Raw genomic sequence first — 57,671 nt, 5'->3', positions numbered from 1 at the left:
TCTCCTCAATGTCCCCGATCCGGTACACATCAAAGTGGTAAAATGGCATACGGCCGCTTTCATATTCCTGAATAATGGTAAAAGTCGGACTGTTTACAGGCTCTGTGATCCCCAGTCCTTCTGCCACTCCCTGGGTAAAAACGGTCTTACCTACCCCAAGATCTCCTACCAGTGTGTATACCTGCCCGGGAAGAGCCTTTTCCCCGATCCATTTGCCGAAAGCGAAGGTCTCTTCGGGGCTGAATGTTTCTTTTATCATAACTTTACAACTCCTTTTTACTTGCAGAATTGCTCTTTGCATATTATAATAGAACGAATAACGAAATACAATACTTTTTGAAAAAGGAGATCAAACTATGGCAAATCCAGTTGTTACCATTACTATGGATAACGGAGATGTGATCAAAGCAGAGTTATATCCGGAGATTGCACCAAATACTGTAAATAACTTTATCAGCCTTGTTAAAAAGGGATTTTATGACGGACTTATTTTCCACCGTGTTATCAACGGCTTCATGATCCAGGGCGGCTGCCCGGACGGAACCGGAATGGGCGGTCCTGGATACAGCATCAAGGGTGAATTTGCTCAGAACGGTGTGAAGAATGAGTTAAAACATACCGAGGGCGTTCTTTCCATGGCAAGAGCCATGCATCCGGATTCAGCAGGAAGCCAGTTCTTCATCATGCACAAAAATGCTCCACACCTTGATGGTGCTTACGCTGCTTTTGGTAAAGTGACCGAGGGCATGGATGTGGTAAACCAGATTGCTGAGACCGACACTGACTACAGCGACAGACCACTTGACGAACAGAAGATCAAATCCATGACAGTTGACACCTTCGGCGTAGATTATCCAGAGCCAGAGAAGTGCTGATTATTTATGCTCTGCAGACAGACTGATCCAGAGCATGTTTAAAAAGCTTTCAAAAGAACTTTATCCCCTGCATCTGTGGAATGTTTATTTTCCAGATGCAGGGGTTTTTGTTCTCTTTTAATGGTCAAACACCTTTATTTTGCCTTCCACATCTGCGAAATAAAGCTCCTTCTCTTTGTCCATCTTTATACGTCCGCTGGTGGCTTCTGTGATCACCTTCTGGATTCTTCCAATCTGGTCATTTGGCACAAGAAGATGCATGATCACCTTGTCTGTGTACTCCGTGTCAAGGACCGGAAGCTGATTCTCTGCTGCAATATACTGCAGCTTGCCGATAGCCGTGTAATCTGCAGTCAGTGCCAATGAAATCCCATGGTGCTTCTCTATCACCGTACTCTCCCCCAGGCCAGCCTGCACTGCTCCGGAATAGGCTCGCACAAGTCCGCCGGTACCAAGGAGCACACCGCCAAAATATCTGGTCACAACTACCGCCACATTATAAATATCTTCCCCCAAGATCACATCCAGCATAGGCCGTCCTGCAGTTCCTGACGGCTCCCCGTCATCACTGCACCTAGTAAACTCCCGATGTTCTCCAATAGAATAAGCATAGCAATTATGTCTGGCATCCCAGTATTTCTTCTTCATTTCCTCTATAAAAGCAAGAGCGTCCTCCTCTTTTTCCACCAGGCGCACCGTCGCAATAAACCGGGATTTCTTCTCCGTAATCTCCCCCTCGCCTCCTGCATAGATGGTCTTATAATTTTCCCGCATACGGAAACCTCCAAAAACTCATAATAAAATAAAGATAACAGCTTGTTCTTCCTCATTTGCTATAGTGTAACATGAATTGGCTTTTCTTTCCAGTCTTGTAAAAGGATGCTGTTCACCTTACTATTCACTGATACCGTTCCGCGAGGTGTTTTTTGTGAACAAAGTTCACAGAAATATTCGATTTTAGGGTTTATTTACGAACCTGGATTTGATATAATAGAACGGATTATAAAGGAGGTTTATCATGAACTACGGAAAAAAATCGGCCTCTAAGAAACGGAATTCTCTTATTTCCCGCTCGTCCATGATGGGAAAAAGGGCACATGTTTCGTTTATCAGAGTCCTTTTCATCGGCCTGATCGCCCTGTGCGTTGCAGTGTCCAGTCTTGGAATTGGTTCCATTCGTGGAATACTTGCAAATACGCCGGACGTAAATGAAGTGGATATCATGCCTCTTGGTTATGCCACTTTCCTCTATGACTGCAATGGTAATCAGATTCGTAAGCTGGCAGCACCTAATGCCAACCGACTTCCGGTTTCCATTGACCAGATTCCGGAGGATCTGCAGCATGCAGTAGTGGCTATCGAGGATGAGCGTTTTTATGAGCATAATGGAATTGATGTAAGAGGTATTCTTCGTGCTGGTGTGAAAGCACTTACTACCGGAAGCTTTTCCGAGGGTGCAAGTACCATTACCCAGCAGCTTCTGAAGAACAACGTTTTCACCAACTGGACCAACGAGTCTACACAGGTGGAGCGATTTACACGTAAGCTTCAGGAGCAGTTCCTTGCCGTTGAGATTGAGAAAAAGATCGGCGACAAGAACGTGATCCTTGAGAATTACCTGAATACCATCAACCTTGGTGCAGGTGCATACGGTGTACAGGCTGCTGCCCGTCAGTACTTTAATAAAGATGTGTGGGATCTGAATCTTTCCGAGTGCGCAACTCTGGCAGGTATCACCCAGGCTCCTACCAAATACAACCCAATCGAGAATCCCAAGGAAAATGCAAAGAGACGTAAAGAAGTTCTTGACCATATGCTGGATCAGGGTTACATCACTCAGGAGCAGTATGACGATGCTATTAATGATGACGTTTACACCCGCATTCAGGAGGCACAGGCTTCTAATACACAGTCTTCCAGCAAGACATACTCCTACTTTGAGGACGAGCTTACTAAGCAGGTTATCAATGATCTGATGAATATCAAGGGATACACCAAGACACAGGCACAGAACCTTCTGTATAGCGGTGGTCTGAAGATCATGACTACCCAGGATCCGGACATTCAGAACATTGTGGATGAGGAATATTCCGATCCATCCAACTATCCGGATTACGTACAGTACGCACTTGATTATGCCCTTACCGTGAAACAGCCGGATGGACAGGAAGTAAACTACAGCAAGGAAATGATGAAGCTTTACTTCCAGAATGAGGATCCGTCTTTTGATCTTTTGTTTGATTCCCAGGACGAGGGACAGACTTATGTAGACCGTTATAAAGCGAATATTCTTGCAGACGGAAGCACCGTTGTTGCAGAGCGTGTAAGCTTTGCCCCCCAGCCTCAGTCAGCAATGACGATCATTGACCAGCATACCGGATATGTGAAGGCGATCATTGGCGGACGTGGAACCAAGACTGCCAGCCTTACCCTGAACCGTGCTACAGACAGTACCCGTCAGCCAGGTTCTACATTTAAGATCGTATCCACCTATGCTGCAGCCCTTAATGAGAAGGGAATGACGCTGGCTACCACTTACGAAGACCAGCCAATCACCTACGACAACGGCGCACCGGTCAATAATGCAAGCGGCAGCTTTAATGGTACCACTACGATCCGTACAGCGATCCGTAATTCTGTCAATACCGTTGCAGTTCAGTGTTTTGAGGATGTAACCCCTGAGCTTGGTCTGAAATACCTGGACAACTTTGGATTTACTACACTGGCGCATGGTACAGAAGCGGATACCGATGCCAATGGCAATGTTTACACAGATGCCAACCTGCCTACAGCACTTGGCGGTCTGACCTACGGTGTTAAGAACGTAGAGCTTTGCGCCGCATACGCAGCCATTGCGAACGGCGGTAATTATATCAAACCGGTTTACTACACCAAGATTCTTGATCACAACGGAAACGTACTGATTGAGAACAACTCTGTAGGACGCTCCGTCATTAAGGAAACGACTGCTTATCTTCTTACAAGCGCCCTTGAGGATGTAGTTCAGAATGGTACCGGTACAGCCTGCCAGCTTGATAATATGGCAGTTGCAGGTAAGACAGGTACTACAGATGCGTACAATGACCTCTGGTTCGTAGGATATACACCATATTACACATGTGCAGTATGGTCCGGTTACGACGGCAACCAGAAGATACCGGAAGGTGATGCACGTAATTTTCACAAAACGTTATGGCGTAAGGTCATGAACCGAATCCATCAGGGAATGGAATACAAAGACTTCGAAGTTCCAGATGGTATTGAGCAAATCAGTATCTGTGCTGATACAGGACTTCTTCCGAGAGTTGGCTGCCCGGTTACAGAGGAGTACTTTGATGTAGGAACCATGCCTACAGAGTACTGTGACCAGCATTTCTACGAATATGACGAGAGTCAGGATGAAGATATGGAAATCTACGATGTAAATGCCACTCCGACTCCAGATCCGGAAAATCCGGACGGCACAGACAATACAGATGGCAGCGGCGGTGACGGCACTGGCGGCGATGGTACTGGCGGTGACGGTACCGGTGGCGACGGTACCGGTGGCGGTGATATCCAGTATCCAGATGAAAGCGGCGGAGATTCTGGTAATGATGATATTTATTATTACTAAAAAGCTTTCAGCTGACAGTCAGTTATAAACAATTAAAACTGCAGTTTTCGTTTCCAGAAAGCTGCAGTTTTTTTCTGCCAGAATAATAACTGTTCAATGCCGGGAGCGGTGAACCATAGATACAAAGAAACGCCTTGCACAGAGTCTGCTGGATTCAGCAATCCTCTGCACAAGGCGTTTCCTGATTTTATGTATTATAAAATTCTCTGGATGATCGGAAATCAGTCTTTGATCACCATACGGGCTGCACCATAGATACCGGCATCATTTCCAAGGCTTGCAAGAATGATCGGAGTACTCTTGCAGGATGGAAATGCATATTTCTGATAGTACTTCTGGATACAGTCTGTAAGAGGTTTACCTGCTTTGGATACACCGCCGCCAATTACAATTGCTTCCGGGTCTGTTACACATGCAAACACGGCAAGTGTGCTTCCAAGAATGTCGCCAACCTTCTCCATAGTCTTAACAGCCAGAGCATCGCCCTCCTTGTAGAAGTCAAGAACATTCTTAGCAGAAAGCTTCTCTACATGACGCATCTTGCTGTCCTCCTGGCTCTCCTCCAGAATGTCATTTGCCACACGTACAATTCCGGTTGCAGATGCATACTGCTCCAGACATCCGTGATTACCGCAGTTACAGGGGCGAACTTCATTGTGATTGACACATGCATGTCCAATCTCTCCACCGGCACCGTGATAACCTGCGATGATCTTGCTGTCGATGATGATGCCGCCGCCAACACCGGTTCCAAGTGTTACCAGGATTACGTTCTTGGCCCCCTCTGCAGCACCCTTCCATGCCTCACCGAGAGCTGCGATATTGGCATCATTGGCTGCCTTTGCCGGAAGACCTGTAAGTGCGCTTAATTCGCTTGCTACGGCCTTAAAGCCCCAGTGCAGGTTAACTGCCATAGGAACTTCACCATTCTCATTAACAGGTCCTGGAATGCCGATTCCAACACCGTCTACATTATCCTTTGTGATTCCTCTCTCATCCAGCTTCGTCTTGATTGCATCTGCAACATCCGGCAGGATTGAAGAACCGTTATTCTCCAGTCTTGTTGGAATCTCCCACTGCTCAACCAAAGTTCCATTCGTAAGAAACAGACCGCATTTTACAGAAGTTCCTCCTACGTCAATACCAAAACAATACATACCCATTGTAAATTTCCATCCTTTCTGATCTATGAATTACTATTCTATGCATTACTGTTCTATGCATTACCGTTCTATGCATTACCGTTCTATGCATTACTGTGCCTTAAAGCCTGTTTAAAAAATTATTTCAGCAATCTGCACACTCTGATTTTTATTCTTCTCTTTTTTTGGCAATATTCGCCTGAACACGCTTGTACAGCTCCTCAGCTGCATTGTAGCCCATCTTCTTCTGTCTGTGGTTAACGGCTGCAGACTCAACGATAACAGCCAGATTACGTCCCGGACGAATCGGAAGGGAATGGCATACGATCTTGTTTCCAAGATACTCCGTATACTCCTCATGAAGTCCCAGACGGTCGTACTCCTTGTCGCGGTCCCACTCTTCCAGCTTGATAACAAGATCCACAGACTGGGTATCCTTAACACTCTCAACACCAAACAGGGTCTTCACATCAATAATACCAATACCACGAAGCTCAATAAAGTGACGTGTAATATCCGGTGCGGAACCAACTAAAGTGACATCACTCACCTTGCGAAGCTCAACAACGTCATCACTGACAAGACGGTGACCACGCTTGATCAGCTCAAGAGCCGCCTCGCTCTTGCCAATACCACTCTCGCCTGTGATCAGGACACCCTCGCCATAAACATCCACAAGCACACCGTGAATGGAAATACAAGGAGCCAACTGGACGCCAAGCCAACGGATGATCTCTGCCATCAGACTGGACGTCGTTCTCTCTGTCACAAATGTAGGTACATTATATTTGTATGCAAGATCGATCATATCCTGTGACGGTCTTGTCATAGTACTGAAGATGACACATGGAATCTTGCTGGAGATAAAACGCTCGTACTTGAATGTGCGCTCCTCATCGCTTAACTGCATCAGATAAGTATACTCTACATATCCGATGATCTGAACACGCTCGTTTGCAAAATGCTCCAGATATCCTGTAAGCTGCAAAGCCGGACGATTTATTTCTGCTGTCTTCACATAAATCTCTGTAAGGTCAATATCAGGCGTCAGGTTGGTCAGATTCAGTTCCTGCGCCAGCTTGGTAAGCTGTACACCCTTCATGCTTTTATCTCCTTTTTCTCTAATGAAGTCCTTCCCACATAAGCAGTTCCCTGCAGTTACAAGATTCCTCATAATAGGTGAAAACTGTTATGCAGTCTGTGCAGGTTTCTTTGCACTGCACATAGAAATTATATACATTGCCAAAAATCCACACTTATCTGTATTATACACAATTTTTTCTGTAACTTCAATGTCGAATCTTGTTAAAACTGTTACTGTTCGCTCTATTCACAGTAACACGCTTCACGATGCACAGAAATCATGCATTCGTATGATTTGGCGCTCTATGAAAAAACTGATAGACAGCCTCCGCGCTCTGTACATTCATAGACTCTGTCTGACTTAATTCTTCCACAGAAGCATCCCGGATATTCTCAACAGACCGGAATCTTCTCATAAGAGCCTTTCGCCTGGTCTCGCCAATTCCCGGAATATCATCCAGAACGGAATGTACCTGTTCTTTGCTTCTAAGGGAGCGGTGATACTCAATGGCAAAACGGTGAGCCTCATCCTGGATCCTGGTTACCAGATGGAAACCCTCACCAGAAGTATCAATGGGAATTTCAACATTATTGAAATACACCCCTCTGGTTCGGTGGTTGTCATCCTTTACCATACCACATACCGGAATATCAATTCCAAGCTCTCCAAGAACCTTCCGTGCAATGTTTACCTGGCCACGTCCGCCATCCATAAGGATCAGATCCGGAAGAATGGAAAAGCTGTCGTATTCGCCCTTGGATTCATGGGTAAAACGCCTTGTAAGCACCTCTTCCATGCTGGCGTAATCGTTAGGTCCCTGCACCCATTTGATCTTGAATTTTCGATAATCGCTTCGCTTCGGCTTGCCCTTTTCGTAAACCACCATGGAACCAACGGACTCAAACCCACTGATATTGGATATATCGTAGGCCTCCATACGCACAATATCCTTAAGCCCCAGCCAGTCCTCAATCTCCTTCACCGCGCCGATCGTACGTCCTTCTTCACGCTTGATCCGTTCTCTGTCTTTGGAAAGGACCATCCAGGCGTTTTCCTTGGCAAGCTCCACCAGCTTCTCCTTTGTTCCCTTTTTCGGTACACGGATGTGAACACGCTGTTTACGCCTTGCCGTCAGCCAGTCTTCAATGATTTCCCCATCTTCTATCTCTGTCTGCATCATGATTTCCGCCGGAATAAAAGGCGTTCCTGCATAAAACTGCTTCAGAAAGCTTGACAAAACCTGTGCTTTGGTATCGCCTCTTGCCACACGGAGAAAAAAGTGATCTCTGCCGATCAGCCTGCCGCCACGCATAAAAAACACCTGCACAACTGCATCCTGCTCCCGGAGATCTTCACTTTCATCCATGGCAACTGCAATAATATCCCTGTCCTCTTCCCCATAGGTAGTAATCTTCTGTCGTTCTCCGATCCGCCTGATACTGTTGATTAAATCACGATATCCTGCAGCATCCTCAAAACGCATCTCCTCTGAAGCAGCCATCATTTTTTCAGTCAGTTGATCGATGGTCTCCTTGTAATTTCCATTAAGGAAATGAAGTACCTGTCCAATGTTCTGCTTATACGCTTCCTCACTTACATTTCCCTGGCAGGGGGCCGTGCACTGCTTCATATGATAATACAGACATGGACGGTCTTTGCCGCAGTCACGGGGCAGATTACGGTTGCAGGAGCGCACCATATAAATCTTGCGGACCAGCTCGATCACGTCTTTCACAGCTGTGGAGCTGGTATAGGGTCCGAAATATTTCGCCTTGTCCTTTTTCATGGTGCGGGAAAAAAGGACTCTGGGATAGGGCTCGTTTACCGTCACTTTAATGAATGGATATGTCTTATCATCCTTCAACATGGTGTTGTATTTCGGACGGTGCTCCTTGATCAGGTTGCACTCCAGTACCAGCGCCTCCAATTCAGAATCGGTGACAATATACTCAAATCTGGTAATGTGAGTGACCATCTGCTCAATCTTTGCACCTTTGTTTCGGCTGCTCTGGAAATACTGACGAACACGGTTCTTCAGACTGACCGCCTTTCCCACATAAATAATCTCATCCTTTTCCCCATGCATAATGTAGACACCAGGCTTACCGGGCAGCTTTTTTAACTCTTCTTCAATCAGGAACATAAAAACTCTCCTTTGTTGAAAAGAACCGGGAAAACATGTCTCCCGGTTCTGATGTTTTATCCTATATTATCTGTATTGTTCAATTACAGGAACGGCAATAGCAGATTCCGCTGTCTCTGTGTCCGCATTTGCCTCATCCGTTTTATCCTCTGCTTTCACAGCCTCATCCAGCGCCTTCAGCCCTTCTGCATCCAACACATCTGAAACTTCCATTCCCTTCTCCACTGCGCGGAAAATGATCATAAATTCCTTACCGGTAATGGTCTCCTTGCGGATCAGATAAGCAGCGATCTTGTCCAAAGCCTTTCTGTGGCTGCTGATCAGGCGCTTCGCCTCCTCATAAGAAACACGAAGCAGCTCCATAACCTCATGGTCAACTTCGGTAGCTGTATTGTCACCGCAATTAAGCACTGCACGACCATTCAGATACTGATTCTCCTGAGTTGCAAGACCCATCAGACCAAACTTCTTGGACATACCATACTGGGTGATCATAGCACGTGCAACCTTGGTGGCCTGCTCAATATCATTGGAAGCACCAGTTGTCACACTGTCAAAAACGATCTCCTCAGCAGCACGTCCGCCAAGATATCCGACCAGCATAGCTTCCAGTTCTTTCTGGGTATTCAGATATTTCTCTTCTTCCGGAACCTGCATAACGTAACCAAGTGCGCCCATAGTACGAGGTACAATGGTGATCTTCTGTACCGGCTCGGAATCCTTCTGAAGGGCACTTACCAGTGCATGTCCTACCTCATGATAGGATACGATACGGCGCTCCTGGGCACTTAAAATACGGTCTTTCTTCTCTTTTCCAACAAGAACCACCTCAACAGACTCCAGAAGATCCTTCTGGGAAACTGCGTGACGGCCATTCTTAACAGCCAGGATAGCGGCCTCATTAACCATATTGGCAAGATCAGAACCAACGGCACCGGATGTGGCAAGGGCAATTGCCTCGAAATCAACGGTATCGTCAAGCCTTACATTCTTCGCATGAACCTTCAGGATATCAATACGTCCTTTCAGGTCCGGACGGTCAACGATAACACGGCGGTCAAAACGCCCCGGACGAAGAAGTGCCGGATCCAGTACCTCCGGACGGTTGGTAGCTGCCAGGATCAGAAGTCCCTTGGAAGTATCAAAACCATCCATCTCTGCAAGCAGCTGGTTCAAAGTCTGCTCACGCTCGTCATTACCTCCACCGTAATGGGAATCACGGCTCTTTCCAATGGCATCAATCTCATCAATAAATACGATACACGGCGCATTCTTCTTGGCTTCCTCAAAAAGATCACGGACACGGGAAGCACCTACGCCAACGAACATCTCCACAAATTCTGATCCAGAAAGGGAAAAGAACGGTACATGTGCCTCCCCTGCAACAGCCTTGGCAAGAAGGGTTTTACCTGTACCCGGAGGTCCTACAAGCAGGGCGCCCTTCGGCAGTTTAGCACCAATTTCCACGTATTTGCCTGGATTGTGAAGAAATTCCACAACCTCCTGCAAGGATTCCTTGGCCTCATCCTGTCCGGCAACATCCTTAAATGTGATTCCGGTCTCTTTCTGTACATACGCCTTGGCGCGGCTTTTCCCAACGCCCATCATACCACCGCCGCCTTTGTTCATGCGGCGCATGAAAAACATAAGAAGCACAAACAGAAGCACAGACGGTAAAAGTACGCTAAGCATCATTGCCATAAATTCTCCGAAAGCATCCGGCGGCTCAGATTTAAAAATAATACCGGTTCCTTCCAGACGTTTGGTAAGGGCAGTCTCATCTTCTGTCAGATTGGTGTAATAACTGATCTCCTGATAAGGATTCACCTGCTTCTTCGGCACGATAGTCAGATTATCGGACTGAAGTGTAACGGATTTCACTTCATCGTTATTCACCATATCAATAAACTTATCATACGTAATCTCACTGGAATTATCCTGCAGCATATTGGTAAACAGGCTGAAACACACCAGAGTAACCAAAAGACATATCAGAAAAGCCAGAATGGACTGATGATTTTTCTTATTGCGGTTAGGATCCTGATCTCTTCTTGGATCCCCTTTATCAGGGCGGCGTCCGCCTTGATTGTTGTCCAGATTATTATCCATTTCATTCCTCCTTACTATCTTTTCTATTATAAAGATAAAACGCAGATAAATCAACCTGGATATTGTGAAAACCCTCTGAATTTTTTTGAAAAAAAGTCAAAAAAATTCACATCAGAAAAATAAATAGATACTTTTTTTACGGCGCGAACTGTAGTATACTAGAGCGTGATTGAAAAAGGCTTTCTGCAGGATGTGCGCACAATTTGCAGGAATGATTTTTCTAATACAGTCCAGGAACATATTTTTTGAGGCAGGTGCAGAACGCATCTGCTGTATCCTTTTTACCTGTAACTTTACAGTAAGAAATAACATAATGGATGAGGAACTAAAAGATTACTATGTGCCGCAAATATTTCGCAAGGTGTTTTGTGAACATAGTAAAGAACAGCCCAGAGAAAGAAGGAGGAAAGACAGAATGAAAAAAATTGGGTTCGATAATGACAAATATCTGAAAATGCAGTCCGAGCACATTCGTGAGAGAATCAGCAAATTTGACAACAAACTTTATCTGGAATTTGGAGGCAAGTTATTTGATGACTACCACGCTTCCCGTGTTCTTCCAGGATTTGAGCCAGACAGCAAGCTGCGCATGCTGATGCAGCTTTCCGACCAGGCAGAGATCGTAATCGTAATCGGTGCACCTGATATTGAAAAGAATAAGGTCCGCGGTGACCTTGGCATCACATATGATGAGGACGTGCTCCGTCTGATGAACGAATTTACAAGCAGAGGACTTTATGTAGGAAGCGTCTGCATCACACGTTACTCCGGACAGAACAGTGCTGATGCGTTCAAGAAGCGCCTGGAGAAGCTTGGAATCAAGGTTTATGTCCTTTATAATATCCCAGGTTATCCAAGCAATACTTCCCTGATCGTAAGTGACGAGGGATACGGCAAGAATGACTATATCGAAACCACCCGCCCGCTGGTTGTTATCACAGCGCCTGGACCTGGAAGCGGAAAAATGGCTACCTGTCTTTCCCAGCTTTATCATGAATACAAGAGAGGAATCAGCGCAGGCTATGCCAAGTTCGAGACTTTCCCAATCTGGAATATCCCGCTGAAGCACCCGGTAAACCTGGCTTATGAGGCAGCTACCGCTGATCTGAATGATGTCAACATGATCGACCCATTCCATCTGGAAGCTTATGGTAAGACCACTGTCAACTATAACCGTGACGTAGAGATTTTCCCTGTTGTACAGACTATGTTTGAGAAAATCATGGGTGAGTGCCCATACAAATCTCCTACAGATATGGGCGTTAATATGGCAGGAAACTGTATTGTGGATGATGAGGTTTGCCAGGAGGCTTCCCGTCAGGAGATCATCCGCAGATATTATAAAAGTATGGATGCGCTTATGTCCGGTACCGGCACAGAGGAGGAGGTTTACAAGATCGAGCTTCTTCTGAAGCAGGCACATGCCACACTGGAGGACCGCAAGGTTGTTCCTGCTGCCCTGGAAAGAGAGAAAGAAACTGGTGCTCCGGCTGCTGCCATGGAGCTGGAAGACGGAAGGATCATCACAGGTAAAACCTCTGATCTGCTTGGTGCTTCCTCCGCCCTTCTTCTGAATGTGTTGAAGGAGCTTGCCGGAATCGATCACCAGAAGCATGTGATCTCCCCGGATGCTATTCACCCTATTCAGGAACTGAAGACAGATTATCTTGGAAGTAAGAATCCTCGTCTTCATATGGATGAGACCATGATCGCTCTTTCCATCAGCGCCGCTACGAATCCAGAAGCACGTCTTGCCCTGGAGCAGTTTCCAAAGCTGAAAGGCTGCCAGGCACATACTTCTGTTATGCTGTCTTCTGTGGATGTCCTCTCCTTCCGTAAACTGGGCGTGGAGCTGACCTGTGAGCCGAAATTCGAGCAGGGGAAGAAGCTGTAGGGATAAGCAGGCATAGATTTTGTTTTGTTGCTACGTAATTAAAAACTCTGGCAAATGATTGTTAGATAATTATCATTTGTCAGAGCTTTTTCTTTTGTATCTCATTCCCCACCCATCTTCTTCGCACTCTCTTCAGGAACTTCGATCAGTCCAAATTTCCAGAACAATGGGTAAATATAAGAAATCCCTCTAATATCCCCTAATGCCTTTGGGCGTTTCACGATGCCGGATATCTGCCGGCAATTTTGGAATGCCATTTTTATGCTGCTCCAGGACAGGGTTTTGCTGTTTTCCCTGCGGTCGATGAGAAGCTCTTTGTTGTAGGTTCCGTCTTTGCCGATTTTTAACTTGTACTGGTATGGGAGGCCAGAGGCAGTGCGGAATGGGTAGTTTTGGAAGGCTGCAATTGCTGACCAAAGAGTCTCTTCCATACAGTTCTGTCTAAGAGCATCAAGAACTATCTGCTGCTCATCTGTCAATTCCAGCTTGTCATATGCTTTTATTTTTCTATCTGTAAATCCAGTTTCGGCTTTGTACTCATCATTTTGTTCCTTTACTTTATCCCAATTGCCGTTCTCTTTCTCCAGCATTACTTTCAACAGCCTTATAATTCCTTTGATTTCCTGCACACTCTGAACACTCAATACATGGAAATCTATTTTCTTTTCCCTGGAACTATATTTCTCTTCCAGAAGCTTTGCCTTTTCCTCATCATGATCCTTGTATCTGGCTTTCCCGGACATGTAAGCATAAGAATTGGCAGTTCCCGGATATTCAATATTTTCCTGCAGATAGAAGGGAGATGGATTCTCTTCCAGATCATGCTCCAGGCAATTCAGTTTCTCTATAAACTTTCCGGTAACTTCCGGGTAATGCTCTTTTATATACACAAGATTCTTATGCAGACAAACGGCACTTTTTTCCATCATCCGCCGTTCTTTTGGGTTCTTCAGACAGTCATATTCATAATCCTGAACTTCATGTCCTTCCATGGAACGGATCAACTCACTGTACCAGTACATATGCTGCGCAGAATTGTCCGGAAACATAAAGTAAGTGGAAAATTCATGGTCGATCATCGGAGCCAGCCTCAGAATTTCTCCTTTTTTATTACAAACGAACGCAATATTCTCATAGTGATAATTCTGATCGCCTTTCAGCATGGAAACCAGGATCTGCATGGCAAGCTGCTCTGCCATGTCTTCGTGATTCTGGAAATAGGAAGCCTCCAGAATATCCGTATAATCATAAAACATCATACAATAATTCTCATACTGGTCTATATCCACCTTTTTATCCGGATACTTCCGAAAGAATTCCAGAAGATTCAAAAGCTGCTCATCTTCATTATAAATCCTTGGAACCACAGTCCCATAATCATAGTATTTCTGTGTCTCTTCTTCATAACCATGGCAAAAAGCCAGCTGATATAAAGGCGCCGATACAAAATATTCATTTATCACATTCGACCAGAACACTTCCGCATAAGCAAACAGAGGCGTAGAAAATGGCTTGGATTTACTCAACGGCTTAAAAATCCGATTTCCACTGTAAACCGGAAAATGTTTCTCTCCCTTTACTACGCCGACTGCTTCCGCGGTCAGATTGCCTATTCTGTCTGCATAATTGAAGTGGACAGTTTCATAATTTATTTTCAAAGGTCTCACATCCTTTTTATTTAAAAAGATTCAATCTGACAACTTTCTTTTCAGAAAAAGCCAGTCTTCCTTACTCAAACTCCTTCTTCAGCGCATCCTCCATCACATCTACCGGCGCTTCCACGCCTGTCCAGAGGGTGAAATTCAGTGCGGCCTGCTGTACCAGCATTCCAAGACCGGTGATAGTTTTTGCACCATTTTCTGCTGCGGACTTTAGGAAAATTGTTTCCGCAGGATTAAATATGACATCGCATACACACATTTCCGGTGTGATGGTAGTATAATCAATGTCTGGCTTGTCTGTCACATTTGGAGAAAAACCGATTGAAGTGGCATTGATTAAAATATCTGTATCAGATGGAATTTCCATATTGTTTTTCCAGTTAAGATACTTTGCACTGCTATCTGTTTTCATCTGAATAAGAGATGCCAGTTCCTCACCTTTTTCAATGCTTCGGTTGATAATATTGATATGGGCAGCCCCATTTAATGCACATTCAACAGCTATCGCCCTGGCTGCTCCGCCAGCGCCAAGAATAGTCACATTTTTCTTATCCAGAGTCTCACCAGAATTCTTCAGTGCGGTTACAAAACCTTTTCCATCTGTATTCTCACCAAATAGTCTTCCCTCTTTCTGGATAACGGTGTTTACCGCTCCTATAATTTCTGCAGCCGGACTCAGTTCATCCAGATAAGGGAGAACCTTGATCTTGTGGGGCATGGTAAGATTGATTCCCTTCATATCAAAAATTTTCACACTGTCCATTGCCTTTCTAAGATTCTCTGGAAGCACTTTAATGGTCAGATAACGATAATTCAAATTCTTCGCTGCAAATGCAGCCTCCTCAACTACACCAGTAGGATTATCATCCACTGGATCACCAAAAACGCCTGTTAATTCTGCACGATAGTTTTTCATGTTTGAATGCCCCTTTCTCTTTTTCAAAATCATCCTTAAAATCGAATCCAAACTCGCTTTCACAATGCATCTGAATAAATACCACTCACTCCCATAGCCCTGTATTTCTCCCATTGTCCCCGGTAATTCACAGTATGGGTATATACTTTGATCTTGTATTTCTTAAAATATTTCACTACTTTGGAAGTTACCCGTCCTTTTGGAATTGTTACTACGTTGCCGGATAATGGGATCCTTGGTATACCAATGGCTCTGGGCGTGTGCCGGCTAGGCGGGAATTATGAGAACGGCTATTAATAAAACAATTGTGTATAAAAGTTTTTTCATGTATTTATTTTCCCTAAAAACACATTGTAACTGAAAAGCACGATTAACCAGATTCATAACTTTTCCCCCTTCGCACATGCTCCTATATAAAAATAGATTTCACAGTATTACTATTTTCTGTTTTTACAATGATACCATGAAAGCTTTAGAGTCTCAATAATTTTGTGGGCAGCAATATTGCCAGCGTCTCAAGGGTTATGGTTCACTCCCCAATGCTAATCCGATCAGTCTATCCGCCTGATCTGCCATGAATAACGGAATATTCAACACATCATTGTCCAGTTTCAGATTATCCAGTGAGAACCGGATGCGTAGCTTGACCTTATCAGGGAACAGTTCCTTGAACTTCTTCATACTCTTGCTGGTTGTGTTTGCTTCGGATTTGACCTCCATGGGAAAGATGTCGTTCTCCCGCTGAATGAGGAAATCCACTTCGTAAGGTGGGTTGTTCTGGCTCCAATAACGAGGCATGACTTCAAACTGAGTAATTAAAGTCTGCAACACAAAGTTTTCGGTTAATGCGCCTTTGAATTCAGTAAAAAGACGGTTGCCTTCGCCAAAAGCAGTGGGGGCTAACTGTGCCAGACGGCGAAGCAATCCCACATCCACCAGATAAATTTTGAAAGCCGACAAGTCATCGTAAGCTGCAATCGGCAGGCCAGGAGCTGAGCTGCGATAAATTTTATGCACTAAACGGGCATCCACCAGCCATTGTAAGGCATTCTCGTACTCACGGGCTCGTGCACCTTCCTTGACCACTTTATAGATAAACTTCTTGTTCTCTCTTGCCAGTTGAGACGGAATGGATTTCCAGATCATTGAGATTTTCGGGAACTCGCTGAGATTAGGATGTTTGGCAAAATCACGCTCATAGGCTCCGAGGATTCCGGATAATGCTTCCTGCATAGCAGAAACATCCCGTGCCTCCGTCCACATCAATACCGACTCCGGCATACCACCGGTGACATAGTACATTTTCAGCTTCTCATACAGCGGATTAAAGAAGGCGTCAGGGATGGGTTCAAGGGTGTCTACCTGTTCCAGATACTGTGCCAGGTTTTCATCACCATTGGCAAGCAGGAATTCATTAAAGGTCATCGGGTCAATCTGCATAAAGTTGACCTTACCGACCGGAAAAGAAGAGGGTTTCGCCAGAGCAATACCTAACAGAGAACCGGCGCAGGCAACGTGATACTGCGGTGCGTTCTCGCAAAAATACTTCATAGAGTTAATGACCTTAGGGCAGTCCTGCACCTCATCAAAGATGATAAGGGTTTTTTCAGGCACAATTTTTTGACCGCTTGCCAGCATAAGGTTTTGTAGAATCCGGTCCACATCCTTGGTTGTTTCAAAAAATTGCTTATATTCTTCATTTTCGTCGAAGTTAAAGTAAGCTGTATTTTCATAATAACGTCTGCCGAACTCTTTCAGAATCCAAGTCTTTCCTACCTGACGTACGCCCTTCAATATTAAAGGCTTGCGGTAGGGAGAATTCTTCCAAGCCAGCAACTTTTTTAAGATAAATCGTTCCATAGAATCACCTGTCACATTTTTATTGGAGTTTTATGCTTGATAATCACATTTTTATTAGAGTTTTGTGCTTAATAATCACATTTTTATTAGAGTTTTGTGCTTAATAATCACACTTTTATTATATGCGAAATTCATGAAATTACAACCGAAAACACAAAATTATTTAATTTTAATGCTTAGCAATCACACTTTTATATGAGAAAGGACTGGAAATGGATTGCTCCATTTCCAGCCCTTGCCCTCATTGCGGTATATTTCACCCGAATTCGGTTGCCGTAGCCGCTACTGCGCCCTCATCTGGACAAAATCTCCCACAAATTGTGACGCACATCTTGCAGAAAGCCTTTTTCAAACATACTTTAGGATTGCAAAATTCCGGCAGCGCGAAGATTTGCCAGAAGTGTATTTAGCTGTGTCACAGCATCCTCTGTACCAGTAGCATCTGCTACTGCCGCTGCCGGAGTTGGCGCTGGGCCTGTCGCTCCTGCGGGACCGGCGGGGCCTGTCGCTCCGACTGGACCGGTTGGGCCGACTTCTCCGGCTGGACCGGTTGGACCTGCTGAGCCAGCGGGACCGGCTGGGCCTGTTGCTCCGGCTGGACCTGTTGGACCGACTTCTCCGGCGGGGCCGGTTGGGCCGGTTGAGCCTGTCGCTCCGGCAGGGCCGGCTTCTCCGGCGGGGCCCATAACTCCTGGCATGTCCGGTTCTCCCTGCGGGCCCATAGGACCTGCAGGGCCTACTGCTCCCTGGCATCCTCTTGGTCCCATAGGACCAGTCACACCGGGACACCCTCTTGGACCAATAGGTCCCATAGGACCGGTTGCACCACGAGGCCCTGTGGCTCCCTGTCCCGAACAACTGCAATCGCAGCCGCAGCGATTATTGTTTCCAAAACAGGATGTACAGGTGATATCACCAGAAGCTTCCTTTTCAGAAGAATTTTTCTGATTATGACGATCAAAAAACATACACATTCTCCCATAACAGCTTAGATATTCACTATCAATATATGAAATACTATCAATACAGGTGAATTTTCCCTCTCACTCCATACCCCAAACATCCCAGAAATACTTCTCATTTCCAATAACTGCCTGATGCAGAGGCTTCAATACTCTTGCCTTTTTATGAAATTCAAACGCCTCCCTGTGCCTTCCCGCTTTATCCAGACATACACACATCTGTATCGCCGGTATAAAATCATGACTGTCTGCAATATAAAAACCGCCGTTTTTCTTTTTCCGTGGCGCAAGAAGAGCCTGCTGATACCAGTATGCTGCCGTCACATACTCCCTTTTTTCCATAAACAGTCTTCCTATCTCACAACAGATCTCCGCTCTCGGAACATCCATCGTAAAGCTGTAAAAAAGTATATCAAAAGCAGCTGCATTCTCTCCCATTGCCTGATAACAGCAGGAAAGAACCAGACAGCTGTTCAGTTTATCCTCTATCCAGCCATCTGGTTCTTCCAGAAATTTTTTTAAAATTAAAATTGCATACTCATATTGCTTATGATAAAAAAGCTCCCGCCCATAATAAAAGAAATGTCTCGGTTCCATTTTTTCACCGGAATCAATCATCTGCTCATATATATGCAGATTGCGAAAAGACTCTCCAGCCTTTATTTTTCGATGCTCAATCACCACATCCGAATATAAAATATTCCCCGCAGGAACAACCGTTTCGTGGACGCGCCCCTGCCATCTGAAATTCCGGGAAGTCTTCATAATACGCTCTCTGTAATAAGAAAACGTAACATGCTCCCATTCATCAAATTCCACTGCATAATCCATCATAACCACATCCGTATCTAAATCCATGCTCTCTTTCAACCTGAGCAGCTTCTCCTGATTTTCCGGCGTAATGACATCATCTGCATCCAGCCACATCCAATAATCCGTATCTGCTTTTTCCGTAATAAAATTGCGGGCAGCAGAGAAATCATCTTTCCACAAAAAATCATAAACCTCATCGGTAAACTCCCTGGCAATCTCCTTCGTTTTATCCACCGATCCGGTATCGCAAATATAGATTTTGTCCACAAGCTTGCTCATCGGCGTGAGGATTCTGCGAAGTACCGCCTCCTCATTTTTTACGATCATACACAGGCCAATTGATATCATTCCAAATATCCTTTTTTCAATAGCCTATGCAGGACAAATTACTTTTATTCCCATTTGCCGCTTCCGGATATCCGCATTTTTTCCAGCAATAACGCTTTCCTTACGGATTACCTGTCATTTGTGTCAGTGACAAAGTCTCCAAAATCTGGGAAAATAAAAATACAAAACATTCCACATAGAAAAGAGGTGCTGAATATGAGAAAAAAAATATGGAAAATACTACCTCTTGTGACCGGACTTGTGCTTCTGACTGCCAGTAGCGCTCTTACCGTTCATGGAGAAAGTGACAACACCATTGACGTAACCCTGTTCAAGCTTAACCTTCCAGATGACTGGAGCTATGATCCGAATGATATCAGCGATTATGAAAATACCTGCTCTGTCAGCGTATTCGAAGGTGCAGACAAGGATAGCTCACAAAATGATTTCACCATTAAAGCAAATGAAGAATCAAGCTACTCTTTCCGCAAATATCTGCAGACCTCCGATATCGATCTTCATGACTATGCAGACGGCACTATTGAAAAAACAACCATTGGCGATGTGGATTATATACGAACCACAGACAATTTTGACAGAATTTACTACATTTATCGTCACGAGCCATCCGGTGTGACCTACAAAGTTATCATTTCCGGAGAAGAAAATGATTCTGTCAGAAACGTTTTTAACAATCTGGAACTGAAATTAGAGGACACCGGCAATGTAGAAGCACCTTACCCCTGGGATGGAACTCCATTCACACCGGCTCCGCAGAGTATAGCTGTTGGAGATTATACCGTCACTCCGGAGTATATTCCATTTAGTGTTTCCCAGAACGGATTTGAAATCATGCGTCACCAGTTTGCAATATCTGGAGACCGGATGTATCATCAGCTGAATAATACTCTGGAAACTTATGAATATACTGGAAGTACCCTGAATCTTCTTTCTTCTGACACAATGGATGAGCCGGGAATGGATCTTTTTACAGACACGGACGGAAAACTTTATATTTCCCGTAACGGTGGAAAAGGAATCGTTATGAAAGACGGGCAGACCATATTGGAGACCGGCACAAGCGGTTACCTGTCTGTGCACCCATCCGGTGCCTGGGGCATTACCAGCTACCTTGGCTATGACACGGAAAAAGTAACCTTCCAGGACGGCAGCGTGCTTACAGAGCCCTGGATCTTAACCTCCATGAATGATGACGCGGCACGAACCGGTATCTTTAAATTTGTCAGCCTGGTTGAGATCAGCAATGATCATATTATGGTATACGGACGTCTTGCAGGAGATGACACCCCATCGAAAATAGCAGTTTATGATCTGGAGGGCAACCAGCAGCTGCTTCTTGGCGGTGACCAGCACGAGGATCCTGCTTATTTCGGAAGTCTCACGGGAATAGCTGAGACAGCGAATGGCTATATTGCAGCAGATGGAAATATGCGAGAATTCTACTTCTGGTCAAAGGACGGAACTCTCCTCGCCGAAGTAGACTGCTACGATATGTTTGGAACCAGATACCCCTGGATTGAAGATATGAAAGTTGCAGAGGATGGTTCTGTGATGGTTCTTATGACACAGGACCGTGACGACGACTCTGCAAGCGAATTAATGGTATTCCGACTTACAGGTTTCTGATACATTCCCCTCACGAAAGGGCAGGTTGTGGAGAACATCCACACCTGCCCTTTTAAGTATCGTAATTTGCATATGATTTTTAACCGCGTCACAACAAAATGCCGCTTGTCCATGCAGCAATTAATGAACTGCACAGACAAGCGACAAACACTTCTTCATAAAAGAAATTTATTCAATTTTGAAAAGATCTATCATGCTCTTCACAGGGTCAAAAAATCCATCAACAACTGATTTTTAATGTATATGCATACTGTTTCTGGATATTTTCCGGGATCTTTACTGCCAGATTTTCTCCCATCTGCTCCCAGGATAATTCACCAGCTTCTCCCAGTAATGTAACAGTTGCTCCGGAAGGGATCTCCAGATCCTTGATCACTACAGAATCGCCAAGCTCTTCATCCAGGATCACGGCATACAGCTGATTTCCTTTCTTTGTGAATCGAACCTGCTGTCCCTTCTCAGTTTCTGCTTCCTGTTTTTCCCAATAGGTTGTTTCGTAAATAGCTTCTCCATTAACCTTCAGCCATTTTCCTGTTTCCAGCAGAGGCTTTTTCTGTTCATCCTGAATGCTTCCATCAGCTCTCGGACCTACATTAAGAAGTAAGTTACCGTTTTTGCTCACTGCATCAACCAGCATATAAATAATCTCTTTGGTTTTCAGCATATACTTAGGATCTTCGTTCTGATTGTATCCAAAAGACATTCCCATTCCACGGGTCAGCTCCCATTTTTTCTTCTGAAGCTTCATCTCATTTGCATACTCTGGAGAAGTATAATCACAAAATCCTTCTGGAACTAAAATACCACTTATTCCACCCTCAGCCAGCTGTTTATTCAGCTTTTCAACCAGACGTTTCTTCTCTTCATCAGAATGTACGCTATACTGACGCCAACGGTCATTAATTACACCCTCGGGAACTGTATTATAATAGTCCGCATACAACTTATTCAAATCACACTGTGCCGGGAATCCAATATCATTCCAGAGAATAGACGGTTTATATTTATGGATAAGTTCTTCTGTCTGGTTCCATGAATACTCAGCATATTCATCTGTTACCACATGGTGATTTACCCAGTTTTCCATACCATCAATTGGGTAATCCTTAAATGTCCAGTCGAAAATACCGGAATAATACAGGCCCATCTTCATGCCTCTTGCACGTACTGCATCTGTAATTTCTCCAACCAGATCACGTTTTGACTGATACTCTGGCATCTTGGGGTTTTTATATTCACTTGGCCACAGACAATATCCATCATGATGTTTGGTAACAAGTACTACATACTTTGCACCTGCTTCTTTAAAGAAGTCAGCCCACTCATCTGCACTCATTGTCTTATTTGCTTCTTCAAATTCCCCTTGAAAATCAAAATAATTATAATTTTCGCCATATACTTCTTTATGATGAAGATTTGTAGGTGTTCCCTCAATTCTTGATGTGTTCAGATACCACTCCGCATATGGTGAATTTCGCATAGAATTTCCAAATCCATCATCGGACTCTGACAGCTCTGCCAGATTTTTTCCTTCTACTGGTGCCCATGCGGGAACAGAAAAAAGTGACCAGTGAATAAATATACCAAATTTTGCGTCATTATACCACTGTGGTACCTCGTGTTTAGAAATAGATTCAGCAGTTGGTTCAAACTTCATAATAAATACCTTCCTTTCTTCTCAGTTTTCGTTCGATATATTAATCCTTTTTACGTCTCGCAATAATTGTTGCGATCAGGATCAATGCTGAAATAATCATCTGCCAGAAAGAATTAACACCATTTATGGTAAGACCGTTGGAAATAATGGTAAGAAGAAGTGCTCCCATAACACTTCCTGCAATACTTCCCTCTCCTCCTGACATTGCAGTTCCTCCAAGCACAACTGCAGTTAACGTATCCATCATCATATTTGACGCCAGATTCGGCTGACCTGTTGCCAGCCGGCTGGTCAGGATCATTCCTGCAAAACTTGCGCATAAACTGCAGAATATAAAATACAGAAGCTTGTATTTAATAACAGAAATTCCTGCCAGCTTCGCTACATCAGCATTTCCTCCAATAGCAAGTGCATATCTTCCAATCAATGTTTTCGATAATACAATACCGCAGATAATTACCAGTATCACCATAAAAACGACCTGCGCCGGAATACCGAAGATAAAGCCGCGTCCTAAGAATTCAAATTTCTGAGGCAAATTGTATATAGCTGTTCCTCCAGTAATCAGGCTTGCACTTCCATTTGCCAGATTCATAGTTGCCAGTGTAACGATCATAGATGGTAAATTGAATTTTGTAGTCAATATTCCATTAAATAATCCCAGTAAGGCTCCAAGTAAAAGACCAATAAGAATTGCCACTGGAATTGAAACACCTGATGTCAGCAATTTTGATACAACCATACCGGTTAAACAGGCAACCCCGCCGATAGAAAGATCCAGCTCACCTGAAATCATAACAAAGGTAACTCCCATTGCCACGATGATCATAACAGCAGACTGCCTTACAATATTCATCAAATTGGCAGCTGCAATAAAAGTGCTATTCAAGCATGTAAAAATAATACATAATACTGCAATCACACCCAATAAGCCAATCTGATTTAAAATTCCCTTTGACTTTATCATGAGTTTTTTTTCATTCATTGTGAACCTTCCTTCCTGTCGCGTACTCCATAACTCGTTCTTCCGTATATTCTTCCTTTAATAATTGTCCGGTCACTCTGCCTTCATACATTATTAAAAGCCGGTCACTCATACCCATTACTTCCGGAAGCTCTGACGAGATCAGAACAATTGCCATTCCCTGCGCAGTAAGCTCATTGATCAGCTTATAGATCTCAGCTTTTGCACCTACGTCAATTCCTCTGGTCGGTTCATCAAGAATTAAAATTTTAGGATTTGTGGATAACCACTTTCCTAGAACTATCTTCTGTTGATTTCCTCCAGATAGATTCTTTGCCTTCTGCTGCCCGCCTGTGGTCTTTACTTTTAGCTTTTGAATATATTCCTCCGACATTTTTGTCAAAAAATTGTCATCAATAATTCCAGCTTTTCTATGCTTATGTACAGTTGGCAAACTCAGGTTTCTAACTAAAGTATCCTCCAGAATCAATCCTTCCTGTTTTCTGTCTTCTGTTACCCATGCCATTCCCAATTTTATGGCATCACGACTACTTTTTATCTGTACTTTTTCTCCCTGAACAAAAATTTCTCCGCTTCCAATTGGCATTTCCCCAAATATCATTCGGACAAGCTCTGTTCTTCCAGCTCCAACCAGGCCAGCAACCCCTAATACTTCGCCTTCTTCCACTTTAAACGACACGTGCTGGGGGATATATGCATTGTTCAGCATTCCTTCTTTTACTCCGGAAATATCTTTCAATTCCAGACACACATCGCCATGACACTTTCGTTTCCTCTGGTAAAAATCCGAATATTCTCTTCCCACCATCAAACGAATTACTTCTTTTTCATTTGTTTCTTCTGTGTTCAGTTCCGCAACTTTTTCTCCATCCTTCAGAACTATGATCTTATCAGCAAGTTCAAAGACCTCTTCCAAACGATGGGATATAAAAATAAAGGATACGCCCTGCTCTTTCAATTTTTTTATAATTGTAAAAAACTTACGGATTTCAGCCTGAGACAAAGATGAAGTAGGCTCGTCCAGAATAATGATCCTGGCATTGTGATTAATTGCCCGTGCTATCTCAAGGAGCTGTCTGCCTGCAATTTCAATCTCTGCGACCTTTGTCTCTGGTTGTGCATTCAATCCAACCATTTCCAGTAATTCCAGGCTTCTCTTCCGCATTTCTTTTTTATTTACAAAACCGCGTCTGGAGCTTTCTTCTCCAATAAAAATATTTTCTTCTACATTCATTAATGGAAGAATCTGTAACTCCTGATGAACCATTTTAATTCCAATTTCTTTTGCCTGCTGAATGGTAAAACTGCTATATTCTTTATCACCGTAAGAAATAGTGCCTTCATCAGGTTTAAGACTTCCAGATATAATATTGCAAAGAGTGCTCTTGCCGGCACCATTTTCACCGGCAAGAGCATATACCTTACCAGCTTCGATAGAAAAGCTGATATGATGTATTACTCGCACATTTCCGAAAGATTTTGCAATATTGTCCAATCTGATAATTGTTTTGTCCATATACCTCAAACCTTTCTTTCACGTAAGTATTATTTGTACTCTTCTAATTCATCTTTCTTCGCCTGATCATCTGTCAGATAATCCTCAACGTTGTCTGCTGTTACAAGGATTCCAGGTACTACTACATCACCAGTCTTTTTACCTTCAATTGCAGAGAGAGCAGCATTCATAGCTTCTTCTCCGATTGAATAGGAATCCTGCGCAACAGTTGCCTTATAATAGCGGCCATCCTTCAGTGCGTTTAACTGACCTTCTTCGTTATCGATTCCAACTAAAGCAATATCCTCTCTGCCTGCAGAGCTTACAGAAGCAAGTGCTCCAAGTGCAACACCAGCGTTGCTGCCGTAGATAATATCCAGAGTGCCTTCCGGGTTTGCGATCAGAAGGTTATCTGTTAATTTCTGACCTCCTTCAGCTGTACACTCTTCTACCGTCTCTTCTTTAATTGTTACATCTGGATACTCTTTCAACGCTTCAATGAAACCTTCATTTCTCTGATTCATTGTTTCCAGAGCCGGATAGCTAAGTACAATTACATTACCTTTTACTTCTCCATATTTTTCTTTCAGCATATCAGCAGCATATTCGCCGGCAGTTTCACCCATTTCTTTATTTCCACTTCCAACGCGGGCATAAACTTCTGCACCTTCAATGAAAGAGTCATAGTTAATTACAGGTATTCCAGCATCATTTGCTTCTTTAATTGACGGTATCAGTGCCTGTGTGTCTACAGGTCCTACAATAATTGCATCATATTTCTGCAAAATTGCCTGACTCATAAGATCAGCTTCTTTGCTTACATCCAGAGCAGCATCAAACATATCAACCTGTACACCGTTTTCTTCGCCCACTTTCTTAATCTCTGCACCAATGTATACAAAGAAATCAAACTGATTAGCAGCCGAAATATAAGCTACCTTTTTTGCACTTTCTTCTGCATGAACAACTGCTGTATTCATTCCTAATGCTCCTGCCGCCATAGATACGCTCAATACGATAGATGTAATTTTTTTCATTTCTTTTCCTCCTAAACATTTTTCTTAAGTTTATATGCTACACAATACTGTTTTACTTTTACCCCAATATGTAAATTCTACCCTCCTTTTTAATACATGTATTTTGCTTTTTCTTGCCACGACATTACTTGATATGACAAGTTAGTTTTTTAAAAATGGCATAACTCCTATTATGCCATCTTTGCACTAAAATGATTTCCTGCGCTGCAGGTCGTACTTGATAATTCTTCTTTGCTGTATCATGGAAGAAGTTCCACTCATACGCTTCAATAATAATTTCACAGCTTCTTTTCCATATTTGAAAAAATGTTGTTCGAATGTGGTAAGACCAATTGTCGGAAAACTGCTCCAGTTGTAGTTTCCGTAGCTGATCAATTTCAGATCAGTTGGTATATCCTTTCTCAGTTCACTGGCAGCCTTATATGCTGCAAATGCAACAGTATCATTCATTACGATCAGAACATCCAGATAATCATTTTTCTGCAGATATTCTTTTATATCTGTAACGATATCATATTTTGTTACGCTTTCGTGAAATTCAGATTCTGTATTCCTAAGTAAAAGCTGTCCCTCACGGATAGGAATTCTTGAATCCTCTAGGGCTTTCTTTATACCATTCTTCCTGGCAGAGCACGTAGAAAAATCCTGATTCCAGGATGAATAGAATCCCACATTCTTCATTCCACTCATGATCGCCAGTTGAGTAACACGATATGCACTCTCAAAATCCTCACCTGTAACAATATCAAATTCATTATCCTTCGGTTCTGCATCAAGAAAAACAATAGGAACCTCAAATTTCTTTAATTCATCTACGATCATTGAATCTCCGTAATAAAAGCTGTATATGATTCCATTTGGCCGTATTGTCTTTATGCTTTGCAGGAATTTCTCAATATCCGCTTCATTTCTTGGTTCCATCAGTGTTACCAACGTGTACTGTGTTTCCCTAAGAGATTTCTGTATGCCAGATAGCATATCAGAAACAATTCCTGCAGCGAACAATTCCGGATAATTAGGTAATATAAGTAAAACCTTATCTACATCTGCGGATACCTCGACTGTTTTTGGCTTTACAAAAGTGCCTATACCTTGCTGTCTGTACAGCACACCAGTAGTAACCAGCTCATCCAAAGCCTTACGTACTGTAATTCTACTGCTGGCAAAAGCCCGGCACAATTCATTCTCACTAGGGATCTTATCATTCTCCTTATAAAATCCCTGGCTGATCTGTTCTTCAATTTTATTTTTAATTATTTCATATTTTGAAATATTCTCTGACATTTTCTAACCCCAGCTTGGTTATAATTACTTGTTATTACAAGTTTAATTATACACCACATTTTGAAAAAGTCAATTGTAAAATACGAACTTTTTCTGGAAATTCACATTTTCAAAAACTCACGTGTGAACTTCCAGAAATTTTACAACTAAATCCAGCTTATATCCATTCATCAGCATTCTGAATCAAGTCAATGATTTCATCCAACGAACGCTCGCTTTCCACATATACATCATACAACGCCTGTTCCTCTATTTTCACCCTTCACATACTTCTCAATCAAGCACTGGTGTTCCTTACTTTTTTTATCATAATTGATTCCAACAAGAAGAATATCGCCTGTGTAATTCAGTATCGAAGAAGGATACTTTTTAGTCTTAATTTGTGTTAATGCAGTCTGCGCATTCTGGTTCCACTTCAATTCCACAAGCAATGCCGGATAATCATTTTTGTACTCTGGCTTTGGGATAAATACAAAGTCAGCAAATCCTCGTCCTGTAGGAAATTCACGGATTGGCTTAAAATAGTATTGCATTGCGCTTAAGTAGGCAATTGTAAGCACACTGCTCAAGGAATTCTCATTATTATACTGAATTACTGACACATGCTCGTTATGGATTTTTTCAATCTCTTCTGCAACCGCCTCACCATCCATATCCAATGTAGCATCCAGCAGATTTTCCGAATTCAGCTGCAATATCAGCATTTCATTCCACTTTTTACTCTCAACAGCAGTCGTCAGCTCCTGCCGTATCTCCTCATTTGGTACAAATGCAGTCTTCCTGTTCTCATTATAACCAAGGTATCCTAAATGGATCATATAAGTCAATACATCATCTTTACTTTTAATATCTTCCGTATCATTTTGAAAAGCTGCCACATTCACCTTGACTTCGGCTCCGGAAAGCATCTCAATAACAGCTGTTTTCAGCCCATCATAGTTCATGTTAATCAAAGGCACAATCACATCATAGGATGCTGTTTCTGACCAGTAACTCCTGAATTCCCCCCTTAGCATTACGCTGACAACGGCTCTGGGATTATAAACCTGGTAATCCTTCAGAAGATAGCCATCGTACCATCGCTTCACTTCAGCAAAGTCCTGCTGATATTTTTCTGACAGCTTTTTCACTTCAGCTTCTGTAAAACCAATATACGGAGCCAGATTACTTGCGCTCAGCATTGTAAACTCATCAAAATTATTTAATGCCGACTGAGTTTTTTCCTTTTTAATTGGAAGAATACCAGTAAGATATGCAAGTTGAATATATTTTGTTGGTTCTGTTCCTTTGAACATTGCCCTGAGAAAATTAATATACTCTTCCTGTACCCTTTTATTAACGTCCTTGTCACGAATAAGGACATCCCATTCATCAATGATGACAATAAATTTTTTTCCAGTTGCACCATTAATACGAGACAACACTTCTGGCAAAGATTCCGTCTTCTCTTTCAATACACCTGGATAGTATTCCGCAAGCTCCGCAATCGTCTTTTCCGAAATATAAGAAACCACCCTTTCAGGTCCACCAGCTGGCTCTATGCACCATTGGATATCAAGATGTATTACATCATATTGGTTCAAGTGCTTCTTAAAATCTGCACTTTTACTAATTTCCAATCCGGCGAACATTTCTTCTGAATTACAGCCTCTGCTGTAATAAGCTGTAAGCATATTCGCTGTAATAGATTTTCCAAACCTTCTCGGACGGCTATTGCAAATATAGGCCTGCAATGTATTCAAAACTTTATTCGTATACTTAATAAGTCCGCTTTTATCAACATATATCTCGGAATTCAATGCTACCTGAAAAGCCAAATTATCTGGATTCACTAATATTCCCATCACTCACACACTCCCTATATAAAAAAGCTTCCACAGTATCACTATTTTCTACCAATAATGATATCATGAAAACTTTTGGTGCTCAATAATTTTATTGGGATGTTTTCTGAAAGCTCACAGAGAGTTACTGTTTGATTCTACTTTGATATACACCACTGTTTATATTCTTCCAGTCTTTGTATATATCCTGAAAATTCTGGAACCGTAAAATCAAGTTCTTTATATCTTACAGGATATATAATTCCCTTGCTAATTAACTGTGCTCTTGTTGTTGAAATAGATCCAACTGTTTTATTAAGATTGTGTGCAACATTTGATATCGTACATGGTAATTCACCACATTCTACCATTGCAAAAATAAATTTTTTATCACTTTCTGCACATCTTTCATATCTTGATTTAAAGAATCTTTCGTCCAGAGATGATAAAAATTCATCTATACAATTTTCTACATCAGACAATTCTATGACATCTTTATTTGTTTTATCGTACACAATTTTGCATAACTGTTGAATAAAAAAAGGATACCCTTTTGTAATTTCTACTATTTTGTTTGTGGCTTCATGTGCATATATTATATTGAATTTTTTTGCTGGCTCTTCAATTGCTTTTTCTGATTGCTCATCCGTCAATGAATCGATTTTTTTATACATAAACAATCTTTCGGAATAAGATTTTTCATCAGAAAGCATTTTATATATTTTAGGCAATCCTGCACCTATAATCATAATTGGATAACCTAACTGATTTGCTCTATGCAATGCAGCGATCAAAGATCCTAGCTGGTTTTGCTTCATATACTGAATTTCATCTATAAAGAAACAAATTGGTATTTCCGTTTTTTGTGCGGTTTCTCCGATTGTTGAAAATACTTCAGTAAGTGTTTGCGTTAAATTATTTGACACATACAATTCCCTATCCTGCATTGATAAAGAAAATGAATTATCTTCTGGGTTAAAAGAAACAACTAAGGACTTTATTGCCTCTAATGGCTTCTGTATTAAATGTTTAAATTTTTCTTTTGCACTTACTGTTCTTAAAAATGCCTGAGAACATTCAGCAATCTGTGAAATAAAGTCATTTCTCTCCTCAATTTCAATATGCTTACAAAAAATACCTTTTTCTTCTGCAATACTTTGCAGCTTATTTATTAAAACAGTTTTTCCAACGCCGCGCAAACCACTAAAAATAATTGATTGAGTAGGTATATCCATAGTTAACGCATCAAACATTTGACTTACGTTCTGAATGTCTTCATCTCGTCCAGCAATATATACTGGCATTAAACCAGCACCTGGTCTATATGGATTTACTTTAAACATACAATCACCTCCGCTTATAAACTTATATTACCGCAATACGTAGCAATAAACAATACAGTTCCGTGATATTTTTCCTATAAGTACCTATAACTTTTTATACCACAATTTCCCTTACAGCAAGCGTAAGTTCCTGCCGAATTTCTTCATTAGGAACAAATGCAGACCTTCGATTCTGATCGTATCCCAGATAGCCAAGATGGATCATATACGTAAGAACCTCATCGCGGTTCTGTATATTTACCGTATCATTTTTAAAAGTTGCCGTATTCACTTTCACTTCATCGCCTGATAACATTTCGATAACAGCAGACTTCAAGCCATCAAAACCCATATTGATCAACGGCACGATTGTCTCGTAAGAAGCAGTCTCTGACCAGTAGCTCTTAAATTCGCCATTTAGCATAACTCCCACAACCGCCCGTGGATTATATATTTGATGCTCATTTAGGAGATAACCATCATACCACCTTTTGACCTTTTCGTAATTCTGATGATATTTTTTTGCAAGCATCTTCACTTCACTTTCTGTGAAACCGACATAAGGCGCCATATTGCCTGCACTAAGCATAGTAAACTCATCAAAATTATTTAGTGCTGACTGGGTTTTCATTTTTTTGATCGGAAGGATACCTGTCAGATATGCGAGAGCAATATATTTAGTTGGCTCAGTATCTTTAAACAGTCCCCTCAGGAAATTAATATAATTTTCCTGTACAGCCTGATTCTGCGCTTCATCTCGAATCAAAACATCCCATTCATCAATAATAATGACAAATTTCTGTCCTGTTTGATTTTTAACTCTTGAAAGCGCATCAGACAAAGAACCGTCTTGGAGAACCAAACACTCTGGATAAATTTCGCGCAACTCGTCCAGTACGCTTTTTGTAATAAACTGTACCACTTTTTTCTTATCTTCACAATTTGCCAGAAACCACTGGATATCAATGTGAATTACATCATATTTGTTAAGATACTTTTTGAAATCCTGTGTTTTTCCTATTGAAAGGTCGGAAAACATCTTCTCAGAATCTGCACCTTTGCTGTAATATGCTGCAAGCATATTACAGCATAGGATTTCCCAAATCTCCTGGGGCGGCTGTTGCAAATATACGCATCTGTAGTCTCCAGAACGCGATTCATATATTCGATCATACCAGTTTTGTCCACATAAATTCTGGAATTCAAAGCAGCCTGAAAAGCACTGTTGTCCGGATTCACAAATCTTCCCATCTATCACACTCTCCCTATACAAAAAAAGCTTCCACAGTATCACTATTTTCTACCAATAATGATATCAGGAAAACTTTTTGGTCTCAATAATTTTATGCGTGTTTATGAATTCTTACTTGCCATCACTGTACTCTCTTCAAGATTTTGCTGATATTTTCTGCACGGTATTTCACATAATTCCAATCCATGTCAAAAGCACTTAAGATCACTTTCTGTGTTTTGGTTACTGCATGATCAAGCCGGTACACCTTATCCAGCTGGCGTGTCATCTCAATCTTTTCCAGTTCCCTGATTGCTGCCGGAACTGTAAGATAATTCGTTTTTTTTGCCAGTTCTTTTGCCTTCTCCTTTAAAGCTGTATATATCCTGCACCGGATGATCAGTGCAAGAAAACCAATGAATATCTTATTTGATGCCGCCTCTTCTGATGCCACTCTCAGACAATGGTTTCCAAGATAAGATTTATCTGCCCGGAATACTTTTTCCGATACATCCCTGCTCTTGTAAAGGTTTATCGCATCCTTTGCATCCATCTTTTCGGATGAGATGATAGCAAAATATCCACAGAGCTCCAGCTCATCCTGGATCACCGGCAGCTTGGGTTCGCCATAAACAAAATGTCCGTTTTCCTTGTTATAATGCATATGAAAATACTTATGGAATGCCGGTCCGAATTCATACTCCTTATCTTCATGCTGTTCCATAAATCTCTGCATTTCATGGATTTTTTCTTCCAGTCTTGCACGTTCACCAACCGCTTTGGCAGCACTGTAATAAGTATGTATGTATCGTTTCTTTGTGTCACTGGCATACACAAAAGCGTGGACCGTTTTTCCATACACTTCGAATTCCTCGATCCGGTTTCCCCAGTTATTTTCAAAAGTGCCTTTCTGTTTTCTCACCTGACTGCTTATAAAATCCTTTATTCCTTTCACCATAATGATAAAGGAAAATCCACTGCTGTCCATGTAGTTAAGATTATCTTTGCTAAAATATCCCCGGTCCAGGATAAACCCGATATTTTTATAACCATAGCCTTTTATCTTATCAACCATAAACTGTAACTGGGAGACATCATTGATACTTCCGGAATATTTTTCATACATGAGAGGCTCCCGATTGTTTACATCATAGCCAACAGCATAATTGAATATCGGAAGTCCTGCACCCACCTTTGCTGCTCCGAATTCCACTATATCTATATCTCCGGCCTGACAGTTCTTATTTGTTGAATCATATGATATATAAATACGCTCACGTTTGCATCTGTCTGCATTCCACTGATCTAGGAAATCCTGCCTCTGATTTTCTTTTATTGACCTCAGAAAATCTGAAATAAATGAATCACTGTAACATTTCATATCCGGAGTAAAAAGCGGGTGATTGTAAGCATAATCAGGATAATACTGTGCTGCATTCCCTTCTGTAATAATGGAATAGGCTGCCAGGTCAAGCATGATCCCGGCTGCTTTTGCCCCAAATGAATCCTGCAGTTTTGTATCCAGTTCAAGATCTTTTGCAGCTTTATCTATGATTATATATGCTCCAGTCTTCAAACAGCTGCTCCTGCATGAAACTGTTTTTTCCTCAGGCTGCTCAACCTCCGGAAAATATCTCCTGAAATTTTCATTAGGTCTCATTTTATTTTCATCTTCCGGTAAAACCTTACCGATAGTAACCCTTTTTACATTTGTATACTGTTTGGATGGATCGTACTCACGGCTGTACTCATAATAAACATAACGCGCCTGACCTTTAGTTCGAAATGTGATTTTTCCTTTTACATCAGGTATATCAACAACATAATCCAGATACATGAACATCCCTCTTCTTTATAGTTGTATTTGCGACTAAATATAGTATAACATAAAACCTGCATTTCTACAATAAAAAATGCAGGTTTTTCCTTATTTTTTCAGTATTTTCAGGGCATTCTCAATCCGTATGATTCACTTGAGTTGCACTTTATTATGGAAGTTCACAGTTAATTTTATAGGAAGTTCACAGTTCTTGCTTATTTCAATTTTTCAAGGATCTCGTCCGCACTCATGCCGCTGGCTAATAATTTCTTAACCACACTCTCGGCTTCAGCCTTCTTTGCTTCTTCAGCGGCCTTAGCATCTGCCTTTGCCTTCTTTGCTTCCAGGGATGCCACTTCTTTTTCGGCCTTCTTCAGAGCAGTCTTCTTCTCTTTCAGTGTGTTCTTCTGCTCTTCAATCGCTTTCTGGATGGATGCGATCTCGGTATTCAGAGACGCAATAGTCTCCTGCTTCTCTGCAATCTGGGATGCGTAGTCTTTGGTGATATTGGTTTTGGAACGGTTTTTGCTGCCTTTCGTTCTGGGCATAGGTGATAACCTCTTTCCTTTTTTAGTGGTTTAAGTATAGAATAGTCATTTGCTTATCGTCTTATCGCCAAGCCAGCCATGAATGCTAAAGTATGCTGAATATTCTTTTTCACTTGTTTATCAAGTGTATTCTTCATAAGCAAATTACCATGATATAAATTTTCTTGGTAATCATTTTCTTCGGAAGCTTCAACAGGTCGTCTTTCATAAGAGAATTCTTCACTATCCATGTGTCCTTTAAACATATTGTTCAAAAGTGTTCGATTAATTGTGCAATATCCACCTTTGAACTGTTTATCTTCTCTCTGTGGTTTATGCTGATCAAGTAACACCTGTAAAGATTCTTCATTATCATTCCAATTCACCGATAACTCGCAATATTCATCACCGCGCTGTGAATCATATTGATCAAACTGAAATGCACCTGCCGTCACATAGCCGCTCTCAGTTATATCATTTGGCGATGATATGCCTCGATAAAATTCCTCTGGGTATTCATTCATTTCTACATCATCCTTGAATCATCATTAGAACGTAGTCCAACATAGCCTTAGCTACATTTTTAAAGTCCTGCGGTTTCATAGCTTTAAATTCATTTTTATATAATTCTTTTTCTGTATCATGTGACATAAATCCAAAGTAGTCACCATCATTTTTATCAAAAGAAAAATATAATCTAAAATAATTATATATCCAATCCAATGTGCAACCTGTGTCTGTTTTTTCAGTCACAATTAGTTTTGATAACGTGACATTTTGTGGATTTTCTTCTGCAATAACTCCTCTCAAAGCGCCTAGAAATAATGCCACATCTTTTTCTTTATATACAGTTTCGGGCAATTCCGTAAAGATGTCCACATCTCCATTCAGGCTTTCTGTGATATTAATTCCATAAATCTCTCTCTTCACATGTCCATAGGGCGATTCTCCCACATACTTTTGAGGCACAACAAAATCGCTCTTTTTTTCTTTTGAATCAACTGAATAACTTTGTTGAATTATAATATTCTTATTCATTATATTTCCACCGGTTCCATTGCACTACTTAGACGTTCAGTTATCGCACTATTTATAAAATTACTAGAGTTCGCATGCAACATATCTGCCACGGTATTTACACCTTCTTTTTGTGTTGTTGACTGTGAATAGTAATCGCAATCAATTAACAGTGACAACTCTTTTTGATTGTTGACATGTACCAACTCAAAATGAACTTTTGTTGCCGCATTATTTTCTGGATTTTGATATTCCGCATCAGCCCTATATGATTTTATACCTTTTTCAATATCTGGTGTCATTATTCCCAATACATGTGGTTCAATCAATTCATTCCAGCCAACTTTTTCTAAACCTAAGTTTTCACGATTTATCACATCTATATATCTAAGCCCTACTCTTGTATAAAAGGCTGGCTTATAAACGGCTTCAAAAATTGGGACAACAAATTCAATATGTTTTCTAAACTCCTCCCACTGAGTATATTTTAATGTGGATATAGAAATAAATGATGCAGTGAGATTAATTTTATAGCTTTCATCTGAAGAAATAAAAGCATAGTTTTTGGCACTACTCGTTTTGATCTGAACAGGATTTCCATCTGGTCCAATAATCATTTCATTCTGTTGTTCATCACCTTCTTGATAGAATGGATATTTTTCTCTTATCTTATCCTGAAATTCCATAGGTTGTTTTGCATTTATACTTAAAATCGTCGGAAAACGAAGTTGAAAAATAACTTCGATTAACGGACTTTTTTGATATCTTACTCTCTTATACTCTTTCATCTGTTTAAACTCCTTTCAAGACTATTTTCACCTTCATTTTATGTGCGTATTGATTCAACTACTACCAAAAATAATCTTGCATTAAACTCTTTGACTTTAGCACACCATTTATACTACAAAGAGCCACGGTCTCCCGTAGCTTTAGTATATCACAAGTCTGTAAATAAATCAGCCTTGTACACGCCTTTTTCTAACATTTTTTAAAGCTGTCCTTTACGGCTACGACATCCTCATGGTAGGTCATTCTGAGGATTGCTCGGTACTTCCTTCGCGAAGAACTCTTTGAAGCCTTCTTCCAGAACATCTAGAAAATCAAGAGTCAAGCCCCACATATTCATGGATACCAGAGAATTCACATCAACAACCACACCATCTGCCTCTGCTCCAGCTGCGGTCTTTACGATGTTCTTAGTCTCTACAACCTCAGTCAAGTTTCCATTCTCATCCATCTTGCAGATGCCACGGGTCACGCCACCATTATCAGACAGAGTGTTTTTCAGTACGAAAACAGCCATGCAGGACTTTCCGCCATTCACCAAATACTCATGGACAGCCTTACTCCCGGTTTTATCTGTGTCCTCCACACCTTCGGCTGCAGCCTTCAATGGAACCCTCACATCCATGTCCTCGTTTCCGAAGTCGCTGTCGGCCGCATTACTCCTCGGAAACGCTTTACCCACTTTAACTATTCTTTTTTGCGCAAATCTTTTTGTACTACTCTCCTCAATCATCTTCACAAAAGAATCGGCCCTTCTTTCAAAAAAATGAAATCTGATATCTATAAAAATCACTGTAAGGGATTTTATGTCTAAGCTGCGCAGTCAGGAAGGAAAAACTGCCGATTCTATCGTGCAGTTTCCTCCGCTGACAATTCGCCGCTTCACATTGTTGCTCAGCACGAACAACAGAAAACAAGTAAATCATCAAAACAACAACTACCTCTTAATTGTCTTATTACTTTTCACCCCGAAAATCACTTCACCTAACCACTGATTGAATTTATTTAATACAAATGCACTAATAATTCCAAAGCAAATTACTAACAGATAGCACAAATGCGTCTTAGGTTTAATGGTAATATTTCCAAAATGCAATGTGTATGTATTAAAAACAAAGACAAAAACGTAATTGCACAGATACGATTCCAAGGATATATTTCCAAAAAGCAATAATACTTTATTTATCAACTTAATCTTACAACCTATTATAAAACATAATACACAGGATAAACCAATCGCCATAATCCAACGCAACGAGTTTTCCAATTCAAATTTCGAACTAATCCTTGTGAGCATAAAATAGAAAACCGCAACTATAGCGATTTCCCACGATTTAATGACCTGTTTCGATTGATCACTGTCATTTTTAATAATCAATTTTGCAATAATAAAGCCCGCGAAAAAAGCAGGATACCTTCTTATGCAAAACAGGACATTTTCCAATACCCCCCCCCGATAGTTGCATAGACCAATTAGACTCATTACTATAACAATAGCAGAGTACCTCTTTATCTCATTCACATCGGTATTATGCCACAAAATAATTATTGGCGACAGAAGATATAATGGAATTAGTCCAGCTAAATACCATGCTCCGATATGTTCCTTCCAGAATGACATCATAGAAAAATAATAAAAAAAGCGATTAAAACACTTGTTATAAGTGCAATACCAAATCCAATATGGTCCCATAATAACAACATAGGAGATTAGAATTCTCACGAACCGTCTAGTATACCAGTTCTGCAAGTTTGAACTACCAGACTTATTCAAAGAATAAAAAATCCCCATCCCGGAAACCAGCAAAAAAATATCTACGCCGAAATTTCCGAATGACAAAACTTTCGCAAATAATAAAGACAATTCATCATCCCATAGAACTGCATGACATAATATAACGCCTATTGTTGCAGCCCCCATTATTTGTGTTCTAAATCTAGACAAATCATACATTTTCATCGAGGGTTACCTTTCTCTGAGCAAAGTAAGAATCATTTCTCTGTGAGCTTCACACTCAATAAAATTCCTTAAACACAACCGCTCTTTCTTTCGATAAAGAGATTTGATTTTTCTTCTAACTAAAAAGCCATTTGTAATTCTATTTAAGCCTCTAAAGAAAAACGTTTTGTGCCCTAAAAATGCTCCAAGATAAGTGCTTCGCTGTTGCTCAACATACTCCTGATAATTCTCATGAACAAATTGCGGATTCAAAATCTCATTTGACCTAACATTAAAAGAATCAATTATATCATCGGCATCTTTATTTTTAGCCAAACGTATACCATTACCATTTCTTATTATAGGAATATAGTCTATCTTGTGGGAGTTATCCATTATATTTATATCTATCAGAACAGCTGATTTCCAGCATTCATCTGTTTCACCACACTCAAAAATAAAATTGCCTTGACCATACACAATTGTACCTCCTTTGTATTCCTCTTTACACCCCACACAATGGCTATGTTGACAAACTACTAAATCAGCACCCTTTTCAATTAATTTATGACATATCTTCTGTAATTTGGGAGAAGGGTATCTATAATGTTCTTTTCCTCCATGATATAGCACAATTAAAAAATCCGCTTTTTCCTCCTCCTTTGAGGACTTCACATCATCCAAACTATTCATTGGATCAAAAGGATTAACGCCTGATTTATGCTCAGAAGCAATACTAAACTCGTGTTCTGCGCAACAATATATTCCAATCTTTATTCCGTTTACGAATGTATAAAACACCTTTCTCGCTTCATCTAAATTGGAGCCTACTCCACTATATTGAATTCCAGCAGTTTTTAAAGCCTCTATTGTAGATTGCAACCCTTCCGCCCCATAGTCCATTATATGATTATTGGCAAGTGTCAGAAAATCTATATTTAATGCTTTTATACCATATACAGTGCTTGCTGGAGCACCTATACACGGTCCCCATTTATCAATGCACTCTTCATTTCCGTTTATCAAAGGAGTTTCTAGATTAAAACAGTTAAAATCAGAATTCCTAATAATTTTGGCAATTTCATCGCCAATCAAGTCAATCGACTTACCTTTTTCAAACTCTTTTAAATTTTGCTTCGTTGGGACCAAATCAGCTCCGATTATTATATGTGCCATGTAGCTCTGTCTCCTTAATACTTCCTATTTTTTAAAGCAATCCAACTGCCGAATACTTCATCCCAACAGTCGGGCTCAAAGCCGTCAAATCCTCCACCATCAAAAAACGTCAATTCTCCAAAATATATTCTATTATTGCATAGATATAAATCCACCCTCACCTCAGGAAAGCCTTGAGAGAGAGATTCTGCAATCTCAATCATTTTATCATACAATGACGGTTTCTCTGGTCTTTCAATTGCGTGTTCGTAGCCCCACTTCAAATCAAGCCAATTAAAGTCCCGATCAAAATAATCTGCCTTTGTAGTTTTTCCAGCTCCTCTGTCAGAATATATGCCTAACGCTCGTACTACGCCGTCAAAACAATAGAATTTATAATCTCGTAGTTCGCCAGTTGCATTATCAACCATGAATTTCTCCGCCACAATTCTTGGAGTAACATTTTTATATGGCCATTCTCTAAATAATTTGTAATAATTCGTTTTTAAACTTTTATTGATTTTTGTTCGCGCATTATCAATATTCAACTGCTTTTTATCAGTGCAAATTACCAATCCTCCTGAATCATGCGTACATTTCAAAACGAACTGTTCAGGCAAGTTCTCAAAGCTAATATCATCAAAAGAGTTCCATACACCTAACGTTGGTATAATATACTCCTCACCAATTCTTTCGGATACATATGATTTTACTTCGTACTTATCCACTAGCTTGGAATATAACGGACATCTATCGTATAACTTAATCCACTGTAATTTTTCACTATATCTAGTAGGGTTATCTAAATTTAATTTTCTACCATACGCTCCTCGATAAACTAAAGACAGGCAAACTTTATCGGGTAGAAAGTTGATAAATCCTTTCCTTGTTGCATAGCAAAAAAAATAAAATGGATTTTTAATCATTTTATGTATTTTGTTAGTTATGCTTTTTGGTGTAGACATTAAATAGCACCTCCTAAATCGCAATCAATTCTATGTATAAAAGATAAAGGAGAGAGTTCATTCATTTCAGCTGAATAAGCTTCATCCGGGCACACATTTATCGGTTTTAGAATCATATCAATATCAACATTCTCAACATCATCAAAAGACATAAACTGATCTGGTTTATAAAATGGTGCTTTTTCAAGAAACTTATTATTAGATAATAACCGTTTTCTTAAAGCAACAGCTTCACATGCTCTAATCGTATATCCTGTTCCATTTTTTTGCATTAACTCTAAAATATTCTTTGTTTGTGATGCATGTAATAAATTTTCCCTATAAGAAAAGCTATCCACAAAAATCAAGCCCTGAAGATTCTTATATTTCTCAATGATCCTCTTATCTTTAGTTACAATTACAAAATCACATACACAACCTTTTTTTGAAAAATAAGAATATGCTCTATATATATCATTCCACCTATTTTTTAAGGCTCCGCAAAAATACACATCAGACGTTATCTTATTAGAATCATGTAGATTCAGCTTAGAATATACCAAGGGATAATAATTTACATTATATTTTTCTGAATCTTTATAATCAAAGCTGTATAACTCATCGCAGAATGTCTTGAAATCATCTATTGATACCAAGCGTTTATGTTCGATAAGATCTTGATAAAACACAACAAACTTTGAATTTGGAAAGCGTTTCTTAAGCATGTCAACGAATCCATATGGTATGTGATCTGTAAAAGGTCCCGCGGAAAAAAACACAAAACAATATTTCTTTCCGTTTTTAAAGCAATCATCAACAAGAAAAGAATTCCACACCGCTTTGAATGGCAGTGAAATAATTGAATTTACTTTCTGAGACATATGTACTTTATGAATCATCCGTAGTACTTTATTTAATATAGACTTCCCTTCAAATGGCTCACTCATATATTTACAACAACCTGACTTACTCAAATCGCTATAAGACAGCATATAGTATTCATCAGTTGAACCTAGAACCACATAATTATATTTCAATTCATCCATCAATTTTCTCCTTCATACATCGATATCTAAAATTAATCTTTAGTCTTCAACTTTTTTTATACAATACATATGTGGCAAGTAAACATACTATGCAAACCAAATATCTTGGAATCTTAGCACCGTACAAAAAAATTGATATGAATGACAGCAAAACAGTAATCACACACAAGATAAATATTAACTTATTATCATAAATCATTTTTAATTTTGTGTGATTTTTATAGTATCTCGTTGCCACTACAGCCTCAATTAATGCCATAATAATATAAGCAACTAGTGTTGTATATGCAGCTGCTTGATATCCAAACCTTGGGATGAAAATATAATTTAATACCAAATTTACTACAGAAGCGGCTCCAGATGCTAGCATTATTACTTTCGTTTTCTTATAAAAAATCAATATATTAGAATAAAGATTTGATACCGCTGTCAATGCAACTCCCATGGCTATAGGCGGCATAATATACACAGCTTCATAATACTCTTGTGTAGCCATAATTCTTACAATCTCCGGTGCTAAAAGAATCATGACAAAGGCAATAAATGTATACAATGTCAATAGAGTCGATGAAGTTCTTCTAATGTTGTTATGTTCATCAATATTATCAATGTTTTTGAACAAATAAGGAACATAAGCTCCATTCATGGCATTCCAAGCGATTAATGAAATCGAACTGACTGAGTACAACGTACCATAAATCCCGACTGCGCTGCTTCCGATGTATTGGTTAATCATTATTCTATCTGATACATCTAATATTTGCTTTGCAATTGCATGTCCAACCAAAGGAAGACTTAAAGAAAGCGAAAATGCCCAGTATTCTTTTTTATAAAAGCATTTTCCTTTTTTTAGTATGTTAATGCCTAATAATAAAGCAACGCTATAAATTACTAAATTATTTACAAACAAGCGAGCCCATCCAGTTTCATTAGGCTTACAGTTAAGTACAGCAAAAACAGATAATACTACAGCACCAAAAGTAGAAATTAGTGTCAGGAAACTCGACATCTTATATTTGTAATCATATCGCTGTCTTGCCATCCAAAAGTCTTGCGCTGGTGTTAGAAAGAGCCCAATGACAAGCATGATCATGTAAGCTCTAGATAAACCAAACATTTTTTCCCAGAAGCCGGGATTCATTACATATAATACCGTAACAAAACTAGTCACTAAAAGTGTTAGCGAATATACTGAAGATTCATATCTGTCCTTATCATTATCAAATTCTTTGAGTGCAAGCTGATACCCGCCCGATGTTAACGATAATGTTGAAAAAATGCATATCAGCGAAAACCATGAATTATACAGATTAATTTTTCCAATCTCAGCTGACGGCATAATTCTTGTGAATACTGGTATTGTTAAAAAAACCAAACCTTTAGTGACAAGTGTCGAAAGTGTATATGCAATACCAGATTTCTTGCTTTCAGACATCATCCCCATTTTATTTACTAATTTAATCATAAACTCTTGTCCACTCTCCTAAACTATGATTATAAACCTTAATAATGCGCGCCGGATTACCTGCAACAATTGTATAGGGTGGAACACTATGTGTTACAACAGCTCCTGCAGCTATTATTGCTTTTTCGCCGATTGTCACATTCCCAAGTATAATTACATTATTTCCAATCCAAACACCGTCTTTAATATTTATACCTTCGGAAATCTGCAAAGCATTATCCAGATAATTCTCACACATAGGATTTGTTCCATGATTATAGTCAATCATAAAAACGTTAGACGCACATAAAACATTGTCTCCTATTATTACTTTTCTTGCGCATTGAATCGTTAAGTCTCTTGTTGAATGAAAATTCTTGCCTATATGTAATTGCGGTTGAATATCAAACAACTTACCATTATATTCAACTGTACACAAAAGTTTCGAATTGTCTCCTATAACACTTCCTTTATCAATACAAATACACTTACCGTTTTGAACTAGTATATTTTTTCCAAAGATTACTTTTCGTTCGTCTTTCTTAATCTTTGATATTTCAGTATTATTTCTGAAATATCTTACGATAGTTTTTAACATTCGTACCATTAAATTGCATTAACACCCCTAACACTAAATCATTCATTGTATACATTAGCTGCTTTTGTAAATGAAAAAGCCAACCCTAAAGTCAAATACAAATCCATTCGAAAGCCAAAGCGCTCAGTATATCCCATTATGCAGTAAATAAGGAACATCACTATAAAAATCATGTTATTTTTTTCAATAAACACTCTTGCTTTGAATAGCTTCTTAATTGAATTAACCACTATACCATAGAACGCCACAAACAGTAGCACCCCACCTTGGGTAAGCAAATCCAAACTTGTATTATGTGCCCACATAATACTTCCCTGTTCATAATCACCAACTATACAATAATAATACGATCCATTTTTACCATTACCCATACCCAATAAAGGATGCTTCGCTATAAGCTCATGAGCACTGTCCCATATCATAGCTCGCCCAGATAATGTTGCGTCTTTATGAAGATAATCAATTACAATATGCTGTACCAATTCTGTTCTGAACACATAGGTAAAAATAAGTTGCATCGCACATACAATAACCAATATACCTATCCACAATCGCTTTGAACGAATTATGTCTTTTTCCTTCAAAATCATTAAAGTCTCAAACAGAATAACCGATACAATCGAAGTAACCGAAAGAGCAAAAACAGGTGGAATTGCCGCTTGCAATATTGAAATCACCAATATCAATTTTCCAATCATTTTTTTCTCATATGCCAAATACGAGAAAAAGAGCAGTGGAAAACAAAACATAGAAAACTGATTTTTTGACGCCGCAAAATAATACCACTGATTTCCTAATTCGTTACGTGCTATAAATAAATATAATGGATGCAACACCATTAAAAAGTTGTTAATTATAAGCACTATAAAAAAATACCAGAATCCAATTTTAATAACGCTATCAATTCTCTTCTTATAACAATCCGCAAATGCAAAGCATCCAATAATTTGAAATGTATTATTTACCCATGAAGCCAAATTTAAATCGCCTAAGAGTGATGAGAGCAAGAGTATAAAGCTAAACAAAAAGATCATAAGATATAATTGTCTAACCTTATATTTACTTCGATACACACATTGAAAGAAAAAGTAAATTGACAAAATGCAACGTCCGTATCGAATTATAGGATATAAAGTTGCAAATGGATCTTTATATAGAAAATATGCAGGGGTAATATACATATATAAAAACATAAAGATCAGTATCGTATTTAAATCGAATATATTTATCTTTATTCTTCTCAGTTTCATTACCCTTTTCATCTACCTCTTTGCATGTTCTGTTCTTAAAAAATGAATATTATTATTTACTGATGCTCCAAACGTGTTAATATCTGTAAATTTAAAACCACTAGTATATACTGTATATGTAAAATACAACTGGTCTCGTTTGACTCCTTCTAGATAATACTTCCACCACTTTTCCATTATTTGTTTCATGTTCACGTTATTGTGATTTCTAACAATAACATTACATTCACACATCCCAAAATGTCGTGGCATTTTGGATTTTTTATATAGAGTCAAAACTTGCTTTTTTTCACTCTTAGAGATTTTTCCAACGTGGCATACGTTTTTTGCCTCTTCATATATACAGTTTTCTCTTGGAGCCAAATGCATACCTATACCCGTTTTGCACTCATTTAATTTCTTTTGAATCAACTGCGAAGGATGTCCAACTAGCTGTAAATTACCATCTATATAAATCGAATACAGGCAATCAAACAGCTTATGTGGAAACATTTTCACGTACCTATTTTTTTTTGCGGGAGTATCGCAGTAATCCGGAATCAGCGAAGCATCTACCTTTTTCCAAATTGATGTTTCTGGAACATTTTGATCTGTAAAAATATAGTACTCACAATTTTCATCTACGCATAATGGCTCAAGTATTTTATCATACCCGCCAAAAATGCTTGTATACACAACAACCTTCTGTTGAAACACGCTTACGGCGTTCTGTGAAAAATCTATTATGTGGTTATTACTAACATCCTTTTTAATAAATGCGTATATGTCGTGATTCAACTCCTTAAAAATCCTTACAAATCGCAATCTCTTTATCAAGGATAAATACTTTAATACCTTAACACCCACAAACCGTTCTTTTCCAGTACTTACTTTTATTCTTTCCGAGTTTAAGTACAAAAGATTTTCATAGTATTCTTTATCACCCATTTGAGTTCTTTCCTTATTTTTATATAATTTATATTGTTACAATTACTATTTTTTCTCGCAAAAATAGATAAAATACAGGATTTGATGTCCTCCAAAATCGAGTATTTTAGTGTTTCATTATCCTTTTGATTTTTTCATCATTCCCCCACACAGCCTTGGAGTCATATGGTCTGTCAGGAAACTTACCATACTGCAGTTTAATATTGTAATTATTCTCTTTAATAAATCGCTCAACACGATCAGCTAATTTTTCTGGTTTTCCAGAACAAATATTAATTACTCCCTGCACTTCATTCTGACCCACGACAGCAGCGACCTGTGCACAAAAATCAGAATAATCAATAAAATCATATTGATTCTGACCCAACGTGAACGGAAATTCCTTCTTTCCCTCTTCAACAGCTGCCGTTATTTTTGAAAAAATGGAGGAGCCATATTTTGAATTTCCTACAATGTAATATCCGCGCATCCACTGAAATACACATCCATTTTTCTTGCACAACATATCCGTTAATTCTCTAAATGCATTTTTTCCGATACCATACGGTGTCGTTGGGTTGCACGGGGTATGTTCATCAATACTGCCTTCAAAAAATCCAATCTCATGCATACTTCCCATAACTGCAATGCGCTTACATCCAGCTTCGGCAAAGGCTTTAATAAACGCATAATGCTTCGGAAGATCTTCAATATGAGCATCTGAGTAATGAACAAAGCCATCTCTCCACGCCAAATGCAGCAGGACATCCGGTCTTCCAAAAAATGTATATGGGGATTCCACATCAAAGAGATTGCAAGCTTTTTTTCTCGCTCTATCATCCACATGATCTACTTTAAAATCCGCCGCAATCACTTCATGACCACTATCCAGTATAGCCTTTACAATTCCTTGTCCTAAATAACCATTTGCGCCAGTTACTAAAATTTTCATTTTTCTTCTCCTTATTTTCTAAAAAACATTCCGGTATTTTCCATTTCACGCAAAGAATTTTCATATCCAGAGTTGTCGTGCTCCTGGTCTTTTACCCAGTTGCAGAACTGCGTTAAGCCATTTTCCAAATCAACCGTCACCTTGAAATTCAGTAATTCTTTTGCCTTCGATATATCCGCTACATTATGCGCAATATCTCCGAGGCGAAAATCTCCAGTCACATTGATTTCCGAATTACTCTTATAGGCATTTCTAAGAATATCTGTAATTATATTAACTGTAGTTCCTACGCCTGACCCCAGATTTATGATTTTTCCATTGCTCTTTTCATTTTCAAGCGCAGAAATTACACCCACAGCCACGTCCACAACATTGATAAAATCTCTGCTTTCTTCTCCATCCTCAAAAATATTGATTGGCTTATTTTCTAACATCAATGAACTGAAAATAGAAAGTATCCCTGTATACGGATTTTTCAAGGACTGTCCAACACCATAAACATTTTGAAATCTAAAAATAGTATATTCAATGTTTAACGCAGGGCACATTGTTCGCAGCATCATCTCCTGTGCATACTTTGTAAAAGCATATAGTGATGCAGGATGGATTTCACTGTCTTCTGTGGTTTTTAGTAGTCTGACTTTTTTTCCGCACTTTGGGCAGTACATATTAAAATCGCCCTGCATCATGCGTTCTTTGGTTCTGCTTAGGGGATACACAATTCCACAGTCTTCGCACTCATATTTTCCTTCCCCATATACGGATCTTGAAGAAGAGAGAATTATTTTCTTCACCTTGCAATCTCTGCCTAAAAAGGAAATTGCCTGCAGAAGATTAGAGGTGCCCATAATGTTCGTGTCATTATAGTGATTGATCTGATACATCGACTGTCCTGTTCCTGTATCAGCTGCAAGATGTATGATGTACTCTGCATTTTTCACCAGCGGAAGAACAACGTTAAAATCCGTAACACTTCCTTTAATAAAATGACATTTATCTTTTATCTGATTTAAAAGATAAGATTTCTTCCAGTCTTTTCCATGTATCTGCTCCGTCATAGAATCCAAAACCGTGATGTCCCACTCTCCGGTTTTGTTTAATTGATTCACAATCTCTGAGCCAATAAATCCCGCCCCACCTGTGATTAATATCTGTTTCATGATTCATTTCGCTCCTTAATATTTCCATAGAATCTATTTTTTGCATCCATAATTCCGAGCCTGATCATTTTGAAATACTTTTCTTTATGATCAAAGAACAGCACAACCTTCGTAAATTTGTATACGCAAAACATAAAATTATGCAGATCATGATATTTCTTATGGATGTAATATCCGCTTCTAAATTGGTAGTAATATCTTTGCGGATTATCTTTTCCGCATTTAAGTACTGTCTTTCCCAAAAATTTTACACAGTATGTCTCAGCCGGATGATGATTCAAAACAGCTTCAGAGCATTGGATAATTTTATACCCATTTTTCCTTACCCTAATGCAGTATTCCTCATCCAAACCATAGAAATATGTATTTTGATCGTAGTATCCCAATTCATCTAACACTTTCATATTGTAGAGACATCCTGACATATCCGGATGCCACACAATTTTAGTTCCAGTTGAAGCCTCTCTTTTTCTTCTGTCCAAATTAAATACCGGTGAAACAATTGCAGTGTCTGATGTATCCTGCGTATCAATATACCGTCTGTATATTTTTATTGCATCATTCTGAAATGTTCCATCCGGATTCATGATCAGAACCCAGTCCGCATTTTTTTCTTTTGCTAATTTAAATCCATTATTTACAGACGCACATAGACCTATATTCTCTGTGTTACACACATACTGAATTTTGTCTGGGTTAACATCTACGATTTCCTTACACAAAAAGCTATTATCTTTACCTGTATCATCCAGAAGGAAGCAATAATCCAAATCATTAATATATTTTAAAATGTTAGGAAAATCCTGTTTCTTTGGTTGATACAATGGGATTACTCCAACAATTCGATTTATTTTCACTTTACTAATCTCCTTTTTAACAGTACCTCTATTTTAATCATGTTTTCCCAACATCCACGGTGTAATTCTTATAATGACTTCATATACCATACTACAGACAGCCAATGTAACCGAGACAATCATCATCGCAAGTAAAAAGTTCTCTCTTACTGCATCTGTTCCTTTGTGCAGCGCAATTGATACGATTTTCACCATAATTCGATATACTGGTCCATGGATGCAAAGAATAAGCAATGATATTCGACCAAAGTGCTGCAAAATTTTGCTTTTATTAATGAGCTGAGAAATTAGAATCATGCCAGCAATGCCAATAAGGGCGGTCATAAACCACATAACTCCTGTAGTTAGATTGTAGATGGACAAGAAATAGTTCAATGCAAGCAAACCTATCGCTATCAATACCAATCACTGTAGCTGAAGGAACTTCCTCATATATTCTTTTCACCAGATTTGAGCCAATGAAGCCAACTGCGCCTGTGACTAATATAGTTTTATTATCTAAAGTAAGTATACTCATTTATATTCCTCCAAAACTTGGCGTATACTCAATTCTACCTTTGTATATTACTCTATCCAGCATCGCTTACTTAGTCGCACACGAAACTAGTAATCATTTCCAACTGTTAATCCTATAAACTTCTCAAAACATATTCATATACTTTTCATTTCTTTAAAATACTTATCGTTGCGTTATTGAAACTTGAAGGTATCCTTCAATCCCAACCATTTCTGATCTTTATCACTTAGGTTCAGTGCAGTGCCATCTTCCAGCGTGTAGCCTTCTGCGCTGGCACTGTCCTTATACTCTCCCTTTAACTGTGGCCATTTAATGCCAATCTCCGGGTCATTCCAGGCCATACCGCCCTCGTCGTTCGGATGCCAGAAGTCATTCACCTTATAGCAAAATTCCGCTTCATCGCTTAGAACCAAAAAACCGTGTGCAAAACCCTTCGGGATGAGGAACTGCTTCTTGTTCTCAGCAGACAGGGTCACACCATACCACTTACCATAGGTCTCAGAATTACTTCTGAGGTCAACCGCGACATCAAACACAGTACCACGCACAGCGCGCACCAGCTTACACTGCGGATACTGCTTCTGGAAGTGCAGACCACGCAGTACGCCCTTTGTGGACATAGACTGGTTATCCTGCACAAAGTGAATGTCGATACCTGCTTCCTTCATATCTTTTTCATTGTAAGTTTCCATGAAATAGCCGCGAGCATCACCGTGAACAGCAGGCTCAATGACGCAAAGTCCTTCAATGCCACCTACATTTTTCTCAACTTTAATCTGTCCCATTTTTTCTATCTCCTTCTGATTCTTCCTCTGGCTTCTTAGCGGTTGCTGTACATTTTCTCGTAGTAGTTCTGATACTCACCGCTGATAATGGTTTCCCACCACTCACGGTTATCAAAATACCACTGGATGGTCTTCTTGATGCCGTCCTCAAACTTGGTCTCCGGCAGCCAGCCCAACTCGTTATGGATCTTGGTCGGGTCAATGGCATAGCGCATATCGTGGCCCTTGCGGTCGCTAACATGAGTGATCAGGCTCTCCGGCTTGCCCAGCTCCTTGCAGATAATCTTCACAATTTCAATGTTCTGCTTCTCGTTGTGGCCGCCGACGTTGTAGACTTCACCAACACGACCCTTGTGAATAATCAGATCAATAGCTCTGCAGTGATCTTCCACATACAGCCAATCACGGACATTCAGACCTTCACCGTAAACAGGCAGCGGCTTGTCTGCCAGTGCATTGGCGATCATCAGCGGAATCAGCTTCTCTGGGAAGTGATACGGACCATAGTTGTTGGAGCAACGGGAAATGGTCACAGGCAGGCCGTAGGTACGGTGGTAAGCCAGAACCAGCAGGTCAGCGGCAGCCTTGGAGCTACTATACGGAGAGCTGGTTTGGATTGGAGTCTCCTCAGTGAAGAACAGGTCAGGACGATCCAGCGGCAGGTCACCGTAAACTTCATCCGTAGAAACCTGATGGTAACGCTGGATACCGTACTTGCGGCAAGCATCCATCAGCACACTGGTACCGATGATATTGGTCTGGAGGAAGATACCAGGATCTTCGATGGAACGGTCAACATGAGACTCTGCCGCAAAGTTGACCACGATGTCCGGATGTTCTTCTTCAAACAGTTTGTCCACTGCTTCGCGGTCGCAGATATCAGCCTTCACGAAGCGGAAGTTCGGATTATCCATAACAGGCACCAGTGTGGACAGATTGCCTGCATAGGTCAGCTTGTCCAGACAGATGATCCGGTAATCCGGATACTTCTTCAGCATATGGAATACAAAGTTACTACCAATAAAACCAGCACCGCCGGTAACAATAATATTCATGATCTATTCTCCTCTACACTTACCTTTTGGTTCTTCTTTTATTAATACAGATGCTCCTGATACTTGCCGTCCATGACATCCTTCAGATACTGACCATACTGGTTCTTCTTCATGACCTCATAGACTTCCATCAGTTCATCCTTGCTGATCCAGCCGTTCAAGTATGCAATTTCCTCCAAGCAGGCAATCTTGCGATGCTGATGCTGCTCAACAGTCTTCACGAAGTTGGTAGCGTCCACCAAACTCTCATGTGTACCAGTATCCAGCCAAGTAAAGCCCTGCCCCAGCAGTTCTACATTCAGAGAACCATCTTCCAGATAAATACGATTCAGGTCAGTGATTTCCAGTTCACCACGCGCAGAAGGTTTCAGGTTCTTTGCAAACTCGACCACACGGTTATCGTAGAAATACAGACCGGTTACGCAATAGTTGCTCTTCGGATGCTCCGGTTTTTCCTCGATAGAAATGGCCTTACCGTTCTTGTCAAACTCAACAATTCCGAAACGCTCCGGATCGTCCACATAATAGCCAAACACAGTTGCGCCCTTGCCACTCTCAGCGTTTTCTACTGCTGCATTTAATCTCTTCTTCAATCCGTGTCCCGCAAAGATGTTGTCGCCCAGCACCATAGCCACAGAATCATTTCCGATAAAGTCAGCACCAATAATAAATGCCTGTGCCAGTCCATCCGGGGAAGGCTGAACAGCATAAGTCAAATTCACACCAAACTGATGACCATCACCCAGCAGGTTCTCAAAGCGAGGCGTATCCTGCGGCGTGGAAATAATCAAAATGTCACGGATGCCTGCGTTCATCAGAACGGACATCGGATAATAGATCATCGGTTTATCAAAAATAGGTAAGAGCTGCTTGCTCGTAACTTTTGTCAAAGGATACAGGCGCGTGCCAGATCCTCCTGCTAAAATAATACCCTTCATAACATCTATTCCTCCGTCATTTATAATCTCTCAAACAGTTTTCCATGTTCCTCAGAAACTCTCCGAGCATTAAATCTGTTATGTACATCTTCAGATCCCTGTGTCACCAATCTATCTTTTAATCCATCTTCCTGATAGATTCGCAACACCGCTTTACTTGCTCCAACGGCATCATCCACTTTAACAAGCAAACCGTTTTCTCCATCCCGGATTATATTCGGAATAGCGTCCACACTGCTTGCTACAATCGGTTTACTCGCCATCATGTATTCAGGAAGAGCCAATCCGAATCCCTCCCAGCGGCTCAACAAGCACGCAACATCAAATAGCTCTACATAGCTCATTGGATTATCAACCCAACCTGTGATATGTAAACCGTCCGAGAAACCATTGTCCTCCGCATACTTTCTAATCTCGGCTTCTTGGTTTCCATTGCCAACAATAATGAAGTGCGCATTTGGAACTTTATCCTTCACCTTCTTGGCCATCTTAATAAACACATCCGGTGCTTTTTGTGGACTCATTCGTCCAACCATACCAACAACAAATGCGTTTTCTGGAATGTTCAGCTCTCTCCTTTTAACTGCACCATGTACTCCATTCTCATAGGCTTCGATGTCCACACCGTTAAAAATGATCTGCAATTTATCATCTTTACAAATTTTCTTATCCAAGGCAGACTGCTTCTCCGCATCTGAAATGCAGATGATCTTATCACAGAAAGGAGCGGCTACCTTTTCAATAGCAGTGTACATTGCTTTTTTCTTTGCAGAACAGCGCATGTTGAACGCCCAGCCATGTGGGTTATATACGCAGCGGTTTTTAAGACCGATATCAGCAGCACGGGCAATTGCTCCAGCCTTGCTGGAATGAGCATATACGATATCGGGATTATATTTCTTTATCAGTGCTCTAACCTCTTTAATTGCCTTTAAGTCATTGCTGCCAATAGCTCTTGTCATTTTGACTTGTTCAAAAGAATCAGCCAAACCTCTATAGTCTTCCTCATGGAAATCCTGTGAGCAAACCAATATATTCTCAAACTTTTTCTTATCCAAATACTTGAGAAGCATTCGAATGTAGCGATCCACGCCACCTGCAGCCTGTGCCACATGCAGTATCCTTTTTTTTCTTTCTTCCATCCTCTTGCCCCTTAGTCCTTCTTAGTCACGCTGGAAAATATCTCTCGTATATACTTTTTCTTTCACATCATCCAGACACTTGTCATAGCGGTTTGCGATGATTGCCTGACTCTGCTTCTTGAATTCATCCAAATCATTGACCACTACGCTGCCGAAGAACTTCTCACCATCTTTCAGCGTCGGCTCGTAAATGATAACAGTTGCTCCTTTTGCCTTAATGCGCTTCATGACGCCCTGAATGGAACTTTGGCGGAAGTTGTCGCTGTTGCTTTTCATGGTCAGTCGGTACACACCGACCACAACTTCTTTTTCCTTGCTCTCATCCCAGCTGTCATTCGCTTCATAAGCACCAGCAATCTCCAGAACACGGTCGGCGATGAAGTCCTTACGGGTTCTATTGCTCTCAACAATTGCTTCAATCAGGTTTTCCGGTACATCTGCATAGTTCGCCAGAAGCTGCTTGGTATCTTTCGGCAGGCAATATCCACCATAACCGAAGGAAGGATTATTGTAATGAGTACCAATACGAGGATCCAGGCAAACACCGTTAATGATTTGCTGAGTGTTCAGCCCCTTCATTTCAGCATAAGTATCCAGTTCGTTAAAGTAGCTGACACGCAGTGCCAGATAGGTGTTTGCAAACAGTTTAACAGCTTCTGCCTCAGTAAAGCCCATGAACAGAGTGTCAATATTTTCCTTAATAGCACCTTCCTGCAGAAGTTCTGCAAAAGTGTGTGCTGCCTTTACCAGTCGAGCATTATCCACGTCGGTTCCGACGATGATACGGGAAGGATAAAGGTTATCATACAGAGCCTTACTCTCGCGCAAGAACTCCGGGCTGAAGATGATATGGTCGCAGTGGAACTTCTCACGAACACTTGCAGTGTAACCAACCGGGATGGTACTCTTGATAACCATAATGGCTTCCGGATTGTTCTCAATAACCAGCTTGATTACAGCTTCCACCGCACTGGTGTCAAAAAAGTTCTTCTTACTATCGTAATTTGTAGGAGCAGCAATCACCACGAAATCAGCATCACTGTATGCTTCCTTCGCATCCAACGTTGCAGTCAGATCTAGTTCCTTTTCTGCCAGATACTTTTCAATGTACTCGTCTTGGATCGGAGACTTCTTGTTATTGATCAGCTCTACTTTCTCAGGAATGATATCTACTGCCGTCACCTTGTGATGCTGAGACAGCAACGTAGCAATAGAAAGGCCAACATAACCAGTACCAGCCACAGCAATCTTTAAATCCTTAAACTCTCTCATTTCTCTATCCCTCTAATTTTCCTTATTTATAAAACTCAGCGTACCACTCAGCGAAGTTCCTCAGACCAGTCCGCAGACTTGTGCTCGGCTTGTATCCGAAGTCACGCTCCAAAGCGCTCGTATCTGCATAGGTCACAGGCACATCACCCGGCTGCATCGGAACAAGTTCCTTGTGTGCCTCGAAGTCGTAATCTTCCGGCAGAACTTTCGCTCTTACTAGCTCCTCACTCAGAATCTGCACGAAGTCCAGCAGGTTTTCCGGATTCTGATTACCGATGTTATAAACTGCATACGGCGGAATCGGCAGGCCATCCTCGCCGTTCTTCTTATCCGGCGCTTTCTTCATCACTCGGACAACACCCTCAACAATATCATCCACATAAGTAAAGTCGCGCTTGCAGTTTCCATAGTTGAAAATCTTGATGGTCTCGCCTTTCACCAGCTTGTTAGTGAATCCGAAGTAAGCCATATCCGGGCGACCTGTCGGGCCATATACCGTGAAGAAACGCAAGCCCGTGGACGGGATGTTATACAATTTTGAATATGCGTGGGCCATCAACTCATTGGATTTCTTGGTTGCAGCATACAGAGAAACCGGGTTATCTACCTTGTCATCTGTACTGTACGGAACTTTCTTGTTTGAGCCATAGACGCTGGAAGAAGAAGCATAAACCAAATGCTCTAAACTCTCACAGTGACGGCAGGCTTCAAGGATATAAAAAAAGCCGACCAAGTTGGATTCCACATAGGCATCCGGGTTGGTGATGGAGTAGCGCACACCAGCCTGTGCCGCAAGGTTCACCACTACAGCCGGTTTATACATTTCAAACAGGTCTGTAATTAATGCCTTATCAGCGATGTTGCCTTTTACAAAAGTAAATGTGGGATACTTGGCCAGCTCATTGAGACGGAACTCCTTCAGAGCCACATCGTAGTAAGCATTCATGTTATCAATACCAATCACTGTAGCCGAAGGAACTTCCTCATATATTCTTTTCACCAGATTTGAGCCAATGAAGCCCGCTGCACCAGTGACTAAAATCGTCTTATTTTCCAAATTTACTGTACTCATTTGTATTCCTCCGTATTTGTTAATTTTCTAATCTATGTACACATCCTTTTGGATGTTGCTTTTTAATAATTGTGTCTTGTTTAGACCACCACTGAATCTTTTATGTAGACCTGTCACGGGCTACACTCTCATTTTCCCTCAACTGAAACTTTATGGTAGACACCTTCATACCAGCTCACCAACAAAGTGTTAGGTCTTATTGTCATAACCCGTAAACCAGCTCACTTTGTTAAAACTGCACAAGTTCATGTCATTTCCTTGTTGCAACATGAACAATCATCTACCCTCACTACCTCTAATTCCCCAGAAAAATGCAGTTATCATGTCCACTTACTGTCTGCAATAAACTTTTCCAGAAAAATAGATTTTGGGCTTTTTTGCGCTCTGGCTCTCCACTCTTAATTCTCCGGAAAAATGAAGGTATCATGTCCGTCTCTTGCTCTGCAATAAAACAGGCTCGCAGTAGGGGTATTTTGCATGAGTTTTATACGCCACCGTAGACCATCAAGCCGCAACTGATTTTGTTGAGTAGACATTCGATGGGCAACTCACACCTTTAATGCCTTTTGCGTTCACACACCAGTGAACGTCACCGGCGTTCAAAGAATATATAAGGTCTGCTTTATCCTTAATACTTTTACGCCGTTAATTTCTTCTTCGTAATATTGATTAATTATCATAACTTTCTATCAATTATCCGGTAACCAGATTTCCTTTTCATTATTATGTATAAAAAGCAATATAAAATCACATAGATCCATCTTTCTTAACCACAACCATAACGGTCTTCAAAAGTATCTTAATATCCAGTCCAATATTCCAATTCTCTATATACTCTTTATCCAACCTCACAACTTCCTCAAAGTCCGTAATGTCACTCCTGCCACTAACCTGCCACATCCCTGTTATCCCAGGTTTAATTGCAAGCCTTACCTTGTGATGCGGTTCATACAGATTCGTCTCCGAAATCAGCGGCGGTCTCGTCCCTACAATGGACATATCCCCCTTGAGCACATTAAAGAACTGCGGGAACTCATCCAGGCTCGTCCTTCTGATAAAATCTCCCACCCCGGTCTTATGTGACCCATCCGGCAGCACCTTATTTCCGATCACTCTGGGGTCGAAGTCCATCTTGAACATTTTGCCATCGCCCAGTTTGTTCTCTTTCATAAGCTCCGCTTTTCGCGCTTCCGCATCCATATACATGCTGCGGAATTTGTACATTTTGAATTTTTTTCCATTCTTTCCCACACGTTCCTGGGAGAAGAAAATCGGGCCCGGGGATGCCAGGTAGATGGCGGGGCCAACGAAGATGGTAATGATTCCTGTGAAAATACAGCCAACCAGTCCGCCGCAGATGTCCATCAGACGCTTCAGGAAAAGCTGCCCGAAGGATGCATAGTTCAGACTTGTGGTCAGAACGGTATAGCTTCCAACCTTTTCCACAAACTGTCTTTTGCCAGTCTGGTTGGTGATTTTTGCAAGGTTCAGATGAACAGTTACGCCGGTTTCGGTGAGCTTGTCGATAAGCCCGTCCGGGTATGGCAGATTTTCGGAGATGACGATCAGCACCTCGTCAATCCACTCCTGGCAGACATACATAGGCACGTCACTTTCGCCTGCCACAACAGGGACTCCACAGATTTTCTCACCGGTACAGTCCTCATCGATCACAACCACTCCGGCAAGGGAATATCTGGCATAATTGTTTTCCTGCATGCTGTGCACTACGTTTTTGGCTACCGCTTTGGAAGTGATGATCAGCAGCTTCTTGTCGCCGCCGTTTTCCATTTTTTTATGTAGGGAATTTTTCCAGATTTCTCTTATGGCATAGGTGAGAATCAGGTAAATCACAATTGTGGTGATCAGGATCATTCTGGAAAAGCTCTGGCCTTCCTGGATTATGAACAGGTAAGCGATTGCAAGAGCACCTACTGCCACAGCATTTTTCAAGGTGGTGACAAATTCCTTATAGTGACCTCTTTTCAGAACGCTTTTCATGGTGCCGGAGGTGAAAATCACCACCAGGTCGGCAAATCCAAGGAATATTGCCATATTTCGATACAAAATATCTCCATACACATTGAATCCGTACCCGCGGAATGCATATGCCAAAATAAATGCCAGCTGCAGACAGATCATATCCAGAACAATAAAATCCCCATGTTTTAACCAGCCCTCTGAGTCCTTCCGATACATATTTTCCTTTTCCCTCCCAAATACTTTTCTTCCGTTCAGCTTAGGTAAATACAGCTGACAGAATCCCTCCATTCTCTAAAATGCAATGGCAAAATCTATTTTCGTCTTATATTTATAACTTATCTAAATTTACATTTTCCCGCCAACGCTTCCCGGTTATGCTTTTTCTCAGACATATTTAGGTCACATCACTCCTGATCTGTAACCAACGTTTATGCGTCAGCGGTATTATTTATTTCCAATTTCGACAAATTTCACCATTCCAGTCTTCTTAATAAAATACCACCCTGCCATATTAGTGTCAACCCCCCCCAGGTTTCTTTCTGGCTTTTCTATGAACCATTTATGATAATGTCCTAATATACCATAAAGGAAAATGTCCCAATGTAGTATAATGCTTCCATCAAC

The 57,671-nt window shown here is 40.6% G+C and carries 50 protein-coding genes and 2 pseudogenes (1 of these 52 running past the window's edge); 6 read left to right on the top strand and 46 right to left on the bottom strand.

All coding sequences use genetic code 11. The features are described 5' to 3' along the window. Positions 1–259 carry the 5' portion of a tRNA (adenosine(37)-N6)-threonylcarbamoyltransferase complex ATPase subunit type 1 TsaE gene (gene tsaE, locus ACESTK_RS16650; protein ID WP_173772218.1) on the bottom strand. 173 nt of this gene lie to the left of the window's left edge, so only the first 259 of its 432 coding nucleotides appear in the window; its start codon is at positions 257–259; the stop codon falls past the left edge of the window. Positions 260–356: 97 nt separating this feature from the next. On the opposite strand from tsaE, the gene ACESTK_RS16645 reads away from it, so the two are divergent. Beyond that, the gene (locus ACESTK_RS16645) at positions 357–875 is read left to right on the top strand and encodes a peptidylprolyl isomerase (protein ID WP_173717322.1); all 519 of its coding nucleotides are present in this window, start codon (positions 357–359) and stop codon (positions 873–875) included. Between the two features lie 117 nt (positions 876–992). Here ACESTK_RS16645 and ACESTK_RS16640 read toward each other — a convergent pair whose 3' ends face one another. Then, a complete protein-coding gene (locus ACESTK_RS16640) occupies positions 993–1,649 on the bottom strand; it encodes a YigZ family protein (protein ID WP_195380229.1) in 657 nt (218 codons plus the stop codon). 244 nt (positions 1,650–1,893) lie between these two features. Here ACESTK_RS16640 and ACESTK_RS16635 point away from each other — a divergent pair, with 244 nt between their 5' ends. Further along, complete coding sequence (locus ACESTK_RS16635; protein WP_148463472.1) at positions 1,894–4,491, top strand: PBP1A family penicillin-binding protein; 2,598 nt, start codon at positions 1,894–1,896, stop codon at positions 4,489–4,491. Between the two features lie 221 nt (positions 4,492–4,712). Here ACESTK_RS16635 and ACESTK_RS16630 read toward each other — a convergent pair whose 3' ends face one another. The 4 genes from ACESTK_RS16630 to ftsH all read right to left on the bottom strand — a co-directional run bounded on the left by ACESTK_RS16630 (position 4,713) and on the right by ftsH (position 10,969). Then, entirely contained in the window at positions 4,713–5,654 is a 942-nt protein-coding gene (locus ACESTK_RS16630; RefSeq protein WP_118583904.1) for an ROK family glucokinase, read from the bottom strand. 148 nt (positions 5,655–5,802) lie between these two features. Continuing rightward, complete coding sequence (hprK, locus tag ACESTK_RS16625) at positions 5,803–6,735, bottom strand: HPr(Ser) kinase/phosphatase (protein ID WP_118583906.1); 933 nt, start codon at positions 6,733–6,735, stop codon at positions 5,803–5,805. Positions 6,736–6,994: 259 nt separating this feature from the next. Beyond that, the gene (uvrC, locus tag ACESTK_RS16620; RefSeq protein ID WP_148463474.1) at positions 6,995–8,860 is read right to left on the bottom strand and encodes an excinuclease ABC subunit UvrC; all 1,866 of its coding nucleotides are present in this window, start codon (positions 8,858–8,860) and stop codon (positions 6,995–6,997) included. Between the two features lie 66 nt (positions 8,861–8,926). Then, on the bottom strand, positions 8,927–10,969 hold the full coding sequence (gene ftsH, locus ACESTK_RS16615) for an ATP-dependent zinc metalloprotease FtsH (protein WP_118583910.1): 2,043 nt from the start codon (positions 10,967–10,969) through the stop codon (positions 8,927–8,929). Between the two features lie 415 nt (positions 10,970–11,384). On the opposite strand from ftsH, the gene ACESTK_RS16610 reads away from it, so the two are divergent. Then, positions 11,385–12,863 carry a DUF1846 domain-containing protein gene (locus ACESTK_RS16610; protein WP_173717328.1) on the top strand — a complete coding sequence of 493 codons (1,479 nt, stop codon included), beginning with the start codon at positions 11,385–11,387 and terminating at the stop codon, positions 12,861–12,863. A gap of 101 nt (positions 12,864–12,964) precedes the next feature. Here ACESTK_RS16610 and ACESTK_RS16605 read toward each other — a convergent pair whose 3' ends face one another. From ACESTK_RS16605 to ACESTK_RS16590, 4 genes are all read right to left on the bottom strand, one after another. Further along, a complete protein-coding gene (locus ACESTK_RS16605) occupies positions 12,965–14,521 on the bottom strand; it encodes a hypothetical protein (RefSeq protein ID WP_373120290.1) in 1,557 nt (518 codons plus the stop codon). Between the two features lie 70 nt (positions 14,522–14,591). After that, a complete protein-coding gene (aroE, locus tag ACESTK_RS16600) occupies positions 14,592–15,440 on the bottom strand; it encodes a shikimate dehydrogenase (RefSeq protein WP_373120289.1) in 849 nt (282 codons plus the stop codon). Positions 15,441–15,962: 522 nt separating this feature from the next. After that, positions 15,963–17,300 (bottom strand): ATP-binding protein, encoded by a 1,338-nt coding sequence (locus ACESTK_RS16595; RefSeq protein ID WP_373120288.1) that lies wholly within the window; start codon positions 17,298–17,300, stop codon positions 15,963–15,965. Between the two features lie 256 nt (positions 17,301–17,556). Beyond that, a complete protein-coding gene (locus tag ACESTK_RS16590; protein ID WP_373120286.1) occupies positions 17,557–17,652 on the bottom strand; it encodes a DUF6783 domain-containing protein in 96 nt (31 codons plus the stop codon). On the opposite strand from ACESTK_RS16590, the pseudogene ACESTK_RS16585 reads away from it, so the two are divergent. Next, positions 17,623–17,739: pseudogene (locus tag ACESTK_RS16585) on the top strand (hypothetical protein); the annotation flags it as partial. The gene ACESTK_RS16590 and the pseudogene ACESTK_RS16585 overlap by 30 nt on opposite strands. A gap of 604 nt (positions 17,740–18,343) precedes the next feature. Here ACESTK_RS16585 and ACESTK_RS16580 read toward each other — a convergent pair. Then, a complete protein-coding gene (locus ACESTK_RS16580; protein ID WP_373120285.1) occupies positions 18,344–19,423 on the bottom strand; it encodes a glycosyltransferase in 1,080 nt (359 codons plus the stop codon). A 195-nt stretch (positions 19,424–19,618) separates the two neighbouring features. Between ACESTK_RS16580 and ACESTK_RS16575 the strand changes: the two genes are divergently transcribed. Next, positions 19,619–21,049: a hypothetical protein gene (locus tag ACESTK_RS16575; protein WP_373120284.1), complete on the top strand. Its 1,431-nt coding sequence runs from the start codon at positions 19,619–19,621 to the stop codon at positions 21,047–21,049. Between the two features lie 220 nt (positions 21,050–21,269). Here the strand turns inward: ACESTK_RS16575 and ACESTK_RS16570 are convergent, their stop codons facing one another. From ACESTK_RS16570 to ACESTK_RS16505, 14 genes and pseudogenes are all read right to left on the bottom strand, one after another. Next, the gene (locus ACESTK_RS16570) at positions 21,270–22,706 is read right to left on the bottom strand and encodes an alpha-L-fucosidase (RefSeq protein WP_226854950.1); all 1,437 of its coding nucleotides are present in this window, start codon (positions 22,704–22,706) and stop codon (positions 21,270–21,272) included. A 40-nt stretch (positions 22,707–22,746) separates the two neighbouring features. Next, complete coding sequence (locus tag ACESTK_RS16565; RefSeq protein WP_373120283.1) at positions 22,747–23,691, bottom strand: ABC transporter permease; 945 nt, start codon at positions 23,689–23,691, stop codon at positions 22,747–22,749. Beyond that, a complete protein-coding gene (locus tag ACESTK_RS16560) occupies positions 23,684–25,207 on the bottom strand; it encodes a sugar ABC transporter ATP-binding protein (RefSeq protein WP_373120282.1) in 1,524 nt (507 codons plus the stop codon). Before ACESTK_RS16560 ends, ACESTK_RS16565 begins: the two co-directional genes overlap by 8 nt. A 29-nt stretch (positions 25,208–25,236) precedes the next feature. Continuing rightward, positions 25,237–26,223, bottom strand: a complete 987-nt coding sequence (locus ACESTK_RS16555; RefSeq protein WP_373120281.1) for a sugar ABC transporter substrate-binding protein — start codon at positions 26,221–26,223, stop codon at positions 25,237–25,239. Between the two features lie 186 nt (positions 26,224–26,409). After that, positions 26,410–27,507 (bottom strand): GntR family transcriptional regulator, encoded by a 1,098-nt coding sequence (locus ACESTK_RS16550; RefSeq protein ID WP_373120280.1) that lies wholly within the window; start codon positions 27,505–27,507, stop codon positions 26,410–26,412. A gap of 230 nt (positions 27,508–27,737) precedes the next feature. Further along, on the bottom strand, positions 27,738–29,351 hold the full coding sequence (locus ACESTK_RS16545; protein WP_373120279.1) for an AAA family ATPase: 1,614 nt from the start codon (positions 29,349–29,351) through the stop codon (positions 27,738–27,740). Positions 29,352–29,488: 137 nt separating this feature from the next. Then, on the bottom strand, positions 29,489–30,673 hold the full coding sequence (locus ACESTK_RS16540; RefSeq protein WP_373120278.1) for an AAA family ATPase: 1,185 nt from the start codon (positions 30,671–30,673) through the stop codon (positions 29,489–29,491). 94 nt (positions 30,674–30,767) lie between these two features. Beyond that, positions 30,768–31,813: pseudogene (locus ACESTK_RS16535) on the bottom strand (AAA family ATPase). Between the two features lie 212 nt (positions 31,814–32,025). Continuing rightward, entirely contained in the window at positions 32,026–33,720 is a 1,695-nt protein-coding gene (locus ACESTK_RS16530; protein ID WP_373120277.1) for a transposase, read from the bottom strand. Between the two features lie 197 nt (positions 33,721–33,917). Continuing rightward, a complete protein-coding gene (locus ACESTK_RS16525) occupies positions 33,918–34,250 on the bottom strand; it encodes a hypothetical protein (RefSeq protein WP_373120276.1) in 333 nt (110 codons plus the stop codon). A gap of 53 nt (positions 34,251–34,303) precedes the next feature. After that, entirely contained in the window at positions 34,304–34,753 is a 450-nt protein-coding gene (locus tag ACESTK_RS16520) for a hypothetical protein (protein WP_373120275.1), read from the bottom strand. Positions 34,754–34,760: 7 nt separating this feature from the next. Beyond that, positions 34,761–35,267, bottom strand: coding sequence for a hypothetical protein (locus ACESTK_RS16515; RefSeq protein ID WP_373120274.1), 507 nt, complete (start codon positions 35,265–35,267; stop codon positions 34,761–34,763). Beyond that, positions 35,267–36,034: a TIGR04255 family protein gene (locus tag ACESTK_RS16510; protein ID WP_373120273.1), complete on the bottom strand. Its 768-nt coding sequence runs from the start codon at positions 36,032–36,034 to the stop codon at positions 35,267–35,269. The genes ACESTK_RS16515 and ACESTK_RS16510 overlap by 1 nt, the downstream gene beginning before the upstream one ends. Positions 36,035–36,264: 230 nt before the next feature. Next, a complete protein-coding gene (locus ACESTK_RS16505) occupies positions 36,265–36,651 on the bottom strand; it encodes a hypothetical protein (protein WP_373120297.1) in 387 nt (128 codons plus the stop codon). On the opposite strand from ACESTK_RS16505, the gene ACESTK_RS16500 reads away from it, so the two are divergent. Continuing rightward, complete coding sequence (locus ACESTK_RS16500) at positions 36,580–36,846, top strand: transposase (RefSeq protein WP_373120272.1); 267 nt, start codon at positions 36,580–36,582, stop codon at positions 36,844–36,846. The two genes, ACESTK_RS16505 and ACESTK_RS16500, sit on opposite strands and share 72 nt — an antisense overlap. A gap of 123 nt (positions 36,847–36,969) precedes the next feature. Here the strand turns inward: ACESTK_RS16500 and ACESTK_RS16495 are convergent, their stop codons facing one another. From ACESTK_RS16495 to ACESTK_RS16395, 21 genes are all read right to left on the bottom strand, one after another. Then, positions 36,970–37,953: an acyltransferase family protein gene (locus ACESTK_RS16495; protein ID WP_373120294.1), complete on the bottom strand. Its 984-nt coding sequence runs from the start codon at positions 37,951–37,953 to the stop codon at positions 36,970–36,972. A gap of 45 nt (positions 37,954–37,998) precedes the next feature. Continuing rightward, complete coding sequence (locus ACESTK_RS16490) at positions 37,999–39,147, bottom strand: CapA family protein (protein ID WP_373120271.1); 1,149 nt, start codon at positions 39,145–39,147, stop codon at positions 37,999–38,001. A 14-nt stretch (positions 39,148–39,161) separates the two neighbouring features. Continuing rightward, positions 39,162–40,091 (bottom strand): ATP-grasp fold amidoligase family protein, encoded by a 930-nt coding sequence (locus tag ACESTK_RS16485; protein ID WP_373120270.1) that lies wholly within the window; start codon positions 40,089–40,091, stop codon positions 39,162–39,164. Further along, positions 40,091–41,116 (bottom strand): hypothetical protein, encoded by a 1,026-nt coding sequence (locus ACESTK_RS16480; RefSeq protein WP_373120269.1) that lies wholly within the window; start codon positions 41,114–41,116, stop codon positions 40,091–40,093. Before ACESTK_RS16480 ends, ACESTK_RS16485 begins: the two co-directional genes overlap by 1 nt. A 46-nt stretch (positions 41,117–41,162) precedes the next feature. Next, positions 41,163–42,581 (bottom strand): lipopolysaccharide biosynthesis protein, encoded by a 1,419-nt coding sequence (locus tag ACESTK_RS16475; RefSeq protein ID WP_373120268.1) that lies wholly within the window; start codon positions 42,579–42,581, stop codon positions 41,163–41,165. After that, positions 42,574–43,167: an acyltransferase gene (locus ACESTK_RS16470; protein ID WP_296154302.1), complete on the bottom strand. Its 594-nt coding sequence runs from the start codon at positions 43,165–43,167 to the stop codon at positions 42,574–42,576. Before ACESTK_RS16470 ends, ACESTK_RS16475 begins: the two co-directional genes overlap by 8 nt. 29 nt (positions 43,168–43,196) lie before the next feature. Next, complete coding sequence (locus ACESTK_RS16465; protein WP_296154300.1) at positions 43,197–44,135, bottom strand: O-antigen ligase; 939 nt, start codon at positions 44,133–44,135, stop codon at positions 43,197–43,199. Positions 44,136–44,420: 285 nt separating this feature from the next. After that, positions 44,421–45,335 (bottom strand): glycosyltransferase domain-containing protein, encoded by a 915-nt coding sequence (locus ACESTK_RS16460; protein WP_373120267.1) that lies wholly within the window; start codon positions 45,333–45,335, stop codon positions 44,421–44,423. 106 nt (positions 45,336–45,441) lie between these two features. Next, entirely contained in the window at positions 45,442–46,266 is an 825-nt protein-coding gene (locus ACESTK_RS16455; RefSeq protein WP_373120266.1) for an NAD-dependent epimerase/dehydratase family protein, read from the bottom strand. An 11-nt stretch (positions 46,267–46,277) separates the two neighbouring features. Beyond that, entirely contained in the window at positions 46,278–47,426 is a 1,149-nt protein-coding gene (locus ACESTK_RS16450; protein ID WP_296154295.1) for an NAD-dependent epimerase/dehydratase family protein, read from the bottom strand. Further along, positions 47,423–48,283 (bottom strand): glycosyltransferase, encoded by an 861-nt coding sequence (locus ACESTK_RS16445; RefSeq protein WP_373120265.1) that lies wholly within the window; start codon positions 48,281–48,283, stop codon positions 47,423–47,425. Before ACESTK_RS16445 ends, ACESTK_RS16450 begins: the two co-directional genes overlap by 4 nt. Positions 48,284–48,316: 33 nt before the next feature. Further along, positions 48,317–48,607, bottom strand: coding sequence for a hypothetical protein (locus ACESTK_RS16440; RefSeq protein WP_373120295.1), 291 nt, complete (start codon positions 48,605–48,607; stop codon positions 48,317–48,319). Beyond that, on the bottom strand, positions 48,555–48,800 hold the full coding sequence (locus ACESTK_RS16435; protein WP_373120264.1) for an NAD-dependent epimerase/dehydratase family protein: 246 nt from the start codon (positions 48,798–48,800) through the stop codon (positions 48,555–48,557). Before ACESTK_RS16435 ends, ACESTK_RS16440 begins: the two co-directional genes overlap by 53 nt. Before the next feature lie 173 nt (positions 48,801–48,973). Beyond that, the gene (rfbC, locus tag ACESTK_RS16430) at positions 48,974–49,585 is read right to left on the bottom strand and encodes a dTDP-4-dehydrorhamnose 3,5-epimerase (RefSeq protein WP_373120263.1); all 612 of its coding nucleotides are present in this window, start codon (positions 49,583–49,585) and stop codon (positions 48,974–48,976) included. A gap of 35 nt (positions 49,586–49,620) precedes the next feature. Continuing rightward, positions 49,621–50,640, bottom strand: a complete 1,020-nt coding sequence (rfbB, locus tag ACESTK_RS16425; RefSeq protein ID WP_373120262.1) for a dTDP-glucose 4,6-dehydratase — start codon at positions 50,638–50,640, stop codon at positions 49,621–49,623. 41 nt (positions 50,641–50,681) lie between these two features. After that, the gene (gene rfbA, locus ACESTK_RS16420; RefSeq protein ID WP_373120260.1) at positions 50,682–51,578 is read right to left on the bottom strand and encodes a glucose-1-phosphate thymidylyltransferase RfbA; all 897 of its coding nucleotides are present in this window, start codon (positions 51,576–51,578) and stop codon (positions 50,682–50,684) included. Positions 51,579–51,598: 20 nt separating this feature from the next. Further along, entirely contained in the window at positions 51,599–52,720 is a 1,122-nt protein-coding gene (locus ACESTK_RS16415) for a glycosyltransferase family 4 protein (RefSeq protein WP_373120259.1), read from the bottom strand. 21 nt (positions 52,721–52,741) lie between these two features. Next, a complete protein-coding gene (locus tag ACESTK_RS16410; protein WP_373120258.1) occupies positions 52,742–53,992 on the bottom strand; it encodes a nucleotide sugar dehydrogenase in 1,251 nt (416 codons plus the stop codon). A 22-nt stretch (positions 53,993–54,014) separates the two neighbouring features. Further along, on the bottom strand, positions 54,015–55,064 hold the full coding sequence (locus ACESTK_RS16405) for an NAD-dependent epimerase/dehydratase family protein (RefSeq protein ID WP_373120256.1): 1,050 nt from the start codon (positions 55,062–55,064) through the stop codon (positions 54,015–54,017). Positions 55,065–55,811: 747 nt separating this feature from the next. After that, positions 55,812–57,263, bottom strand: coding sequence for a sugar transferase (locus tag ACESTK_RS16400; protein WP_373120255.1), 1,452 nt, complete (start codon positions 57,261–57,263; stop codon positions 55,812–55,814). 228 nt (positions 57,264–57,491) lie between these two features. Continuing rightward, positions 57,492–57,671: hypothetical protein (locus ACESTK_RS16395; RefSeq protein ID WP_373120254.1), on the bottom strand; the 180-nt coding region annotated here is incomplete at its 5' end.

Origin of the sequence: Ruminococcus sp. Marseille-P328, assembly GCF_964249465.1 — a bacterium.
GTDB lineage: Bacteria > Bacillota > Clostridia > Lachnospirales > Lachnospiraceae > Blautia_A > Blautia_A faecis.
Note: the sequence above shows the minus strand (reverse complement) of the source record. Positions and strands in the feature narration are given on the sequence as shown.

Excerpts from the sequence above, each read along its gene's own strand:
- ftsH (WP_118583910.1), bottom strand. The coding sequence starts at position 10,969 with ATGGATAATAATCTGGACAACAATCAAGGCGGACGCCGCCCTGATAAA.
- aroE (WP_373120289.1), bottom strand. The coding sequence starts at position 15,440 with ATGAAAAACTATCGTGCAGAATTAACAGGCGTTTTTGGTGATCCAGTG.
- ACESTK_RS16485 (WP_373120270.1), bottom strand. The coding sequence starts at position 40,091 with ATGTCTACACCAAAAAGCATAACTAACAAAATACATAAAATGATTAAA.
- ACESTK_RS16595 (WP_373120288.1), bottom strand. The coding sequence starts at position 17,300 with ATGGAACGATTTATCTTAAAAAAGTTGCTGGCTTGGAAGAATTCTCCC.
- ACESTK_RS16555 (WP_373120281.1), bottom strand. The coding sequence starts at position 26,223 with ATGAAAAAAATTACATCTATCGTATTGAGCGTATCTATGGCGGCAGGA.
- ACESTK_RS16490 (WP_373120271.1), bottom strand. The coding sequence starts at position 39,147 with ATGGCACATATAATAATCGGAGCTGATTTGGTCCCAACGAAGCAAAAT.
- ACESTK_RS16495 (WP_373120294.1), bottom strand. The coding sequence starts at position 37,953 with ATGGGGGCTGCAACAATAGGCGTTATATTATGTCATGCAGTTCTATGG.
- ACESTK_RS16640 (WP_195380229.1), bottom strand. The coding sequence starts at position 1,649 with ATGCGGGAAAATTATAAGACCATCTATGCAGGAGGCGAGGGGGAGATT.
- ACESTK_RS16525 (WP_373120276.1), bottom strand. The coding sequence starts at position 34,250 with ATGCCCAGAACGAAAGGCAGCAAAAACCGTTCCAAAACCAATATCACC.
- ACESTK_RS16410 (WP_373120258.1), bottom strand. The coding sequence starts at position 53,992 with ATGAGAGAGTTTAAGGATTTAAAGATTGCTGTGGCTGGTACTGGTTAT.
- ACESTK_RS16580 (WP_373120285.1), bottom strand. The coding sequence starts at position 19,423 with ATGATATCAATTGGCCTGTGTATGATCGTAAAAAATGAGGAGGCGGTA.
- ACESTK_RS16575 (WP_373120284.1), top strand. The coding sequence starts at position 19,619 with ATGAGAAAAAAAATATGGAAAATACTACCTCTTGTGACCGGACTTGTG.
- ACESTK_RS16635 (WP_148463472.1), top strand. The coding sequence starts at position 1,894 with ATGAACTACGGAAAAAAATCGGCCTCTAAGAAACGGAATTCTCTTATT.
- ACESTK_RS16540 (WP_373120278.1), bottom strand. The coding sequence starts at position 30,673 with ATGTTTAAAGTAAATCCATATAGACCAGGTGCTGGTTTAATGCCAGTA.
- rfbB (WP_373120262.1), bottom strand. The coding sequence starts at position 50,640 with ATGAATATTATTGTTACCGGCGGTGCTGGTTTTATTGGTAGTAACTTT.
- ACESTK_RS16500 (WP_373120272.1), top strand. The coding sequence starts at position 36,580 with ATGGACAGCCTTACTCCCGGTTTTATCTGTGTCCTCCACACCTTCGGC.
- ACESTK_RS16515 (WP_373120274.1), bottom strand. The coding sequence starts at position 35,267 with ATGAATAAGAATATTATAATTCAACAAAGTTATTCAGTTGATTCAAAA.
- ACESTK_RS16415 (WP_373120259.1), bottom strand. The coding sequence starts at position 52,720 with ATGGAAGAAAGAAAAAAAAGGATACTGCATGTGGCACAGGCTGCAGGT.
- ACESTK_RS16405 (WP_373120256.1), bottom strand. The coding sequence starts at position 55,064 with ATGAGTACAGTAAATTTGGAAAATAAGACGATTTTAGTCACTGGTGCA.
- rfbC (WP_373120263.1), bottom strand. The coding sequence starts at position 49,585 with ATGGGACAGATTAAAGTTGAGAAAAATGTAGGTGGCATTGAAGGACTT.
- ACESTK_RS16450 (WP_296154295.1), bottom strand. The coding sequence starts at position 47,426 with ATGAAACAGATATTAATCACAGGTGGGGCGGGATTTATTGGCTCAGAG.
- ACESTK_RS16435 (WP_373120264.1), bottom strand. The coding sequence starts at position 48,800 with ATGAGTATACTTACTTTAGATAATAAAACTATATTAGTCACAGGCGCA.
- ACESTK_RS16480 (WP_373120269.1), bottom strand. The coding sequence starts at position 41,116 with ATGGATGAATTGAAATATAATTATGTGGTTCTAGGTTCAACTGATGAA.
- ACESTK_RS16455 (WP_373120266.1), bottom strand. The coding sequence starts at position 46,266 with ATGAAAATTTTAGTAACTGGCGCAAATGGTTATTTAGGACAAGGAATT.
- uvrC (WP_148463474.1), bottom strand. The coding sequence starts at position 8,860 with ATGTTCCTGATTGAAGAAGAGTTAAAAAAGCTGCCCGGTAAGCCTGGT.
- ACESTK_RS16565 (WP_373120283.1), bottom strand. The coding sequence starts at position 23,691 with ATGAATGAAAAAAAACTCATGATAAAGTCAAAGGGAATTTTAAATCAG.
- ACESTK_RS16530 (WP_373120277.1), bottom strand. The coding sequence starts at position 33,720 with ATGTATCTGGATTATGTTGTTGATATACCTGATGTAAAAGGAAAAATC.
- ACESTK_RS16460 (WP_373120267.1), bottom strand. The coding sequence starts at position 45,335 with ATGGGTGATAAAGAATACTATGAAAATCTTTTGTACTTAAACTCGGAA.
- ACESTK_RS16570 (WP_226854950.1), bottom strand. The coding sequence starts at position 22,706 with ATGAAGTTTGAACCAACTGCTGAATCTATTTCTAAACACGAGGTACCA.
- ACESTK_RS16400 (WP_373120255.1), bottom strand. The coding sequence starts at position 57,263 with ATGTATCGGAAGGACTCAGAGGGCTGGTTAAAACATGGGGATTTTATT.
- hprK (WP_118583906.1), bottom strand. The coding sequence starts at position 6,735 with ATGAAGGGTGTACAGCTTACCAAGCTGGCGCAGGAACTGAATCTGACC.
- ACESTK_RS16475 (WP_373120268.1), bottom strand. The coding sequence starts at position 42,581 with ATGATTAAATTAGTAAATAAAATGGGGATGATGTCTGAAAGCAAGAAA.
- ACESTK_RS16520 (WP_373120275.1), bottom strand. The coding sequence starts at position 34,753 with ATGAATGAATACCCAGAGGAATTTTATCGAGGCATATCATCGCCAAAT.
- ACESTK_RS16545 (WP_373120279.1), bottom strand. The coding sequence starts at position 29,351 with ATGGGAATATTAGTGAATCCAGATAATTTGGCTTTTCAGGTAGCATTG.
- ACESTK_RS16630 (WP_118583904.1), bottom strand. The coding sequence starts at position 5,654 with ATGGGTATGTATTGTTTTGGTATTGACGTAGGAGGAACTTCTGTAAAA.
- ACESTK_RS16645 (WP_173717322.1), top strand. The coding sequence starts at position 357 with ATGGCAAATCCAGTTGTTACCATTACTATGGATAACGGAGATGTGATC.
- ACESTK_RS16440 (WP_373120295.1), bottom strand. The coding sequence starts at position 48,607 with ATGACCGCCCTTATTGGCATTGCTGGCATGATTCTAATTTCTCAGCTC.
- ACESTK_RS16610 (WP_173717328.1), top strand. The coding sequence starts at position 11,385 with ATGAAAAAAATTGGGTTCGATAATGACAAATATCTGAAAATGCAGTCC.
- ACESTK_RS16510 (WP_373120273.1), bottom strand. The coding sequence starts at position 36,034 with ATGAAAGAGTATAAGAGAGTAAGATATCAAAAAAGTCCGTTAATCGAA.
- ACESTK_RS16560 (WP_373120282.1), bottom strand. The coding sequence starts at position 25,207 with ATGGACAAAACAATTATCAGATTGGACAATATTGCAAAATCTTTCGGA.
- ACESTK_RS16550 (WP_373120280.1), bottom strand. The coding sequence starts at position 27,507 with ATGTCAGAGAATATTTCAAAATATGAAATAATTAAAAATAAAATTGAA.
- ACESTK_RS16470 (WP_296154302.1), bottom strand. The coding sequence starts at position 43,167 with ATGGTACGAATGTTAAAAACTATCGTAAGATATTTCAGAAATAATACT.
- rfbA (WP_373120260.1), bottom strand. The coding sequence starts at position 51,578 with ATGAAGGGTATTATTTTAGCAGGAGGATCTGGCACGCGCCTGTATCCT.